This is a genomic window from Kribbella sp. NPDC050124 (genome assembly GCF_044460355.1).
Taxonomy (GTDB): Bacteria; Actinomycetota; Actinomycetes; order Propionibacteriales; family Kribbellaceae; genus Kribbella.
Window position 1 is genome coordinate 1 of the sequence record NZ_JBITJU010000016.1, and the last position, 55,931, is coordinate 55,931.

At 69.2% G+C, this 55,931-nt stretch carries 54 protein-coding genes and 1 riboswitch (1 of these 55 running past the window's edge); of the genes, 32 read left to right on the forward strand and 22 right to left on the reverse strand.

The genetic code is table 11. From position 1 onward, the window contains the following. Positions 1–240: 240 nt before the first annotated feature. The 3 genes from ACIBL3_RS30200 (at position 241) to ACIBL3_RS30210 (ending at position 2,308) form a co-directional block, all read left to right on the forward strand. Positions 241–942 (forward strand): hypothetical protein, encoded by a 702-nt coding sequence (locus ACIBL3_RS30200; RefSeq protein ID WP_396357092.1) that lies wholly within the window; start codon positions 241–243, stop codon positions 940–942. Then, positions 939–1,934, forward strand: a complete 996-nt coding sequence (locus ACIBL3_RS30205; protein ID WP_396357093.1) for a hypothetical protein — start codon at positions 939–941, stop codon at positions 1,932–1,934. The genes ACIBL3_RS30200 and ACIBL3_RS30205 overlap by 4 nt, the downstream gene beginning before the upstream one ends. Before the next feature lie 89 nt (positions 1,935–2,023). Beyond that, positions 2,024–2,308, forward strand: a complete 285-nt coding sequence (locus ACIBL3_RS30210) for a hypothetical protein (RefSeq protein WP_396357094.1) — start codon at positions 2,024–2,026, stop codon at positions 2,306–2,308. Between the two features lie 221 nt (positions 2,309–2,529). On the opposite strand, the gene ACIBL3_RS30215 is transcribed toward ACIBL3_RS30210, so the two are convergent. Next, positions 2,530–3,450 (reverse strand): MBL fold metallo-hydrolase, encoded by a 921-nt coding sequence (locus ACIBL3_RS30215; RefSeq protein ID WP_396357095.1) that lies wholly within the window; start codon positions 3,448–3,450, stop codon positions 2,530–2,532. 83 nt (positions 3,451–3,533) lie between these two features. Continuing rightward, complete coding sequence (locus ACIBL3_RS30220; RefSeq protein WP_396357096.1) at positions 3,534–4,172, reverse strand: TetR/AcrR family transcriptional regulator; 639 nt, start codon at positions 4,170–4,172, stop codon at positions 3,534–3,536. Positions 4,173–4,289: 117 nt separating this feature from the next. Here ACIBL3_RS30220 and ACIBL3_RS30225 point away from each other — a divergent pair, with 117 nt between their 5' ends. The 6 genes from ACIBL3_RS30225 to ACIBL3_RS30250 all read left to right on the forward strand — a co-directional run bounded on the left by ACIBL3_RS30225 (position 4,290) and on the right by ACIBL3_RS30250 (position 9,338). Next, on the forward strand, positions 4,290–4,967 hold the full coding sequence (locus ACIBL3_RS30225; RefSeq protein ID WP_396357097.1) for a hypothetical protein: 678 nt from the start codon (positions 4,290–4,292) through the stop codon (positions 4,965–4,967). An 18-nt stretch (positions 4,968–4,985) separates the two neighbouring features. Next, a complete protein-coding gene (locus tag ACIBL3_RS30230; RefSeq protein ID WP_396357098.1) occupies positions 4,986–5,426 on the forward strand; it encodes a deazaflavin-dependent nitroreductase in 441 nt (146 codons plus the stop codon). 265 nt (positions 5,427–5,691) lie between these two features. Continuing rightward, positions 5,692–6,108 carry a hypothetical protein gene (locus tag ACIBL3_RS30235; RefSeq protein ID WP_396357099.1) on the forward strand — a complete coding sequence of 139 codons (417 nt, stop codon included), beginning with the start codon at positions 5,692–5,694 and terminating at the stop codon, positions 6,106–6,108. A 471-nt stretch (positions 6,109–6,579) separates the two neighbouring features. Then, the gene (gene istA / locus ACIBL3_RS30240; protein ID WP_396357100.1) at positions 6,580–8,073 is read left to right on the forward strand and encodes an IS21 family transposase; all 1,494 of its coding nucleotides are present in this window, start codon (positions 6,580–6,582) and stop codon (positions 8,071–8,073) included. Next, positions 8,070–8,867, forward strand: a complete 798-nt coding sequence (gene istB, locus ACIBL3_RS30245) for an IS21-like element helper ATPase IstB (RefSeq protein WP_396357101.1) — start codon at positions 8,070–8,072, stop codon at positions 8,865–8,867. Before istA ends, istB begins: the two co-directional genes overlap by 4 nt. A 96-nt stretch (positions 8,868–8,963) precedes the next feature. Next, complete coding sequence (locus ACIBL3_RS30250; RefSeq protein ID WP_396357102.1) at positions 8,964–9,338, forward strand: hypothetical protein; 375 nt, start codon at positions 8,964–8,966, stop codon at positions 9,336–9,338. A 113-nt stretch (positions 9,339–9,451) separates the two neighbouring features. On the opposite strand, the gene ACIBL3_RS30255 is transcribed toward ACIBL3_RS30250, so the two are convergent. Beyond that, positions 9,452–10,414 carry a hypothetical protein gene (locus tag ACIBL3_RS30255; protein ID WP_396357103.1) on the reverse strand — a complete coding sequence of 321 codons (963 nt, stop codon included), beginning with the start codon at positions 10,412–10,414 and terminating at the stop codon, positions 9,452–9,454. 489 nt (positions 10,415–10,903) lie between these two features. Between ACIBL3_RS30255 and ACIBL3_RS30260 the strand changes: the two genes are divergently transcribed. From ACIBL3_RS30260 to ACIBL3_RS30290, 7 genes are all read left to right on the forward strand, one after another. Further along, positions 10,904–11,401, forward strand: a complete 498-nt coding sequence (locus ACIBL3_RS30260; protein WP_396357104.1) for a GNAT family N-acetyltransferase — start codon at positions 10,904–10,906, stop codon at positions 11,399–11,401. A gap of 177 nt (positions 11,402–11,578) precedes the next feature. Continuing rightward, positions 11,579–13,270, forward strand: coding sequence for an ABC transporter substrate-binding protein (locus tag ACIBL3_RS30265; protein ID WP_396357105.1), 1,692 nt, complete (start codon positions 11,579–11,581; stop codon positions 13,268–13,270). Continuing rightward, positions 13,267–14,220, forward strand: a complete 954-nt coding sequence (locus ACIBL3_RS30270) for an ABC transporter permease (protein WP_396357106.1) — start codon at positions 13,267–13,269, stop codon at positions 14,218–14,220. The genes ACIBL3_RS30265 and ACIBL3_RS30270 overlap by 4 nt, the downstream gene beginning before the upstream one ends. Continuing rightward, a complete protein-coding gene (locus tag ACIBL3_RS30275; RefSeq protein WP_396357107.1) occupies positions 14,220–15,104 on the forward strand; it encodes an ABC transporter permease in 885 nt (294 codons plus the stop codon). Before ACIBL3_RS30270 ends, ACIBL3_RS30275 begins: the two co-directional genes overlap by 1 nt. Next, positions 15,101–16,096: an ABC transporter ATP-binding protein gene (locus ACIBL3_RS30280; RefSeq protein WP_396357108.1), complete on the forward strand. Its 996-nt coding sequence runs from the start codon at positions 15,101–15,103 to the stop codon at positions 16,094–16,096. Before ACIBL3_RS30275 ends, ACIBL3_RS30280 begins: the two co-directional genes overlap by 4 nt. After that, complete coding sequence (locus ACIBL3_RS30285; RefSeq protein WP_396357109.1) at positions 16,093–17,076, forward strand: ABC transporter ATP-binding protein; 984 nt, start codon at positions 16,093–16,095, stop codon at positions 17,074–17,076. Before ACIBL3_RS30280 ends, ACIBL3_RS30285 begins: the two co-directional genes overlap by 4 nt. Beyond that, positions 17,073–18,830 (forward strand): gamma-glutamyltransferase family protein, encoded by a 1,758-nt coding sequence (locus ACIBL3_RS30290; RefSeq protein WP_396357110.1) that lies wholly within the window; start codon positions 17,073–17,075, stop codon positions 18,828–18,830. The genes ACIBL3_RS30285 and ACIBL3_RS30290 overlap by 4 nt, the downstream gene beginning before the upstream one ends. Here the strand turns inward: ACIBL3_RS30290 and ACIBL3_RS30295 are convergent. Next, the gene (locus ACIBL3_RS30295; RefSeq protein ID WP_396357111.1) at positions 18,812–19,492 is read right to left on the reverse strand and encodes a GntR family transcriptional regulator; all 681 of its coding nucleotides are present in this window, start codon (positions 19,490–19,492) and stop codon (positions 18,812–18,814) included. The genes ACIBL3_RS30290 and ACIBL3_RS30295 overlap by 19 nt on opposite strands. 98 nt (positions 19,493–19,590) lie before the next feature. Here ACIBL3_RS30295 and ACIBL3_RS30300 point away from each other — a divergent pair, with 98 nt between their 5' ends. Beyond that, on the forward strand, positions 19,591–20,454 hold the full coding sequence (locus ACIBL3_RS30300) for a GNAT family N-acetyltransferase (protein WP_396357112.1): 864 nt from the start codon (positions 19,591–19,593) through the stop codon (positions 20,452–20,454). Here the strand turns inward: ACIBL3_RS30300 and ACIBL3_RS30305 are convergent. Then, complete coding sequence (locus ACIBL3_RS30305) at positions 20,449–20,976, reverse strand: TrmH family RNA methyltransferase (RefSeq protein ID WP_396357114.1); 528 nt, start codon at positions 20,974–20,976, stop codon at positions 20,449–20,451. The two genes, ACIBL3_RS30300 and ACIBL3_RS30305, sit on opposite strands and share 6 nt — an antisense overlap. Before the next feature lie 58 nt (positions 20,977–21,034). After that, entirely contained in the window at positions 21,035–22,798 is a 1,764-nt protein-coding gene (locus ACIBL3_RS30310) for a M1 family metallopeptidase (RefSeq protein WP_396357115.1), read from the reverse strand. A gap of 350 nt (positions 22,799–23,148) precedes the next feature. Here ACIBL3_RS30310 and ACIBL3_RS30315 point away from each other — a divergent pair, with 350 nt between their 5' ends. Beyond that, the gene (locus tag ACIBL3_RS30315; protein ID WP_396357116.1) at positions 23,149–23,907 is read left to right on the forward strand and encodes a M28 family metallopeptidase; all 759 of its coding nucleotides are present in this window, start codon (positions 23,149–23,151) and stop codon (positions 23,905–23,907) included. Here the strand turns inward: ACIBL3_RS30315 and ACIBL3_RS30320 are convergent. Next, entirely contained in the window at positions 23,904–25,277 is a 1,374-nt protein-coding gene (locus ACIBL3_RS30320) for a CapA family protein (RefSeq protein ID WP_396357117.1), read from the reverse strand. The two genes, ACIBL3_RS30315 and ACIBL3_RS30320, sit on opposite strands and share 4 nt — an antisense overlap. Positions 25,278–25,382: 105 nt before the next feature. After that, the gene (locus ACIBL3_RS30325; protein WP_396357118.1) at positions 25,383–26,582 is read right to left on the reverse strand and encodes an RNA-guided endonuclease InsQ/TnpB family protein; all 1,200 of its coding nucleotides are present in this window, start codon (positions 26,580–26,582) and stop codon (positions 25,383–25,385) included. Positions 26,583–26,708: 126 nt separating this feature from the next. On the opposite strand from ACIBL3_RS30325, the gene ACIBL3_RS30330 reads away from it, so the two are divergent. Then, a complete protein-coding gene (locus ACIBL3_RS30330) occupies positions 26,709–28,241 on the forward strand; it encodes an adenylate/guanylate cyclase domain-containing protein (protein WP_396357119.1) in 1,533 nt (510 codons plus the stop codon). Here ACIBL3_RS30330 and ACIBL3_RS30335 read toward each other — a convergent pair. Both ACIBL3_RS30335 and ACIBL3_RS30340 read right to left on the reverse strand, forming a co-directional pair. Further along, positions 28,224–28,940 carry a MerR family transcriptional regulator gene (locus ACIBL3_RS30335; protein ID WP_396357120.1) on the reverse strand — a complete coding sequence of 239 codons (717 nt, stop codon included), beginning with the start codon at positions 28,938–28,940 and terminating at the stop codon, positions 28,224–28,226. The genes ACIBL3_RS30330 and ACIBL3_RS30335 overlap by 18 nt on opposite strands. Positions 28,941–28,986: 46 nt before the next feature. After that, positions 28,987–31,557, reverse strand: a complete 2,571-nt coding sequence (locus ACIBL3_RS30340; protein WP_396357121.1) for an ATP-binding protein — start codon at positions 31,555–31,557, stop codon at positions 28,987–28,989. Between the two features lie 108 nt (positions 31,558–31,665). Between ACIBL3_RS30340 and ACIBL3_RS30345 the strand changes: the two genes are divergently transcribed. From ACIBL3_RS30345 to ACIBL3_RS30365, 5 genes are read left to right on the forward strand one after another with little or no spacing between them, the layout of a single operon-like run. Beyond that, positions 31,666–32,835 carry an NAD(P)/FAD-dependent oxidoreductase gene (locus ACIBL3_RS30345; RefSeq protein ID WP_396357122.1) on the forward strand — a complete coding sequence of 390 codons (1,170 nt, stop codon included), beginning with the start codon at positions 31,666–31,668 and terminating at the stop codon, positions 32,833–32,835. A gap of 23 nt (positions 32,836–32,858) precedes the next feature. Beyond that, a complete protein-coding gene (locus tag ACIBL3_RS30350; protein WP_396357125.1) occupies positions 32,859–33,425 on the forward strand; it encodes an OsmC family protein in 567 nt (188 codons plus the stop codon). Positions 33,426–33,450: 25 nt separating this feature from the next. Next, positions 33,451–34,230 (forward strand): PIG-L deacetylase family protein, encoded by a 780-nt coding sequence (locus ACIBL3_RS30355; RefSeq protein ID WP_396357126.1) that lies wholly within the window; start codon positions 33,451–33,453, stop codon positions 34,228–34,230. Further along, on the forward strand, positions 34,227–34,697 hold the full coding sequence (locus ACIBL3_RS30360) for a MaoC family dehydratase (protein WP_396357128.1): 471 nt from the start codon (positions 34,227–34,229) through the stop codon (positions 34,695–34,697). Before ACIBL3_RS30355 ends, ACIBL3_RS30360 begins: the two co-directional genes overlap by 4 nt. Then, positions 34,694–35,092 (forward strand): VOC family protein, encoded by a 399-nt coding sequence (locus ACIBL3_RS30365; protein ID WP_396357129.1) that lies wholly within the window; start codon positions 34,694–34,696, stop codon positions 35,090–35,092. The genes ACIBL3_RS30360 and ACIBL3_RS30365 overlap by 4 nt, the downstream gene beginning before the upstream one ends. A gap of 228 nt (positions 35,093–35,320) precedes the next feature. Here ACIBL3_RS30365 and ACIBL3_RS30370 read toward each other — a convergent pair whose 3' ends face one another. Both ACIBL3_RS30370 and ACIBL3_RS30375 read right to left on the reverse strand, forming a co-directional pair. Next, positions 35,321–36,073: an SDR family oxidoreductase gene (locus ACIBL3_RS30370; RefSeq protein WP_396357130.1), complete on the reverse strand. Its 753-nt coding sequence runs from the start codon at positions 36,071–36,073 to the stop codon at positions 35,321–35,323. Next, positions 36,070–36,876, reverse strand: coding sequence for a GNAT family N-acetyltransferase (locus ACIBL3_RS30375; RefSeq protein ID WP_396357131.1), 807 nt, complete (start codon positions 36,874–36,876; stop codon positions 36,070–36,072). Before ACIBL3_RS30375 ends, ACIBL3_RS30370 begins: the two co-directional genes overlap by 4 nt. Positions 36,877–36,995: 119 nt before the next feature. On the opposite strand from ACIBL3_RS30375, the gene ACIBL3_RS30380 reads away from it, so the two are divergent. After that, positions 36,996–37,802: an ArsR/SmtB family transcription factor gene (locus ACIBL3_RS30380; protein WP_396357132.1), complete on the forward strand. Its 807-nt coding sequence runs from the start codon at positions 36,996–36,998 to the stop codon at positions 37,800–37,802. 90 nt (positions 37,803–37,892) lie between these two features. On the opposite strand, the gene ACIBL3_RS30385 is transcribed toward ACIBL3_RS30380, so the two are convergent. Further along, positions 37,893–40,025, reverse strand: coding sequence for a RecQ family ATP-dependent DNA helicase (locus tag ACIBL3_RS30385; protein ID WP_396357133.1), 2,133 nt, complete (start codon positions 40,023–40,025; stop codon positions 37,893–37,895). A gap of 157 nt (positions 40,026–40,182) precedes the next feature. On the opposite strand from ACIBL3_RS30385, the gene ACIBL3_RS30390 reads away from it, so the two are divergent. After that, entirely contained in the window at positions 40,183–40,656 is a 474-nt protein-coding gene (locus ACIBL3_RS30390) for a carboxymuconolactone decarboxylase family protein (RefSeq protein ID WP_396357135.1), read from the forward strand. A 4-nt stretch (positions 40,657–40,660) separates the two neighbouring features. Here ACIBL3_RS30390 and soxR read toward each other — a convergent pair whose 3' ends face one another. Next, entirely contained in the window at positions 40,661–41,140 is a 480-nt protein-coding gene (gene soxR / locus ACIBL3_RS30395) for a redox-sensitive transcriptional activator SoxR (RefSeq protein WP_396357137.1), read from the reverse strand. A gap of 209 nt (positions 41,141–41,349) precedes the next feature. After that, entirely contained in the window at positions 41,350–42,624 is a 1,275-nt protein-coding gene (locus tag ACIBL3_RS30400; RefSeq protein ID WP_396357139.1) for an MFS transporter, read from the reverse strand. Positions 42,625–42,694: 70 nt separating this feature from the next. Here ACIBL3_RS30400 and ACIBL3_RS30405 point away from each other — a divergent pair, with 70 nt between their 5' ends. Continuing rightward, a complete protein-coding gene (locus ACIBL3_RS30405) occupies positions 42,695–43,690 on the forward strand; it encodes a GlxA family transcriptional regulator (RefSeq protein WP_396357141.1) in 996 nt (331 codons plus the stop codon). 1 nt (position 43,691) lies between these two features. Here the strand turns inward: ACIBL3_RS30405 and ACIBL3_RS30410 are convergent, their stop codons facing one another. Then, the gene (locus ACIBL3_RS30410) at positions 43,692–44,819 is read right to left on the reverse strand and encodes a M24 family metallopeptidase (RefSeq protein WP_396357143.1); all 1,128 of its coding nucleotides are present in this window, start codon (positions 44,817–44,819) and stop codon (positions 43,692–43,694) included. Between the two features lie 10 nt (positions 44,820–44,829). Continuing rightward, on the reverse strand, positions 44,830–45,582 hold the full coding sequence (locus tag ACIBL3_RS30415; protein ID WP_396357144.1) for a class I SAM-dependent methyltransferase: 753 nt from the start codon (positions 45,580–45,582) through the stop codon (positions 44,830–44,832). Between the two features lie 150 nt (positions 45,583–45,732). Here ACIBL3_RS30415 and ACIBL3_RS30420 point away from each other — a divergent pair, with 150 nt between their 5' ends. Continuing rightward, positions 45,733–46,518, forward strand: coding sequence for an alpha/beta fold hydrolase (locus ACIBL3_RS30420; protein WP_396357146.1), 786 nt, complete (start codon positions 45,733–45,735; stop codon positions 46,516–46,518). Positions 46,519–46,527: 9 nt separating this feature from the next. Here ACIBL3_RS30420 and ACIBL3_RS30425 read toward each other — a convergent pair whose 3' ends face one another. After that, a complete protein-coding gene (locus ACIBL3_RS30425) occupies positions 46,528–47,304 on the reverse strand; it encodes an SDR family oxidoreductase (RefSeq protein WP_396357147.1) in 777 nt (258 codons plus the stop codon). A gap of 184 nt (positions 47,305–47,488) precedes the next feature. On the opposite strand from ACIBL3_RS30425, the gene ACIBL3_RS30430 reads away from it, so the two are divergent. Beyond that, positions 47,489–48,337, forward strand: coding sequence for a helix-turn-helix transcriptional regulator (locus tag ACIBL3_RS30430; RefSeq protein ID WP_396357148.1), 849 nt, complete (start codon positions 47,489–47,491; stop codon positions 48,335–48,337). 5 nt (positions 48,338–48,342) lie between these two features. Here the strand turns inward: ACIBL3_RS30430 and ACIBL3_RS30435 are convergent, their stop codons facing one another. Then, entirely contained in the window at positions 48,343–49,194 is an 852-nt protein-coding gene (locus tag ACIBL3_RS30435) for a DMT family transporter (RefSeq protein ID WP_396357149.1), read from the reverse strand. A gap of 227 nt (positions 49,195–49,421) precedes the next feature. Between ACIBL3_RS30435 and ACIBL3_RS30440 the strand changes: the two genes are divergently transcribed. After that, positions 49,422–50,183, forward strand: coding sequence for a hypothetical protein (locus ACIBL3_RS30440; RefSeq protein WP_396357150.1), 762 nt, complete (start codon positions 49,422–49,424; stop codon positions 50,181–50,183). 11 nt (positions 50,184–50,194) lie between these two features. On the opposite strand, the gene ACIBL3_RS30445 is transcribed toward ACIBL3_RS30440, so the two are convergent. The 3 genes from ACIBL3_RS30445 to ACIBL3_RS30455 all read right to left on the reverse strand — a co-directional run bounded on the left by ACIBL3_RS30445 (position 50,195) and on the right by ACIBL3_RS30455 (position 53,370). Beyond that, entirely contained in the window at positions 50,195–50,938 is a 744-nt protein-coding gene (locus ACIBL3_RS30445) for an SDR family NAD(P)-dependent oxidoreductase (RefSeq protein ID WP_396357151.1), read from the reverse strand. A 16-nt stretch (positions 50,939–50,954) separates the two neighbouring features. Next, positions 50,955–52,022, reverse strand: coding sequence for a ribosome small subunit-dependent GTPase A (gene rsgA / locus ACIBL3_RS30450; RefSeq protein WP_396357153.1), 1,068 nt, complete (start codon positions 52,020–52,022; stop codon positions 50,955–50,957). A gap of 148 nt (positions 52,023–52,170) precedes the next feature. Next, positions 52,171–53,370, reverse strand: coding sequence for a YihY/virulence factor BrkB family protein (locus ACIBL3_RS30455; RefSeq protein WP_396357154.1), 1,200 nt, complete (start codon positions 53,368–53,370; stop codon positions 52,171–52,173). Positions 53,371–53,388: 18 nt separating this feature from the next. On the opposite strand from ACIBL3_RS30455, the gene ACIBL3_RS30460 reads away from it, so the two are divergent. Both ACIBL3_RS30460 and ACIBL3_RS30465 read left to right on the forward strand, forming a co-directional pair. Then, the gene (locus ACIBL3_RS30460) at positions 53,389–55,017 is read left to right on the forward strand and encodes an acyl-CoA dehydrogenase family protein (protein WP_396357156.1); all 1,629 of its coding nucleotides are present in this window, start codon (positions 53,389–53,391) and stop codon (positions 55,015–55,017) included. Continuing rightward, a riboswitch (ZMP/ZTP riboswitch) is annotated at positions 55,014–55,095 on the forward strand. Its footprint overlaps the gene before it by 4 nt. 28 nt (positions 55,096–55,123) lie before the next feature. After that, on the forward strand, positions 55,124–55,931 hold the 5' portion of the coding sequence (locus tag ACIBL3_RS30465; RefSeq protein WP_396357157.1) for a glycine hydroxymethyltransferase. It continues 659 nt past the right edge of the window; only the first 808 of its 1,467 coding nucleotides appear in the window; the start codon lies at positions 55,124–55,126; its stop codon lies off the right edge, out of view.

A 55,931-nucleotide genomic window follows, 5' to 3' on the forward strand; every position in this document is an offset into this window, starting at 1 on the left:
GTTCGAGAACGGCAAACTCGTCGAACGACCCGACGAATCAGGAGGTGATCAACAAGCTGCGTGACACGCCAATCCACAGGTCTTGACTATTCCTCCGCGCTGGGCCTGACCCAACCGAAGACCAACATTCCCGGTCGCGGCGTGATCCGCGTCCGGCCCGGCGATCACGACGCCATCTCCGGTGCTCCCAAGCGAACGGTCGTGGCCGACCAGTCCCGCGCTGAAGTCACCTCACCCGGGATGTTCCTCGGCCTCATCGGCGCCGTCCGGAAGGAGTTCGCCGCAACCGAGCCGGCCATCGAGCAGGGCATCACGCTCAAGGACCTGACCTATCGCTGCGACGCCTGCAAGGGCAAAGGGGTGTGGCAGCAGGACATGTCGTTCCTGCCGTCGGTACCCCAGACCTGCGATGCCTGCGGCGGATCCGGCTATCGCCACGAGGCCGCCGCCCTGCTCCAGCGAGGCCGCAGCCTCGCCGACATCGAAGCCCTCACCATCGCCGAACTGGTCGACGAGTGGGGCGACCTTGACGCGGTGCGCCGGGTCGGCGGGGCCGCCGTCGCACTCGGGCTCGGCTACCTCGTCGTACGCCAGCCAGGCTGGAGCCTGTCGGGCGGCGAAGCGCAGCGGCTCAAGCTCACCAAAGAGTTCGCCCGCGCGACGAAGGCAGCCACCTTGTACGTGCTGGACGAACCCACCGTCGGCCTTCAAGCCACCGACGTCGCATTGCTCGTCCGCACACTCGACACGCTCATCGACGCCGGCAACAGCGTGCTCGTCGTCGAGCACGACCCGGCATTCCTCGCCGCGTGCGACTGGCTCATCGAGCTCGGCCCGGGCGCAGGCCCGGACGGCGGTCGAATCGTCTTCGCGGGCACACCGGATGCTCTCGTCGAAGCCGACACCTCCACCGCGCCCCACCTTCTCGGAGTGCTGCCATGAACGTCGGCACTCTGCTGCTCGGAGACCCGTCCCCGTCGCTGCGGTGGCGGGCCGCCCGCGAGTTGGAGGGCGCCAACGACGATGACGCCGAGGTCAAGGCGTGGCGTGCCGAGATTGATGGGAGCACGGAGATCGAAGCACTCGTCGCGCGGCTGGCAGCAGCCGAAGCCCGGCCCTATACCGCGGGCTATCTGCTCTGCCAGCTGGGTTACCTCGGCTACCGCGGGGCGGCCATGGAGGCCGCGGTCGAGAAGATCTTCGGCCTCCAACAGTCGGACGGCTCGTGGTCGATTCCGCCTGCCGACCTCGGCCCGAGCGAAGGTCCTCGCTTCGTCACGATGCAGACCGTGGTACCGCTGCGCGGAATCGCCGCCGCCGGCTTCGCCACCGATCCCCGTGCCGAGCGTGCCTACGAGTGGCTCCTCGGCGTCCGCCTCCAGGACGGATCCTGGCCGGCCGGCCCGAAAGCCGACCTCGGACAAGCTGGCCGACCGACGCCGCCGGAGAAGGAGTACCGCCGGCTGACCCGCGGCCTCGGCTGCCGATCGGCGACAACCGGCGCCGTTGCCTGCCTGGCGCTGCACCCCGAGCGAAGGCGATCCGACATCGCGCGGACCGGCGTCGACCACCTCCTCGCCCGCGAGACCCGGGACGCATCGACCCTCGGTTGGGAAGTGTCTCGCCTGGTCGGGCTGGAACGGGCGATGGGACAGATCACGTTCTACGCCACCTTCGACCTCGCCTTCCTCCTTGACCTCGCCTCCCGTTGCGCCGTCTCCCCACAGGACCGCTGCGTCCATGACCTCGTTGACTACCTCGAGACGCTGCGCGGCCCATACGGCTTGTGGCAACACCCCACCCATCCACAGCTCGCCGGCTGGCTATCCCTCGACCTCGAAACCAGCATCCGTCGCCTTGAGCACGGCGACTGGATCGGCAACGAAGAGCCCGCCACCTTCACTCCCTACCGGCGCGGCCCGCGCCGCTACTGACCCGATCCCGAAAGATCGAGGCGTAAACCGCCTGGATGATCAAGCAGCCGTCGACGCTGGGAGGAACCACATGACGCCGGAACCGGCTCGTGCTGATCCCGATCGCAGGCGAGCTCGTCACCGAGACGTTCGACTCAGACAGCGGGCGGCAGGTCACGGTGTACGTACCGCGGGATGCGCCGGAGGCAGTCGTGCTTGCTGGCGACGGTCAGCTGATCTCACACTGGGGCAGATACCTCGAGACGGCCGACGCACCACCCACGATGATCGTCGGTGCCTACCGGGCGGACGACGAAGAGGAGTGGGTCGCATCCGTGAGTACTTGGAACTGGGTGGCTGCTGCATACCAAATCACCAGTCGCACGATCACGTAACTCGCGTCGCACCACTCGTCCCCACTAGAGATGACTTGACGAGTTCAGTGAAGGCTAGTTGGCTGACCTCATCTGAGCATCAGTCGGTGCAAGACCAGGTGTCGGGAGAGCCGACCTCGGTGGCTGGTTCAGAGAAATGGTGACTCGTTCCCGCGTAGCGACACGGACTACGACGGCGGGCAGAAGGTCGATGCTCCTTTGTCGCGCCTTCGGCACCGACTTCAGAACCGCCAGACAATGAAGTCGTTGTCCTTATAGGTATCGATGTCGCCGAATGGAGGACTGCCTGGGCGGTCATCGGCCTTGTTGAGCAGCTCCCGCAACGCGCGCAGGTGGTCAACCGTCAACTGCAGCGGCGGTTCGTCGGGCTGGTAGGTCGACCCGATCAAGTAGTCCTTGCCGGGCGTCGTGGTCATCTCAATGTGACAGCCGAGGATGTGGCTGACAGGTCGGGTGGCGCAGAAGTCGAGCAGCCGATCGATGGTGGCCCTGAACGCCGACCAGTCTTCGACATAGAGACGTCCCCGGTAGAGCGAGTCACCGCTGAACAAGAGCCCTGTGTATCGGTCGTAGAACACGATGGCGGCCTTGTGATGCCCGGGACCGGGCAGCACATCCAGCACACGGCCGCCGAGGTCGAGCGTCGCCGCGCCGCCCGGCCACCGCCTCAGGCCATAGAAGGCGATCACGTCGTCCAACGACCTGCCTAGAACGGTTGTGCCCTGCCGGCCGGCGAACTGTCCATCGCCGGCTACGTGGTCGTCATGTCCGTGGGTGTGCGCAATCGTCAGCCCGTAGTCGTCTCGAGGATTGTCGGCCAGCCAGTCGGCGATGAGCGCGTCTACTGTGCGGCGCAGCGGGAAATAGGCTGGATCAGACGTGGCGCCGGTGTCCAGTAGTACCGCCTGCGAGTTGCCGAACAGCAGGAACATGAACGGCGCCTCGTGGCTGACCGACTTGTTTTGCCGCAGGATCACGGTGTGCGGGTCGTACGCATGCACCTGGATCTCCGGAGCCGGATCGTGCTTTGCTGATGGCCAGCCGGCGTGCCAGCTCACATCTAAGCTGCCGGGCCCGGCTGCTCCGTCACTGAAGTCGATCATGAGAAATCGTTTCTCCTCGTTCTTTGGCGACGTGGTCATTGTCAGATCTCCAGGGCGGTGGATTTGGGCCGGCCACGGACTGCGGTCGGCCATCGCAGCGGTCTTTGTCGCGTCTGTGCTTGCTACCGGTTGGGCAGCAGTTGGGTGATGAGGGCGTCGGCCGTCCATCGCTGCCATCGGCCGGGACTCCAGCCACGGCGTTTGGTGAGGTACTGGTACATCTCGGGGCTTTGCAGGGCGAGGGCGATGTCGATCGCCATGGCCGTGTCGAGTCCGTCGCGTAGCGGACCCTTGGCTGCGAGGGCTGTGATGAGCCGCTCCATGACGGTGGCTCGCTGGGTGTTGTTGGTCTCCCACAGCTCGGCGATTTCAGGATCGGCCGACGCGGCGTTGGCGACAACCTGCAAGACGGGGGCGACGCGCTCGTAGATCTCTCGCGCGATCCGCGCCTGCTCGCGGAGTTGACTCTCTTGGTCGGGGTCGTCGATCGCCGCCAGCACCCCAGGTCGCTCCAGGGTCGGCACGGGCTCCTCGTCGCCGGCGACCGCGACGTCGAGGATCTCGCTGAGCAGGGCGCGTTTGCTGCCGAAGGTGAAGTACAGGCTCTGGACAGCCATTCCAGCCTCGTCGGCGATGGCCTGGATCGCCGTGGCGGCGTACCCCCGGTCGATGAACAGGGACAGCGCCGCCTCCCTCATCCGGCGCCGATTGGCGCGTGTCTTGTCAGCCCTGCTGGTGGTTGCGCCGACAGTCGGGTTCATGATCACAGACTAGCAGTTGACTAGAGTGCTGCTCCAGTGATCCACTGAAGTAACACTCTAGTGAATGCTGCACGCTGTCCACGAGCGTCGGCTAGTGCGGAATGGAGACCACCAGCGATGAGCGACACCGCTCTGAATTCCGCCGCCGTGCGTCGGCAACTACGCATGACGGCGAAGCTGACCGCAACGATCGGTGGGCCGGTGTTCTGGCTGGGGACGTTGCTGCATCCGGCCCGTGACGGGTGGAGTATCGCGGCGGCCGGCGAGCGCTACGGGCTGACGCATGACATCCAGGCAGCGGGCCTGCTGCTGCAGGTCATCAGTCTGGCGAGCGTGATCGCGCTGGGCACCCAGATCACTCGGCGGCGAGATCTGCGCGCCTGGTACGCCGCCTTGACCGGCACGCTGCTGTGGTTCGCGCTAATCATCTTCGACGGGTCGCACAACCCGGTACGAGCGCAGTACGCACCCAGCCTGGTGCACGAACCCGCCGACCTGAACACACCCGCCGCGCTCATCGTGTTCCCGGCCCTGCTGGTGTTTCCGGTCGGTTACCTGTGGCTGACCCGCACACTCAACCGCCACGGCCTGCGCTGGACCGGCGTACTGCTGGGCCTCGGCGCCACCATCTACACGATCGGTGGCCTGTTCATCTTTACTTCCGGCCCGCGCTTCGGCCTCATCCAAATCTCCGAAGTCGCCGGCGCCACCCTCTACGCGATCGGCTTCATACGGCTCGGTCGTGCCGCCGGAAACGACCTCCACCTGCCTCCGGTCTCTGCCACGGCTGCCTGACCCGATAGGAGCCCCACCATGGCAACATCCCGTCGAAATTCGATGCGCGACCGCCTGATCGTCCTACTGCACCGCGCCGGTCTGGCCGTCGGGCCAACACAGCTGCTCACTGTCGTCGGCCGCATCTCCGGCCGCCCCCACACAACGCCGATTGCCCCCGTAACCGTCGATGGCGTGCCCTACATCGTGCAGGCCTACCCCGACGCCAACTGGGTCAAGAACGCCAGGGCGGCGGGGCACGGCGTACTGACCCGCGGACTCCACCGCTGCCGGGTCGAACTCATCGAGGTTCCGAAGGACCAGCGCGGTCCCATCCTGCGAGAGTTCCCACTCCAGAATCCGCGAGGAGCACGAGCCTTTGTTCGCAACGGCCTGGTCCGGTCCGCCTCACCCGACAGCTTCGCCGCGGCCGCGCCGCGCTGCACGATCTTCCGCGCGACTCCACGCACGGCCCACTGAACATGCGCAAGCGACGAGCCAGTGCGACTCGCGCCACCGGTCAGCATCACCCCCGAGAGGAACTCAGTCATGCCTTCTTCCGAAGCGCGTATCGCCACCCATCGTTCAAGCGCCACTCCACCGAGTTGTGCACGCCTCGGGAGGTCAAGTCCTCCGGTAGCGAGCTTTCAGGCCACGACGAGCAATGATGACCGGTAACCCGAGCACGCTAGGCCCAGGCCCTCGCGCGGAGCCGCGGGCACAGACGATGGCAGGGCAGCGCCTCGTGAATCTGCTCATCCGTGCGCTGCTGCGAACCCCGGGCCTCAGCCGACTCGTCGGCGGTCGACTGGTTACCCTCTACGTCTTCGGCCGCAAGTCGAAGCGCCGCTACGCGATCCCGGTCGTCTACCTCGTCCAAGGAGACGACCTCCTGATCGGCACATCCTCCGCATGGATGCACAACCCGCGCACCGGCGAACCAGTCGCCATCCGGCTCAAAGGAAAGCTCCGCCAGGCCGACATCCACATCTCCACCCAAGACACCGACGTTGTCTCGGCGTATGCCTGCATGGCACGCGCAAACCCGACCTTTGCCAAGTTCAACAAGATTCGCACCGATGAGGACGGAGAGCCCGACCGCCACGACCTACGGCTGGCATGGCTCAGTGGTGCACGAGCGATCAGACTGACCCCGCGCTGATTCCGCCGTATGCAGGCCCCATGCAAAACCCATGACACCGGCTACTCGGCGCCACTCCGGCAGCTCGAGCAACCGACTGACGCCCTGGGCGCACCGGATCGCTGACCCGATCACCTCTGATCCACTGGGTCCCTAACACCCTACTCGAGGAGATCAATGTTCATCCGACACGGCGCAAACCGGCCAGATCGATCGTGAGGCGCCCAACCACGCTGCTTGCGGTCCTCGTCGCGGCGCCAGCAGCCACGGTCGTGGCCGCAGGCCCATCGTCTGACAGCGGACATGCCAATCTCCCTGTAGGCGGACACGACATCTCCCTTCCTGTGGACAGCTGATCTCCCTTTCCGCGGACAGTTGGGCCGTTCGTGTCGGTCCGAAGTAGAGCGTCCCTCCGGGGCGATGCTCGAGGTCTCTGACCACGCACGAGCCCGGTTCACCGGAGGGACTGTGAAGAAGTCTGACAGGGAGATCATGGAAATTCTGGAAGCGTTCGACGCCACGGGCAGCGCGCATTCGGCGGCTGCGTTGGTGGGTGTGGATCCGAAGACGGTTCGTCGGTATGTCGCCGCGCGTGACGAGGGCCGGCCGGTGACCTGGCCGGGCCGGCGGCCGCGGATCATCGACCCGTATCTGGCCAAGATCGAGGAGTGGGTGGACCGCTCGGAGGGCAAGGTCCGCGCCGACGTGGTTCACGAACGCCTGCAGGCGGTGGGGTTCACCGGTGACGAGCGCACGACCCGGCGGGCGGTGGCGGAGGTGAAGGCGGCGTGGCGGGCCGGACGGCGGCGCACGTATCGGCCGTGGATCGCCGAGCCGGGGTTGTGGCTGCAGTTCGACTGGGGCGCGGGCCCGGTGGTGCCCGGCCCGGACGGCCGGGCGCGGGTGACATTGCTGTTCTGCGCGTGGCTGGCGTGGTCGCGGTTCCGGGTGGTGATCCCGACCTGGGACCGTCGGCTGGGCACGTTGCTGGCGTGTGTGGACGCGACGCTGCAGCGGCTGGGTGGGGTGCCGACGTACGCGTTGACTGACAACGAGAAGACCGTCACCGTCGAGCATGTCGCCGGGGTCGCGGTCCGGCACCCGGCGATCGTGGCTGCGGGCCGGCATTACGGCCTGCAGGTGCATACGTGTGTGCCGTTCGACCCTGAATCCAAGGGTGGGTCGGAGGCGACGGTGCGGATCGCGAAAGCCGACCTGGTACCGACCGAGGCGAACCTGCTGACCGGCTACGACTCGTTCGCCGACCTGGCCGCGGCGTGTGAGGCGTTCTGCGCCACGGTGAACGGCCGGGTGCACCGCGAGACCGGGCGAGTCCCGGCCGACGCGCTGGTCGCCGAGCGGCAGCGGCTGCATCCGTTGCCGGTGGCACCGTTCACCGCCGCGCTCGGCGAGACCCGGACGGTCAACACCGACCAGACGATCCGGTTCGGGTCGGTGCGCTACTCCACCCCGCCGGGACTGGTCGGCGCCGAGGTGTGGGTCCGCGCCGACGGTGACGAGCTCGTGGTCGTCGCCGACACCGACAACGGGCTGGCCGAGGTCGCCCGGCATCGGCTCTCGACACCGGGTAACCCGCGGATCAACCTGGCGCACTACCCAGACCATCCGCAGACCCCTGACGGCGGGCCACGGCCGCCTCAACCACGAGCCAGCAGCCCAGCCGAGCAAGCGTTCCTGGCCCTGGGACCTGGCGCGCAGTCCTGGCTGGTCGAGGCCGCCGCGGCCGGCGCGCAGCGGGTCCGGTCGAAGATGACCGCCGCACTCGAGCTCGCCGCGCTGGTCGGTGCTGCGCCGGTCGACGCCGCCCTCGGGATCGCGGCCGCCGCGGGACGGTTCGCCGACGGCGACCTGCTCGCCATCGTCGAGCACCGCGCGAGCGGGTCCTCTGGTGCCGATCTGGTCGTCGCCGACGAGGCCCACTCGGTCCAGCCCGGCACCGCCGCCTGGAAGGGATTCGGCCGATGACCACCACACCAACCCCGACCCCGACAACCCCGGCTCCGCCGGCGTTGCCCGACGAACTGGTCGCGGTGCTCAAGCGGATGCGGCTGCCCTACCTGCGCAACGCGGCACCCGAGGTGCTGGCCACCGCCCGCGCGCAACGCTGGGACCCCGCCGAAGTCCTGCGGGTGCTCATCGCCGAGGAGATCCGCGGCCGCGACGACGCCACCCGCCGGATGCGCCGCCGCACCGCCGGACTCCCGGCCGGGAAGACCTTCGAGTCCTGGCGCGAACACGACTCCTCCATCCCCGCACCCACCCAGACCGGCCTCGCCACCCTGGAATGGGTCAGCCGCGCCGAGAACCTCGCCATCGCCGGACCGTCCGGCACCGGCAAGACCCACTTCGTCGAAGCCCTTGCCCACAAGGTCATCGACGCCGGCATGCGGGTCTCCTGGTTCACCCTCGAGACCCTCACCGCCGCGATCGGCCGCGCCACCGTGGACGGCTCGGTGGCCAAGATCATCGCCAAGATCACCCGCGCCGAACTCATCGTGATCGACGACATCGGCATGCTCCCCGCCGGACAAGCCGCCGGCGAAGCGTTCTACCGCGTCGTCGACGCCGCCTACGAACGCCGCAGCATCGCCGTCACATCCAACCTGCACCCGTCCGGGTTCGACACCATCATGCCCAAGACACTGGCCACCGCCACCGTCGACCGGCTGCTCCACCACGCCCACGTCGTGCTCACCGAAGGCACCTCACTCCGCCTGTCCGAGGCCACCGCCGGACGAGGAGTGATGCCCCTGAACTAACCACCACCCGGGTGATCAGTCGTCCACGGACAGGGAGATGAACTGTCCGCCAGCAAGGAGATCAACTGTCCGCCCACAGGGAAGTCCCGATGTCCGTTGACATCGTCCGCCACAACCAGTCCCACCAGCGTCGCTCCCACGGCAACCATCGCTCCCACCAGCGTCACGGCGTACGGTCCCGGCGGCAAGTTCGGTTATACCCATTTCGACGCGCTCAGCCAGGTGCTGAGCATTCACGACTCTTACGCGGACGGCTACGGGATCGCGGTCGAGAACTGGCGCTTCGACCTTGCCGATACCGGGCCCTACTGGGGTTACAACCGCAACGGGAGCGGCACCACCACCTCTTACCAACTGCACATGCCGAACCTCGGCAAAATCGAGATCCGGGTCTGCGGCGAGCAGGACGGCATAGCCATCTGGTCCGATTGTGGTCACTGGGTCACCGGATACGCCGGTGTAGAGCTCTAGCCCGTCGAACTTCCCTTGTGCTGGGCCAGAGTCCCTGCAGGTCTTGGAACCTTCAGGGACTGCCGGCCGCTTCCTCCAGCATCAGGTCGGGTGCTGAGATCCACGGGCCTGGGCTATCGGCGTGGGGCCTCGTAGATCAGCTTGAACCGGTCGAAGGAATCGGGCCACGGCGCGTCCTCGGGCAGCACCGGCGCCAACGCCTCGAACACCTGGCGGACCGCGTCACCCTCGTACTCCGACAACCGCGGCGTCGCCTGCAACATGGCCCCACCCGACGGCAACTCGACCGCACTGGCAAACGCTCCACCCTTGCGGACGGCCTCGATACCACCTAACCGCTGCAGAACACCGGCCGACGTGACCGTCACCCACGAATAGCCCCGGACCTGGGAGTCGGACAGCGGCAGCGTATCGGTCGGGAAAGTCGCTCTTCTAGCCTCGAGCGGCGTGCGCGTCCCGGCAGAGATCGTGTCATCGGCAAGGAATCCGAACACCGCCGGCCAGCGCTCGGCCTGCGCCAGCAGGAACTGCCGCCAAGCCTCCGGCACCTCGTCCGGAATCGGGGCGGTCTCGCCCAACGTCCCCACAACGTAGGTGGCGTCCAGCCGCAGCCACTGCCGCGCTTCGGGGGGACGTGGCCGGTAGGCCGAAATCGTCAGACTCGGAACTCCGGCATGACCAAACCCGTTCAAGGTCGAGAACTTCGCCGACATCTCAACCGACACATCCACGGCCTGCGACAAGAACCGTTCCCAGTTCTTCGGCGACCACGCACGCAGCGACTTCGACAACCGCCGCTCACCCTGCCCGATCACCAACAACGAACACCACCGCGAACCAACCGGCCCAAACGGCCCACCCGCCGGGTCACGCAACCCCTTCGACGGCAAACCCGCCGCCGGTAGCTCGGCCATGAACTCGCCCGCGAGCCGCTCCACCGCGTCCGTGAACCAGTCCACTACCCGCGGCCCCACCTCGGCCGAACCGCCCGGCAGCAGATAATCCAGTTCCACCCGGAACCCACGCGCCGACCTCAGCCGGGTCGCCTCATCCGCCGGCGACATCCCGTCAGTCATTCCGTCCCCCTGTGCCATGCCCCACGGTGAGAGCGCGTACCCCACCATCGCCAGAACCATCAGTACGCCGCCTGCCGTCGAACCGGTCGTCTTAGGATCGAGCGTCGGCAACGACAGTGAGTCTTATCCTTCCAATACGCTCCGGCGCAAACCGATTGCACGTTGTTGCGACGACACACGACACAGCCGACACGGCCACTCCAGACCTGCAATGCACCGCAACTCACTCACTGCCACCACAGCACCCCATGCACGGGCTTGCTCTAACAGATCCAACGGTGTCGGCTGCATCGTGGGCCCGCTGAGACGCACGGGAAATCCGATGCGCCGGAGCCGACAGGCGGGATAGAGTCATGCCGACTTCGGAGTGCAGAGGAGGTGGGTTGATGACCGTGTCAGCGGGTGCTGTCGCTTGGGCGGCAGCCATTTCGGTCATCCAGCTCACCTAGGGTCCCGTGCCGCGGGACCCCTTGCCCGAAAGGGATTCCGTTGTCCTTCACTTGGAAGACCCGCGCCGAGACGAGCGCGGACATCGAGGCCATCCGGGAGCTGACCCGGCACGCGTTCGGCCGGCAGTTCGAGGTCGACTTCCTCGACGCGTTGCGGGCCGACCCGGTCGCCTGGATCGACGGGCTGTCGCTCGTCGCGACCGACGACGATCGGCCGGTCGCCCACGCCCTGCTCACCCGTTGCCACGTCGGCGCCGCACCGGTCCTGTCACTCGGACCGGTGGCAGTGCTGCCGCCGTACCAGCGTCGTGGTGCGGGCAGCGCAGCCGTCCGGGCCGCGCTCGACACTGCGCGTGATCGTGGTGAGCAGTCCGTGGTCGTGCTCGGGCACGCCGAGTACTACCCGCGGTTCGGCTTCCGGCAGGCCACCGAGTTCGGCATCCATCACCCCGAGTTCGACGGGCCGAACCTGATGGCGCTGGCGCTCACCGGTGCCCCGATCCCCGCCGGCGATCTCCGCTATCCCGTGAACGCATGAACCCAGGCCGCCGGGCGTGCAACAGCGCCCGGCGGCCCGCTGGCGGTCGGCAGTTGAACGTTCACAACGCAGTACGGCGAGGACTCGTAAAAGGTTCACTCAAACTCGCCGTTTCACTTGCGCACCTGCCTTGTATACATGAAACAGTCGACGAGACCGCCTACTCAGGAGCACGTGATGACTACTCGCCGACGCCTGTCCTTACTGAACCGCTCCAGCTGGAGCCGTGGCTCGCGGTACGCCGGAGCGGCAGCCGGGGTGATCGCCCTGGCCCTGATCGGGACCGCATGCTCACCGGTCGAGCCGGCCGGCAGCGACTCCGGGGGCAGCGCGCAGCCCGCGACCGGGCAGGACGTCTTCGGTGACCCGGCGGACCCGGCGAAGGTGAAGCCGGGTGGCACGCTGACCGTTGCCCTGTCCGCCGACCCGGACAAGCTGGACCCGACGCTGTCGCGCAGCCTGTACTCGCGGTACGTCTTCCACACGATGTGCGAGAAGCTGTACGACCTCGGCCCGGACGCGAAGATCGTGCCGCAGCTCGCGACCGCGCTGCCGACCATCTCCCCCGACGGCCTGAGCCTCACCATCCCGCTCAAGCAAGGCGTGAAGTTCGCCGACGGCGGGACCATGGACTCCACCGCGGTGAAGGTCTCGATCGAGCGCGGCCTCACCCTGGCCGGCTCCGGCCGCAAGAGCGAGCTCGGACCGATCGACAAGGTCGAGACGCCGGACCCGAACACCGTGGTGATCAAGCTGTCCAAGCCGTTCGCACCGCTCACCGCGGCCCTGGCCGACCGGGCCGGCATGGTGCTCAGCCCGGCCGCGGTGTCCAAGCTGGGCGCGAACTTCTCCACCGCACCGGTCTGCGCCGGCCCGTTCAAGTTCGCCAGCCGGGTCGCGCAGAACTCGATCAAGGTGGTCAAGGATCCGCTGTACTACGACGCCGCCAAGGTGCACCTGGACGCGATCGAGTACCGGATCATCACCGACTCCAGCATTCGCTCGGCGAACCTGAAGTCCGGTGACGCCCAGGTCGCGGACTCGCTGTCGACGCAGGACGCCCCGTCCCTGCAGGGCGACAGCAGCATGACGGTCCTGCAGTCTCAGTCGCTCGGCTACCAGGGTCTGACGGTGAACATCGCCAACGCGAACGGCATCGGCAACCCGCTCAAGCAGCTCGACACTCCGATCGCCAAGGAGCCGAAGGTCCGGCAGGCGCTCGCGCTGTCGATCGACCGCGAGGCGCTGGTGAAGTCGATCTTCAACGGCCTCAACACGGTCGCCTGTTCACCGGTCTCGCCGAAGAGCGAGTTCACCTCCGACGCGGCGCAGGTCTGTCCGCCGCATGACCCCGCGAAGGCGAAGCAACTGCTGTCCGAGGCCGGCGTCACGACGCCGTACAAGGTCACGATGATCACGTCGAACAACCCCGACAGCCTGCGGCTCGCGCAGGCTCTGCAGGCGATGGTCAAGGAGGGTGGGTTCGACCTGGTGATCAAGCCGGTCGAGTACGCCTCACTGCTCGACCAGCAGGACCGCGGCGACTTCGAGCTGCTCCAGCTCGGCTGGTCCGGGCGGGTCGACCCGGATGCGAACATCTACAACTTCGTCGGGTCCGAGGGCAGCCAGAACGTGGCCGGCTACAGCAGCCCCGAGATCGACAAGCTGCTCACCGACGCCCGCCAGTCGACCGACAAGGCCCAGCGGATCAAGCTGTACGGCGACGTCGTCACCAAGCTGCAGCAGGACGACCCGCTGATCTACATGTACCGGCAGCGCAACCTGACCGGCGTCTCGAAGAAGATCCTGGGCATCCAGGTCTATCCCGACGGCGTCCTCCGAGCAGCCTTCGCCGGGTACGCCCAGTGAATCGGTATCTTCTCGGCCGGTTGTGGCAGTCGATCGTCACGTTGATCCTGGCAACGATCGTGGTGTTCGCCGGCGTCCGTGCGCTGCCGGGTGACCCGGCACTCGCGCTCGCCGGTGAGGACCGGGACCCGGAGTCGCTGCGGGCGATCCGCGAGCAGTACGGGCTGGACGACTCGATGCTGGTGCAGTTCTGGCAGTTCGTCAGCCACGCCGCGCGTGGTGATCTCGGCCAGTCGATCCGGACCGGTGAGTCCGTCACCACGATGATCGCGAGCGCCCTGCCGGTCACGATCGAGCTGTCCATCCTGGCGATCCTGATCGCCAGTGTGATCGGGGTCGGCGCCGGCGTCGTCGCCGCCGTACGACGGGGACGCCCGGCCGAGTGGGCCGCCAACGCGCTCGCCTTGCTCGGCTTGTCGGTGCCGAACTTCTGGCTCGGCCTGATGGCGATCCTCTACCTGTCCGTCGCGCTCGGCCTGTTCCCGGCGTCCGGGTTCGTGCCGTTCTTCACCAACCCGATCGACAACCTGCACCATCTGATCCTGCCGGCGCTGATCCTCGGCACCGGTCTGGCCGCGGTGATCATGCGCCAGACCCGGTCGTCGATGCTGGACGCGCTGAGCGCCGACTACATCCGTACGGCGGAGGCGAAAGGGCTCTCGCCGCGCGCGGTGATCGGCCGGCACGCCCTGCGCAACAGCCTGATCGTGGTGATCACGATCGTCGGCCTGCAACTCGGCGCGCTCATCTCGGGCGCCGTGGTGACCGAGCGGATCTTCGCGCTGCCCGGGTTCGGGAAGCTGACCGTGGACGCCGTCTTCCAGCGCGACTACCCGGTGATCCAGGCCGTCGTCCTGGTGACCGCGACGGCGTACATCCTGATCAACCTGCTCGTCGACCTGCTCTACTCGGTCATCGACCCGCGGATCCGGGTCCGGGGTGAGGCCTGATGGCCATCACAGATGTCACCGTGACCGCGGGTACGCCGCTGCGCAGCAATCGGCGCCGAGTCGTCCGGCGGATGCTCCGCAACCCGCTCGCGATCACCGGTCTCGTCGTACTCGGGATCGCGGTGATCCTGGCGGTGTTCGCGCCCTGGCTCGCACCGCACGAGCCGACGCAGACCCAGCTCGACCGCGCGTTCGCACCGCCTGGAACGGCCGGTTACGTCCTCGGCACCGACGACCTCGGCCGGGACGTGCTCGCACGGATCATGTACGGGCTGCGCGCGTCGCTGCATGTCGGCGTGCTCGCGGTCGCCACCTCGCTGGTGATCGGCGTGCCACTGGGGCTGATGGCCGGGTACTTCCGGGCGATCGACGCGCTGATCTCCCGGTTCACCGATCTGGTGCTCGCGTTCCCGTTCCTGATCCTCGCGGTCGGGCTGGCCGCGATCCGCGGCGCCAGCCTCGGCAACGCGGCGATCGCGATCGGCATCGCCCAGATCCCCGGCGTGATCCGGATCGTCCGGTCCGAGACGCTGCGGCTGAAGTCGCTCGACTTCGTCGCCGCCGCGATCGTCGAGGGCGCCGGCGACCTGTGGGTACTGGGCCGGCACATCCTCCCGAACGCCGCCTCGGTGATCATCGTCCAGGCCACGGTCGCGATCCCGGCCGCGATCCTCGGCGAGGCGGTGCTGTCCTTCCTCGGCCTCGGCATCCAGCCGCCGGCGCCGAGCCTGGGCACGATGCTGTCCGACGCCCAGCAGTTCGCGGCTCGCGCACCGTGGGCCGCGGTGATGCCCGGCCTGGCGATCATGCTGCTGACGCTGGCGTTCAACATCGTCGGCGACAGCCTGCGCGACGCCCTCGACCCGAAAGCGAGCCGGCGATGACCAGCGACCTGCGGACCGTTCTCCAGGTCAACGACCTCTCCGTCACCTTCCGGACCGAGGACGGCACGTTGTCGGCCGTCGACCGAGCCAGCTTCCAGGTCGGAGAGAGCGAGGTGCTCGCGGTGGTCGGCGAGTCTGGCTGCGGCAAGAGCGTCACCGCGATGAGCCTGGCCGGCTTGCTTCCCCGGACTGCCACGGTCGACGGGTCGGTGCAGCTGGACGGCGTCGAGCTGATCGGCGCCGACAAGCGGACCCTGCGCTCGATCCGCGGCCGCGAGGTGGCGTACATCTTCCAGGAGCCGATGACGTCGCTGAACCCGGTCTTCACCGTCGGCCACCAGATCGGCGAAGTCTTGCGGACTCACGTCGGTCTCAGCCGGCAGGCCGCCCGGGCGCGGTCGATCGAGTTGCTCAAGCTGGTCGGGATTCCGTCCGCCGAGCGCCGGGTCGGCGACTACCCGCACCAGCTGTCCGGCGGCATGCGGCAGCGCGTGATGATCGCGATGGCCGTCGCCTGCGACCCCAAGGTCCTGATCGCGGACGAGCCGACGACCGCCCTCGACGTCACGATCCAGGCCGGCATTCTCGACGTACTGCGGGGACTGCGCGAACGGCTCGGGACCAGCATCGTGCTGATCACGCACGACCTCGGCGTCGTCGCCGACCTGGCCGACCGGGTCGCCGTGATGTACGCCGGGCGGATCGTCGAGACCGCGGAGGTGCACGACCTGTTCGCCCACCCGCAGCACCCGTACACAGCCGGTCTCCTCGGCGCATCTCCGGCCGCGGGCCGGCATGCCGAGACGCACCGCCTCAACGAGATCCCCGGACTCGTGCCGGTCCTGTCCGAGCAGCCCGACGCGTGCACTTTCGCCGACCGCTGCCCAAGAGCAGTCGACACGTGTACGGCGTCCCAACCGCAACTGACACCTGGTCAGCACCGAGTGGCGTGCTGGAACCCGGTCCGCGAGCCAGTGGAGGTGCTGTCATGACCGATTTTGCTCTCGAGGTCGAGGACCTCGTGATGCACTTCGGGCCGGTGCGGGCTGTGGATGGCGTGACGCTGCGGATCCGGCAGGGCTCTGTGGTCGCGCTGGTCGGTGAGAGCGGGTCCGGCAAGTCCACGGTCGGCCGGTGCATCGTCCGGCTGCTGGAGCCGACCGACGGGACCATCCGGCTCGCCGGTGAGGACATCACGCACCTCAACCGCCGGCAGTTGCGTCCGCACCGGCGCGACGTGTCCATCGTCTTCCAGGACCCGGCGGGCTCACTCGACCCGCGGCTGTCGGTAGGCGACATCGTCGGCGAGCCGCTACGGCTCATGCGTCGCAAGGACATCCCAGCAAAGGTTTCCGAGTCGCTGCGCCGCGTCGGACTCCGTCCGGAGGTTGCACAGCGGTCCCCGCACGAGTTGTCGGGCGGTCAGCGGCAGCGGGTGAGCATTGCGCGCGCACTGATCTCAGAGCCGCGTCTGCTCGTGGCGGACGAGCCGACGAGCGCACTGGACGTGTCGGTGCAGGCTGCTGTCCTCAACCTGCTGGCTGACCTGCAGCGTGACCTGGGCTTTGCCTGTCTCTTCATTACGCACGATCTCTCGGCCGTTGAGTACCTGGCCGACGAGGTCGCCGTGATGTACCTGGGCCAGCTGGTCGAGCACGGTCCGCGTGCACGCATCTTCGGTGCGCCTTCGCACCCCTACACCCAGGCTCTGCTCTCGGCGGCGCCCGTACCCAATCCTGCTGAGCAGCGGGCGCGGAAGCCGGTGCTGCTCGGTGACGACCTGCCCTCGGCGATCGACCCGCCACCCGGGTGCCGCTTCCACACCAGGTGCCCGGTCGCGATCGACACATGCCGGACAGTCGTGCCGGAGCAGCGCGTGATCGGAGAAGGTGGACACCAGGTCGCCTGTCATCTGGTCAGCGCCGACGGCACTGGTCCCGACGCACGCACAGTAGAAGGAGTTGCGCAATGACCTTCACCACCCGGCCCACGCTGCGCGGCACGTTCGGGATGGTCTCGTCGACGCATTGGCTGGCGTCGCAGTCGGCCATGCGGATCCTGGAGCTCGGCGGCAACGCGTTCGACGCCGGGGCCGCTGCCGGGTTCGTCTTGCACGTGGTGGAGCCGCACCTCAACGGGCCGGGCGGTGAGGTACCGGCGATCATTGCGACTGCGGAGGACCCCACGCCGCGGGTGCTGTGCGGTCAGGGCGTCGCTCCGGCCGGTGCGACGATCGAGCACTTCCGGTCCCTCGGCCTGTCGCTCATCCCGGGCTCCGGCCCGCTCGCGGCGGCTGTACCGGGTGCTGTCGACGCGTGGCTGCTCCTGCTGCGCGACCACGGCAGCATGCCGCTGCGCGCCGTACTGGAGCCAGCGATCGACTACGCGCGCAACGGGCATCCGTTGGTGCCGCGGGTTGGCGAGACGGTCGGGACAGTGCAGCAGCTGTTCGAGGAGCACTGGCCGACGTCGGCGGCGCTGTGGCTGCAGGGCGGGCGTCCGCCGAGTGGGATGTTCCGCAACGAGGCGTACGCCGCCACGCTCGAGCGACTGGTGTCAGAGGCCGAGGCAGCCGGTGCGGATCGGGTGCAGCAGGTGGAGCGGGCTCGGACGGCGTGGCGGGAAGGGTTCGTCGCCGAGGCGGTCGACGAGTTCTCGCGGCTGCCGCACCGGGATTCGAGTGGCGAGGACCACGCCGGGCTGATCACTGGCGACGACCTGGCGGGCTTCGAGGCGAGCTGGGAGGAGCCGGCCACGCTCGACTGGAACGGGTACACGGTCGCCAAGACCGGGCCGTGGGGCCAGGGACCCGGTCTGTTGCAGTCGCTCGCCGTACTGAATGAGCTCGGTGACCTCGACCTGAACAGCGCCGAGGGGGTGCACACGACGGTCGAGGTGATGAAGCTGTCGTACGCCGACCGCGAGGCCTGGTACGGCGACGGCGCCGACGTACCGCTGAAGACGCTGCTCGCCCCCGCGTACGCCGCCGAGCGCGCCAAGCTGGTCGGTCCGGACGCGTCGAAGGAGCTGAGGCCCGGCAGGCCGGACGGTCGTGAGCCGGTCCTGCCGTCGATTGCTGTGAGCAACGACCTCGGCGACGCCACGACCGGTGAGCCGACCGTCTCCTCGGAGGGTGTGACCCGCGGCGACACCTGTCACGTCGACGTGATCGACCGGTGGGGCAACGTCATCTCCGCGACTCCGAGTGGTGGCTGGCTGCAGTCGTCGCCGACGATTCCCGAGCTCGGTTTCTGCCTGGGCAGCCGGCTGCAGATGTTCTGGCTGGAAGAGGGCTTGGCTTCCTCTCTCGCTCCCGGCCGTCGACCAAGGACCACGCTGACGCCAACTCTCGTACTGCGCGACGGACAGCCGGTGCTCGCCTGCGGTTCGCCTGGTGGCGACCAGCAGGACCAGTGGCAGCTGCTGTTCCTGCTCCGCCACCTGGGCGCGGGCATGGACTTGCAGGAGGCGATCGACGCACCGGCCTGGCACACCACCGGCTTCCCGTCGTCCTTCTACCCGCGCGCAACTGAGCCGGGCGGTCTGGTCATCGAGAGTCGCGTTGGCCCCACGATCCGCGACGAGCTCGTGCGACGCGGGCATGTCGTCACCGAAGGCGACGCGTGGAGCCTCGGCCGACTGTGCGCCGTACGCAAGGAGGCCGACGGTGTCCTGGCCGCCGCCGCCAACCCCCGCGGCATGCAGGGCTACGCAGTCGGGCGGTGAGCCTGGCCGTTGAGAGCCGCCTGTGCGGCTGCTTCGACGTGTAGGCGGGCGGCGGTGCTGGCTGCTTCGCGGTCGCCGGCGGCGATGGCCTCGACGAGGCGGATGTGTTCCTCCCACGAGTGCGGTGCGCGCTGGGCGGCGCCGACGCGGAAGACCCAGTGGACGTGGTGGTACATCGCCGCTGACATCGACAGCAGCCAGCGGTTGCCGCTGACGGTGATGACCGTGCGGTGGAAGGCGCTGTTCAGCTCGGCGACCCGGTCGAAGTCCTTGGCCTCGGTCGCCTCGCTGGCCTCGGCGAGCAGCCGCCGCAGGCGCTCCACGTCCCGCGGCGTCGCCCGCTCGGCCGCGAGCCCGGCGGCCAAGGTTTCCAGCTGCTCCCGTACGGCGAACAGGTCGCGGACCGCGGTCTCGTCGAGGGTCGCGACCACGGCTCCGCGCCGGGGCAGGATGTGGACGAACCCCTCGGCCTCGACCACCCGCAGCGCCTCGCGGACCGGGTTCCGGGAGACGCCGAAGTCGTCGGCCAGCCGAGTCTCGGTCAGCCGCTCCCCCTGGGCGTAGTCACCATCCACGATCCGCCGGCGCAGCTCCGCAAGCACCTGCTCGCGCAACGCGACGTGATCGGCGCCGATCGTCCGTATCTCGCCCGTGTGGTCCACCCCACCGTCTCCTCTCCCCCGCTCACCGTGTTCGCAGCACGCTAACCGATCCGGTGCCGGACCGGCACGTGGTCCCGGGGCGGCGTTATGTTGGCGGCTTGAGCATTCGACTGACTCCCCTGACCGATCCCGACTTCCGGCCGTTCAGCCGCCGGATCGGCTGGCTTGCCGCCGACCCCGACGGCAACCCGGTCGGGTCCGCGTTCCTCCGGCTCAACAGCCGCAAGTCCCAGGAGCACCTGGCCGACCTCGAGGTGAACGTGCACCCGGCCGAGCGCCGGCGCGGGGTCGGCTCGCAGTTGCTCGGCGCAGCCGTCGACGCGGCTCGCGAGCACGACGTACGCCTGGTGCTGGCCGACGCCCGGGCCGACTCGCCGGCCGACCACTTCCTCGAGCACCACGGGTTCACGATCGGCGTGACCCTGGTCTACGCGCGACTACGGTTGGTCGACGCGCAGCCTGCCGTACCGGCGTCTCCTGGCTATCGGCTGGTGTCGTGGGCGGGCGTCGTACCGGATGAGTGGGCGCAGACGTTCACGGATGCGCGAGCTGGGATGGACGATGCGCCGACGGGTGGGATCGAGTACGGCGAGGATGCGTGGGACGTGGAGCGGACACGATACGCAGCCCAGGTGATCGAGCAGCGTGGCGAGCACCTCACCACGGTCGCAGCCGTCGACGAGTCCACCGGCGGCATCGTCGGCTTCTCGGAGCTCGTCGTACCCGCCGACGGCACGGGCGACGCGCAGCACTACGGCACCGCCGTACTCCCGGACCACCGCGGCCACGGCCTCGCGCTGTGGATGAAGGCCGAGCAGATCCGGCAGACCCGCGACCGCTTCCCTGGTCTCGACGCGCTCCTCACCGACACCGTCAGCACCAACACACCCATGCAGCGCATCAACACTCGCCTCGGCTACCAGCCCACCCACACCGACCACCGCCGCCGGCTCGACCTATAGCAAGCCGGACAGCCGGTAGACGACCAGCGAGCCGGCAACGGCCACGTTGAGGCTGGAGCCGGTGCCGATCATCGGGATCTCGACGACGAGGTCGAGCTGGTCGAGGGCTTCGGGTGGGATGCCGGTGCGTTCGTGGCCGAGGACGGCGATCGTGCGGTTGCGCGCCGGAGGCAGGTCGGCCAGCCGGATCGACTCGTCGGCGAGCTCGACACCGACGATCGAGGTCTCGTCGCGGGTCTTCTGGTCGATCAGCCAGCGGACGGGGTCGTGGCCGGTCCAGTGCACGCAGGCGCGCCGCTTCAGCGTGTTGCCACGGGCGAGTGCGTCCGGCACCCAGGGCAGCTTGGGTACGGCGAGACACGCGCCGACCGCGTCACACGTGCGCAGCAGCGTGCCGAGATTGGCGTCGTGTTTCGGCCAGAGTGGTGCGATCAGCAGGTGGTCCCAGCAGGAGTGGGACCTGTTGCGGCGTTGGCGTCTGAGGTCCTTCGGGCTCCGCACCCGGACCTGCGGGCCGCTCATCGAGCGGCGGGAACAACCCTCCCGGCAGGAATCTCGTTCATCGGCTCAGGATACGCGACTACTGGCCCAGGATCTTCTGCACCGCGGCGGTGGTGATCGGGTGGTACCCGGGCCGCGCCTTCGCGAACACCTCCGAGGCGAACGCCCGGTCCGTCCCGGCCAGTGCCCGGTAGACCGGCAGCACCAGCTTCATCCGCCCGACCTTGGTGAGGAACGACGCCAGATCGGCGTACGACGCCTCATAGCTGCTGGCGGCAACGATCTGGTACCAGCGCCGGGCGATCTCGCCGTTCGCCGTCCCGGTCAGCTGGAAGGCGCGGTCGAGCTGCTGCAACTGGTTGGCGCCGAGCACGTCCGGCGCCGCGTCGAGGAAGCGCAGCCACTCCTGCGTCGTCCAGCTCACCGCGGCCGGTAGCTCACCAGTCGCCAGCCAGCGGTCCCGTGCCTCGTCGACGGCCTCGAACCGTTCGGACTGCGCCCGGCTCGCGAACGCCGGGATCCCCGGCTCGTCCAGCCAGGCTGCCAGCTCCGCGTCCGTCACCACGCCGGGATTCGGGGTCAGCAGATGCTCGCGCAGGTGCGCGACGAAGTCCTCCGAGTTGATGCTTCGGAAAGCGAAGCGGTCGAAGTACCCGCGCAGGAACGGGTCGAACACCTCCCGCGAGAACCGCTCCTCCAGCCAGGACAGGAACCACGACCCCTTCAGCGGACCGCATGCCGTCGACCCGTGGTACTCCGAGCCGTGGTTCAGCCCGGGCAGCTCGACCGCCAGCTCGGCCGGGGTCAGCGGGTCCAGCTTCACCACGGTCGCGTGCTGCTTGATCGCCGTCTCCATCAATGCGAACTCGGTGCCGTAGACCGCCTCGACGATCCGGTTCTCGACGTACGACGTGAAGCCCTCGTTCAGCCAGATGTCGTCCCAGCTGTCCTGGGTCACCAGGTTGCCCGACCAGCTGTGCGCCAGCTCGTGCGCTACCACGCTGACCAGCGACTTGTCGCCGATCACCACGGTCGGGGTCGCGAACGTCATCCGCGGGTTCTCCATCCCGCCGTACGGGAAGGACGGGGGGAGCACGAGCAGGTCGTAGCGGCCCCAGCGGTACGGGCCGAACAGCGCCTCGGTGACCCGCATCATCTCCTCGGTGTCGGCGAACTCGGTGGCAGCCCGCTTGGCCATCTCCGGCTCCGACCACACCCCCGTCCGCTCACCGATCGGCTCGAACGCGAGGTCGCCCGCGGCGATGGCCAGCAGGTACGACGGGATCGGCTCGGGCATCACCACGTCGTAGGAGCCGGTACGGCGGGACGTCGTGCCGTTGTCCGCACTCATCAGCACCATCAGCTCCGGCGGCGCGGTCACATGCGCGGCGTAGCTGAACCGGACGCCCGGAGTGTCCTGCACGGGCACCCAACTGCGTGCGTGGATCGCCTGCGACTGGCTGAACATGTACGGCAGCACGCCGCCCGCGGTCATGGACGGCTCCAGCCACTGCAGCCCGGTCGCGGTCGGCGCGGTGCGGTAGCTGACCCGGACGCGCTCGTGCCGGTCGGTGCGGATGTTCAGCGCCGCCCCGAGCTCCGGGTCGGGCACAGCCAGGCTGTACTCGAGCGGCTCCCAGCCGTCCGCCGTCGCACCCTCCACGGCGAGCACAGTGAGGTCGCGCGTGTCGAGCACGAACCGGTCACCGGCACCGGTCCAGGCCAGGGTGTGCGTAGCCGAGCCGGCCAGCACCTTCTGCTCGAAGTCCAGCGTCAGGTCCAACTCCAGGTGCGTGGTCCGAACCAGGGCAGGTTCGGCGTAGGAGTGGCGGTCGTGCGTCACGGATGGCTCCCGGAGTCAGGTGTCCGACGAACAGTACCCACGGCGGACCGGGTCGTGGCGGCCAATCTGAGTCACCAGCACCACCGTGCCAAAAGGCCCAGATTTGATCAGACGGGCACCATGGACACATGCGGGCCGCGACCCGGCCACTGGCCGCCGTCCTCACCCTGCTGGCCACCGCCGCGTGCACCAGCACAACCACCACGCGCGACCCGACGCCGTCCCCAGCACCCCCTCCCAAGACCACCACCGCCACCACCGCTGCACCCGCGCCAACTACGTCCGCGTCGCCGCCTCCGGTCTCCCCCACCCCTTCACCTCGGCCCACAGCCTTCAACAGCGCAGCAGCCATGAGCACCGTCCGCCACCTGGCGGGTCTCGGCCCTCGCGAGGCCACTAGCCCGGCCTACCTGCAGGCCCTCACCTGGCTGGAGCAACGCTTCCGGGCCGCCGGCTACCAAACCCGCCGCCAAGCCCTGCGCGTACCAGCCGGCGTCTCTTGGGGCGTCCCGGTCCGCGCAGGAACCACCTGGAACCTCATCGCCACCAAACCCGGCTTCGCCCCGTCCGCACCGCACCGGATCGTCGGCGCCCACCTCGACACCGTCCCGCAGGCACCCGGCGCCGAGGACAACGCCTCGGGCATCGCCGTACTGCTCGGCACCGCCCAACTCTCCCCGCGCCTCCCCACCGTCTTCGTTGCCTTCGGCGCCGAAGAACCCCGCGGCGACGGCGACAACCGGCATCACTACGGCTCCCGCGCGTACGTCGCCTCGCTGCCGCCCGCGCAACGCAATGCGCTCCGCGGCATGGTCTCCCTCGACCGGGTGGGCGTCGGGACCGTCGTACCGATCTGCTCTGCGCAAGCCGACGACGTGGCCCTGCGCAACGAAGTACGTGCGGTGGCGGCTCGGGTCGGCGTACCGAGCAGGGTGTGTGTGAACAGGTCGAGTGACCACTGGTCGTTCGTTCGGTCCGGACTACCTGGGGTTCGGCTCGGCAGCACGCCGTACGCCGAGTACCACTCCGCCCGCGACCTCCCTCGCGTCGTGTCACCGGCCCAGCTCGGACGGATGGGTCGCGTGGTGTCCGCCTGGCTGGGCAGTTAGCGGATGTCGGCGAGGATCTGCTCGGCCCGCGTACCGGTCACGACCCGCGGACTGAAGTCGCTCCCGATCACGTACGGCGTGAGCCGGGCAGCCTTCAGCGTCTTGCCCCAGTAGGTGAGCTCCAGCAACACGCCCTCCTGCGTCTGCTGCATGAAGTCCATGTCGAAGACCAGATTCCCCAGTGAGTGCGCCACCACTTTGCCCGGCGGGAACAGCACGCTCTGCACCCAGTGCGGGTGCCCACCGATCACCAGGTCCGCTCCAGCCTGCGTGAGCGCGGCTGCCACGGTGTGCTGCGCAGGCACGGGGTTGTGGGTGTACTGCTGACCCCAGTGCGGCAGTACGACGACCACGTCGACGGCAGCCTTCAGCGTCTGGATGGCCCGCGTCATCGCGGCCAGGTCACCGGCGTTCAGTGGGCCGGTCCGCGGCGGCATGCGGATGCTGAACGCTCCAGCGCTGGTCGCGGTGGCACGTGGTGTCTCGCCGATCGCGTTGAACGCCAGGAAGCCGAATCGGACACCGTCGCGTTCGACGATCGCCGGACGAGCCGCCTCGGTGAGGTTGCTCCCGGCCCCTACCGGCTGGATGCCGCCTGCCCGCACCAGCCGGACTGTCTCGAGCAGGGCGCGCTGCTGGAAGTCGCCGGTGTGGTTGTTGGCCAGCGAGAGCACGTCGACGCCGGCGTCCCGCAGTCCGGCGACGACACCCGGCGGAGCCGCGAACGAGTCGCCTCCCTGTTGCGGCGTACCGGCTCGGGACAGTGTGCTCTCCAGGTTCAGCACGGTCAGGTCGGCAGCGGCCAGGCGTGGGGCGATGGCACGCAGCGGGCGGGACACGTCGCCGGTCTGCGCGGCAGCGGTCGCTACTCGGCGGCCGAGCATGACGTCACCACCGACGGTCAGGTCGACCACGGGTGCGCTCGGTCGCGGTCCGGCCGTCCGGATCGGGTAGCGAGCGGGGTCCTTGAACGGATCGATTCCGGCGACCGTGAGCGGCCGCACGGCCGGCCCGGCCGCGGCGGCGGGAACCAGGGCGAGGGTCGTGGTCGAGCGTTGCGCCTGACGCAATGACCCGACCTGAAAGCCCCGCCAGGATTTCAAGGTGCCGCGGGCGATCGAGCGGGCGACGGTCAGGGGGACATCCTGCACGGCCCGGGTGGGGTGGACCGCAAGCACCAGCGGCTGAGTCGACGCCGGAGTCGTCGCAGGCGTCGTCCGGGACACCGGTGGCGAACTCGGGGTCGTCAACGGTGAGGTGGGCGTCGGGCTGGCCGCCGTACCAGGAGATGGCTGGGCAGAGCCGCTCTCGGAGCAGGCGACCAGCACCGCCGCCGCTAGAGCAGCCAGCGAAACCCGCCACCTGGCCATATCGCCACGGTAGCGAGACCGTACAACCGGTAAGCCGGTTGCAAAAGATGGGGTGCTTGCTAGCAGACTTTGACGTCCTCTCCATCCATCGGATGGAGATTTCAGCTACTGCGCAGAGGCAGTGAGCTGAGGTTCACGCTTCGGCGAGACCCGCACAGGCGTCCCTCGGCGTGCGCTGACGGCCCGTCCGGCCGCGATGTTGACTGCTGCGTTCACATCCGCGTGCAGCTGGTGACCGCAGGCTACGCACTGGAAGACCGCTTGGCTCTCACGGTTCTCCGCTGCGCAATGCCCGCAGGCGCTGCAGGTCTGGGACGTGTACGCAGGATGGACCTTCTCGACCCGTCCAGATGCCTTGTTCTCCAGGCGACGGACGAGCAGTCCCCAGCCGTTCGCGAGAATGCCTCGGTTCAGACCGGCCTTGGCGCGGCGACGGTTCGGCAGAAAGCCACCTGGCCGGTCGGGATCGAATTTGGGCTTGGGCCGCTTCGTCATCTGGGCGATCCGTAGGTCCTCGACCCGGATGACCTCGAATCGGCGGGCCAGATCGGTGCTGGTCTTCTCCACCCAATCCTTCCGGCGGTCGCGTACGCGTGCATACAGTTTGGCGATCGCGGCCTTGATCCGCCCGCGGCGGTTGGATCCGCGACGACACCGGGCCAGACGGCGCTGCAGGTGCTTCAGCCGCGATTGCTCGGCCTCCGTCCATCCAGGACACGTCAGAAGTTCTCCCGTGGACAGCGCAGCCGACACCGCGACGCCGCGATCCACACCGACGGCTCCACCCGTTTCAGGCGCAGCGATCGGCGGCGGAACGACGGCGAACGCGATGTGCCAACGTCCGGCACGGTCGAGGGTGATTCGGTACGACTTCGCATCGGGTACGGCGCGGGTCAGGCGAAAGCTCACCCAGCCGACCTTGGGCACCAGCGCCCGCGCCCACTTCCTGTTCACGATGACGACCCGGCTTGCCTGACCACCAACTATACGGAATCCCTCGTGCAGCCCGGCTTTGCGCCAGGTCGGTCGCCGGTGAGTACCTGCGTAGAAGTTCCTGACGGCCTGACCGAAGTCCCGCAGCGCCTGCTGCTGCACAGTCTGCGACCCTGCCCGCAACCACCCGAACACAGCTCGCGCCTCAGTCAGCTGCCGGCAGACCTCAGCGAAGCCCGGCGTCCGTCTCTTGTCACGGCTCCACATCGACCACTGCTCAAGTGCCAGGTTCCACAGGTACCGTGCGTGTCTGCATTGCTCGAGCAACGTAACCTGCTGCTCAGTAGTCGGGTACATCCGAAACCGGGACATGGCGTCGATCCAATCAGTCGCGACCGACAGTCCCTTGTCTGCGAAGGGAGGTAGTCGCGGTTCGATCCGTCCTGTACGACGGATTTCCGCGCCCCCCAACACATGCTGCCCGAGGGAAGGCCTGAGGTGGTGCTCAAGCGGCGGCCGTTCGGGTCGTGGTTGCTGGGGCCGGCTGATCAGAGTCCTCGGTTGCTGCGGGTGCGGCTGCGGGTGCTGATGACAACCTTCTCGATCGGCACGAACCTGATCGGCGCGGTGGTCGTGTTCGTGCTCGCGGTGTTCGTGCTGCCCGGTCCACCGCTCGTCGACCGGCTCAAGGTGCTCGAGGCCATCTTCATCCCGGCGTACTTCCTGGTCGCCGTGATGATCGGGTGCTGGTGGAGCATGCGGCTCACGCGGCGGGTGACTCGCTGGGTGGACGAGGAACGGCCGGCGACCCGGAAGGAGCAGATCGCCACCCTGCAACTGCCGCTTCGGCTGACCCTCATCGAGGTGTTCCTGTGGTTGCTGGCGTGCGTGATCTTCACCGGGATGACGCTGGCGCTGCAGCCGGAGAACGCCTTGCGGATCGCGGTCACCATCGTCGACGGCACGATCGTCACCTGCTCGGTGTCCTACCTGCTCACCGAGTTCGCCCTCCGGCCGGTCGCCGCGCGCGCACTGGCCGACTCGCCGCCGCCCAGGCGCCTGCTGTCGGCCGGGTTGAAGGCGCGGACCGTGTTCTTCTGGGCCGTCGGCTCGGGTGTCCCGGTCGCCGGGCTGATGCTGGCGGCCGTGCTCGCGCTGATCGAGCAGGACGTCTCCCCCACCCGGCTCTCGGTGATGATCCTTGCCCTGGGCATGGTCGTGCTGCTCAACGGCTGCCTGCTCACCATGCTGTCGGCCAAGTCGGTGGTCGCGCCGGTCCGCTCGGTGCGGAACGCGCTGACCCTGATCGGCGACGGGCAGCTGGACGTCCGGATCCCGGTGTTCGACGGCACCGAGCTCGGGTCGCTGCAGGCCGGGTTCAACAAGATGGCCGAGGGGCTGCGGGAGCGGGAGCGGATCCGGGACGTGTTCGGGCGGTACGTCGGTCCGGAGGTCGTCCAGGAGGCGCTGAGCAGTGACCAGCTCGGCGGTGAGGAGCGGTTCGCCGCCGTACTGTTCGTCGACCTGGTCGGATCGACCCAGCTCGCGGCGGAGCGGCCGCCGACCGAGGTGGTCCAGCTACTCAACCGGTTCTTCGCGATCGTGGTCGACGAAGTGGTCCGGCAGGGCGGGTTCGTGAACAAGTTCGCCGGTGACGCCGCGCTGGCCGTGTTCGGCGCACCGGCCGAGCTTCCGGACGCGGCGGGCAGCGCGCTCCGCGCCGGGCGCACGCTGGCCCGGCGGCTGGCCGAGGAGTTGCCTGAGGCAACCGCCGGGATCGGGGTCACCGCGGGGATCGTGGTGGCCGGCACGGTGGGCGACGTACGGCGGCACGAGTACACGGTGATCGGGGACCCGGTCAACGAGGCCGCCCGCCTGAGCGAGCTGGCCAAGTCCTCCGCGGCCCGGCTGATCGCGTCCATGACCGCGGTCGACGAGGCGGCGCCGGCCGAGGCCGCGCACTGGAACCCCGATTCCCACGTGACGGTCCGGGGCCGCAGCGAGCCGACTCAGCTAGCCGTCCCGCAGTGACCGCTTCTCCTCGATGAGCTGATGGAGCAGGGCGGCGCCGTACAGCATCGCCTTGGTGCGGTTGTCGTGCGCGGCCCGGCGTTCCGCGATCGCCGCTCGCAACGCCTCGGTGCTTCCGGTACGGCGAAGTCCGTCGAGCACCGGCTTGATCTGCTCGAAGTAGTAGCGCCCTTGCCGGAGCATGTGGATGATGCGCGCGTCCCGCACCTCCTCCGGCCCGTACCGCCGGTACTTCGTCCCCGGCTCCCGCGTCGGCGTCAGCAACCCGGCCGCCTCCCAGACGCGCAGTGCCGACGTGCGCACCCCCAACTGGTGCGCCAACTCCCCCACCAGTAACGACGGACCCGACGCCGCCGGCTCGTCCAGGAACTCCGCAGCCGCCGCGCCCAACGCCTCGCTCATCGCGTCGGTCGCCAGCCGCTGCTGATGCAATCCGGCATGCGACGCGTCCACCAACCGGTACGCCAGCGCCTCGTCGCCGGAGTGCACCGCCTGCATGATCTCCGTGGCGACCTCCGGCCCGAACCCCGGCGCGAGCGCCCGGTAGGTCAGCAGCGCGGACAGGTGCTCCTCGCCGTACTGGCGGTACCCGGTCGCCGACCGTGGCGCCGGCGGCAGGATCCCGGCCGCCTCGTAGTTGCGCACCAGTTGCGTCGAGATCGAGGCCCGTCGCGCCAGATCCACCGGCCGCAGTCCCACGCCGTACCTCCGTCTTCAGACTCTGACTCCCCCGTAAGCCTGCCACTCAGGCGGGCAGGAGTCCGAGAGCCTTGGCGCGGGTCGCGGCGTCGCGTCGAGTCTTGGCGCCGAGTTTGTCGAGAATCGCGGCGACGTGGGTGTCCACCGTGCGTACCGACAGCACCAGGCGAGCGGCGATCTCGGCGTTGGTCAGTCCTTCGGCCAGCAGCCGTACGACGTCGGTCTGCCGCTCGGTGAGTCCGGCCGGGTTGTCCCTGGTCGACTGCATCCGTCCGCGTGGGATGCGACTGACGCCAAGCTCCCGCAGTCGGCTGCGGACGCGGCGTGCAAGCGGCTCGGCGCCCAGTCCGTCGAGGGTACTGAGTGCCGTCAGCAGATCTGCGGGGTCGCTGCTCTGCGAGAGCGCGAGGGCGTACTCGTACGGACAACCGGCCTTCTGCCAGGCCTGAGCCGCTTCCTGCCACTGCCCGGCCGCGAGCAAGCTGTACGGATGGCCGGACTCGTTCATCGGCACCTGCTGCCCGGCCACACGCATCCAATAGCCGAACGCGGCCGCGGAGGAGTTCCGTCCGAAGTAGTACACCTGCTCGTACGCCGATTCGACGACGTCGGACGCGTCCTCGTCTCGCAACCAGGCAGCCTCGAGCAGCGCCGCCCCCGCCGGACCGGTCCGCTGGGCCTCACCGAGCCGCTGCGCGATCTGCCACGCCTCGTCCAGCAGCCCCTCGTCCGGTTCTCCCCGACGGGCCCGGACCGTCCCGGCAACCACGAGCGCGGGACCGCGTGTGATCACCTCGGTGTCGCCGGCGCACGCGGCCTCCCGCACGGCGTCGTCCCACCGCCCAAGGTCCAGGTAGACCATGCTCCGCGTCACCTGCAGGTAGCGCAGGAAGCCGTGGAACTCGGCTTCACCCGCCAGGCAGATCGCGTCCTCGAGCAGGTGCTCGGCCTCCGCGAACTCCAGCACGTCCAGCAGGTGCCAGATGATGTTCACGTACGCGCGGCAGGCATGCTCGAACTCGTTGGCCGCCAGCGCCACCGCGAGGCTCTCCTCGAGGATCCCCTGTCCCTCGGGCCGGCCGTGGTCCCAGAGCGCCGTACCGACGTTGTTGAGGGCATGGGACAACAGCCCCGCGTCGCCGATGTCCCGCGCCATCGCGACGGCCCGCAACCCGACGTTGACGCAATCGGTCCACCGGCCGGCCAGCATGTGCAGCTGAGACTGGTTGCTCAAGGCAAGCGCCAGGGCGCGCCGGTCGCCCGCGTGCTCAAGTACGGCGATCGCGTCCGCACCACTCACCTCGGCGCTGGCCCGGTCGCCCGCCCACCACTGCATCCGCGACAACCACCGCAGGCTCAGCCCCAGCGTCCGCGGGTCACCGAGCTCACGCCGCAGCGCGACGGCTTCCTCCTCGGCGTGTACGGCGAGATCCGCCGAACCGACCGTGTAGCACTCGACCGCGAACCCGTCCAGGATGTCGGCCAGCTCGTCCGGCGAGAACACGTCTCGCTGGTCCAGCAGAAGCCGGTAATGCGCGACAGCCTCGCGGTGTGACCCGGCCGCGGCGGCCTCGCGCGCCGCCGCGGGTCCGTGCGCGAGGATCACCTCGGCAGCACCCGCCTCGGCCGCGTGGTGGACGACACGCGACAGGTCGCAGTCGTCGATGTGATCGAGCAAAGCGGCGAGCACAGCCTGGTTGCAGTGCACTCGGCGGGCGGCCGGCATGGAGTCCGCGACCGCACGGCGGGCCAGCTCGTGCGTGAACGCGACTCCGGTCGGCGAAACGACGAGCCCGCCACACCGCTCGGCCTCCGCGAGCGAGCCGATTCCGCCCGGTACTACGGCCTCGACCAGCCATCGCTCGGCGCCGGACGGCACGACGGCCAGCAACTCGACCGCATCCCTAGTTGCCCCGTCCAGGCCGGCCAACCGGGCGCCGACCGCCTCCGCGACGGTGTCCGGTACGGCGTCCAAGTCGCCGGACGCGTAGATCTCCGTGACGAAGAACGGGTTGCCGCCCGTCACCGCGAACACGCGCTCGGTGTCCATCCCGGTGTGCGCACCAAGCTGGTCCACGGCTTCCGGCGAGAGGCGAGCCGGCCGTAAGCGCCGCAGCCTCGGCGTGCCCGATGCGAGCCCGAGGAGCTTTTGCAGAGGGTGGTCCCTGGTCAGCTCCACATCCCGGTAGGACAGCACGAGGACGGCGGGCAGGCTGGCGATCCGCCGTACGAGGAAGCGCAGTACGTCGAGGGTCGCCTCGTCGGCCCAGTGGATGTCTTCGATGACCAGGACGGCCGGATCCTCAGGCCGGTCCAGCTCGGCCCTGAGGGCGTCGCTCACGGCGGTCCGGTCGCCGGACTCGAGCGCTCTGCTCAGTGCGCCTCCCACGCTGCCCACGAGGTCCCGCAGCGGCCCTAGGACACGTGGAGTGGCCAGGTCGTCGCAGTACCCGACCAGCAGCCGGGTGTCGGACGGCAAGACCCTGGGCAGGGCCCCGACGAGGCTCGACTTGCCGATGCCGGCCTCACCGGCGATCAGGACGACGGAACCGTCGCCCGCCTTGGCCTCCTCAGCAGCCGTCGCGAGCTCCGCCAGCTCCCGCTCCCGTTCGAGCATGCAAACCCACCCCCAACCGATTGTGCACCCGACCTCGGTAGCGCCGGTGCCCGATCTACGTAGTCGTGACGGATCCGCCGGAGTACGGCGCGGACCTACAACCGAGTCATGCAGTCATTCAGCAGGCGCTATGACGTCGTGATCGTCGGAGCGCGAGCAGCCGGAGCCGCCACCGCGCTCCTGCTCGCCCGTCAGGGCCACGACGTTGTTCTGGTCGACCGGGACGAGTTCCCGTCCGACACGCTGTCGACGCATCAGCTCGCCCGGCCCGGTGTCGTGCAGCTTCACCGGTGGGGTCTGCTGGACGCCGTACTCGACAGTGGAGCGCCGGCCATCCAGAAGGTGCACTTCACCGCCGGCGGCGAGTCGGTCGTCCGTCCGGTGAAGGAGAAGGCCGGCGTCGACCTGCTGCTCGCGCCGCGGCGTCACATCCTCGACACGCTCGTGATCGAGGCCGCTGTCCGCGCCGGTGCCTCAGTGCGGACCGGAGTCACGATCGACGGCGTCACCGTCGACCACACCGGCAGCGCCACCGGGGTCCACGGGCACGATCGCAATGGCGCGCCAGTGGAGTTGGCAGCGCGCTTCGTGGTCGGCGCCGATGGCCTCGGCTCACGCGTCGCGCGTTCGCTCGGTGCAGAGATCGTCGAGGACCGTGGCGCCTCGGGTGCAGCGCAGTACGCGTACTACGACGGGCTTCCCTGGGACGGGATCGAATTGATCGTCGCCGAGCGGGCGCTGACCGGAGTGTTCCCAACCCATTACGGCGAGGCCTGCATCTGGATCTGCAGCCCGATCGCCGACGCGCACCAGGCCCGCCGCCAGGCCGACACTCGCGAGGACGCATTCACGTCCTACCTGTGGCGAGTTGCCCCGGCGCTGGCCGAGCGGCTCTGGGAGGGACGCCGTACGTCGCCCGTCCGCGGGATGCTGCGGGCGCCGAACTTCATCCGCCAGGCATCCGGTCCGGGCTGGGCGCTGGTCGGCGATGCCGGCTACCACCGGGACCCGGTCACCGGCCACGGGATGTCCGACGCGTACCGCGATGCCGAACTGCTGGCCGACGTCCTCGACGGCGCCCTGTACGGCGACAGGTTGGCGCTGGCCGGTTACCAGCAGGCGCGTGATCGCGCGCTGCGGCCGATCTTCGAGCTGACCGTCGCCCTGGCCGGCTACCCACCTGCTTCTGAATTCGTAGCACTGCAGAAGGAACTCAGTCGCGCTCTCGACGCCGAAGCGTCCGAGCTCGCTGACCTCAGCCTGCTCACCGCAGTCTGATCGACATCTCGAGGAGAACCATCATGACCACCACCGACGAGTCGACCCGCAACGGCGTCGACACCGCGACGCTGTTCGCCACCCTTGACGCGGTCAAGGCCGCGCCCGAGGCAGCCAAGTTCCAGTTCCGGGCCCGCAACCAGTGGCTCAGCGGCACGCACAACCGCAGCACCATCCACGGGTACTTCGGGGTCGGCGAGGAGCGCGCGCACGAGCGCACGTTCCACTTCGACGCAGACCACCCCGCCGTCCTGGTCGGACGCGACAACGGCCCGACGCCGGTCGAGTACATGCTGCACGCCCTGGCCGCCTGCCTGACCGCCGGGCTGGCCAACATCGCCGCCGCCCGCGGCATCCGGCTCACCGAGGTGCACTCGACCGTTGTCGGCGACATCGACCTGAACGGCATCCTCGGCCTCGACCCGGCCGTGCGGAACGGCTACGAACAGCTCACCGTCCGGTTCACCGTGAAGGGCGACGCCCCCGCCGAGAAGCTGCGCGAGCTGGTCGCCCAGTCCCAGGCCCGGTCAGCCGTCTATGACGTCATCACCAACCAAGTGCCAGTCAAGATCGAGGTCGAAACCGCATGACCGTGCCAGAGGAAGTCGATACCGCATGACCGTGCCAGAGGAAATAGTCCGCCCAGTCACCGAGGACGTAGGCACCGAAGACCTCGGTACCGTCCTCGGGGTCTGGGCACACCCGGACGACGAGGCCTACCTGTCCGCCGGCCTGATGGGCGCCCTGCGCGACACCGGACACCGGGTCGTCGTGGCGACTGCGACGTACGGCGAGAACGGAGCGCCGGACCCGGTCGAGATGCCGCCGTACCGGCTGGCCGAGATCCGGAAGGGCGAGATGGTCAGCAGCCTCTCGATCGTCGGGGTCTGGGAACATCGCTGGCTCGGCTATCACGACGGTGAGTGCGCCGACGCAGACGGAGGGGTTGCGTCGGTCGCGGAACTGATCGAGGACGTCGAGCCGGACACGATCCTGACGTTCGGCCCGGACGGCATGACCGGGCACTCCGATCATCGCGCGATCTCGGAGTGGACGACCGAGGCGTGGCGAGCCTCCGGTGCTCGAGCGCGGCTGCTGTACGCGACGCTCACGCCGGGATTCCACGCCGAGTGGGGTCCGCTCAACGACCAGGTCGGCCTGTGGATGTCGGGCAGCCCACCCGAGACGCCCGCTGAGGACCTCGCGCTGTACGTCGAACTCGCCGGAACCGACCTCGAACGCAAGATCGACGCGGTACGGGCGCACGTCTCGCAGGCCACCGGCTTGGTCGACCTGGTGGGCCTCGACACCTTCCGCCGCTGGTGGTCCGCCGAAGCCTTCGTCGCCGCCGACGGTACCGAGCCGTCGTCCGCGGTGGTGGGAGGTGTGCGATGACAGTCCAGGTCGGAAGCACCGCCCGGCGGACGCGGGTCGTGTCGCGGCGCGACATCGAGTTGTTCACCGAGCTGACCGGGGACCGCAATCCCCTGCACTACGACGAGGAACTCGCGGCCGGCACCCGCTTCGGTGGCCTGATCGTGCAGGGCGGGGTGACGTCCGGCCTGCTCAACGCGGTCGTCGCCGAGGACCTGCCCGGTCCCGGCAGCGTGTTCCTCCGCGTGGCCTGGAACTTCCTGGCGCCGGTCCGGCCTGGTGACGAGATCACCGCCGAGGTCGAGGTCCTCGAAGTGCACGCCAGCAAACCGGTTTTCCGGATCCGTACGACGATCACCAACGGCGACGGCGTGCCCGTCCTCGACGGTGACGCACATGTGTACCAGGTGCCCGTAGGCACCGGATCCGGCAACGACTCCGGCGCGACCGCACCGGAGGACGATCGACAGACAGGAGTTGTCCGGTGAAGACGTTCCCAGGGATCACCCACGTGGCCGTGACCGTCATGGATCTCGAGCTCAGCGTCCCGTGGTACACGCAATTGTTCGCCGCCGAACCCGTCCTGGACGAGGACACCGGGCCGTTCCGGCACGTGGTGTACGCGATCGGCGGCGGGCAGCTGTTCGGGCTGCACACGTTCCCGGACGGTGAGTGGAGCAGCGAGTTCAACCCGCGCCGGCTCGGTCTCGACCACGTCGCGTTCGCCTGTGCGGACCGCGCCGAGCTCGTCAGCTGGCAGGACCGGCTCGACGACCTGGGCATCAAGCACGGCGGCATCGTCGACGCGCACTACGGCTCGGGCCTGTCCTTCAAGGACCCCGACGGCATCGCCCTCGAGTTCTTCGCGCCACCACCCGCCTGAGCCAGGCTCGCCGCTTCCGACCCCTGGTGGGTCAGCCCACCAGAGTGTGGGTTCCACCACCGGAGTCAGGGCGGCAAACCCACCTTCTGGTGGGCTGACCCATCAGACGTGGCTGCGTAGATCTCCCTCTGCGCCGGGCCCCCACAGCCCGGTGTCCCGCCGAGCCGGGTTCCCCACACCCGGCCCACCCCCCAGGCACTCCGCCCCACGAGGGGCGGCCGGTAGGTACTACCGGCCGCCGGAGACGTCGAGCGTCGTCCCGGTCATGTAGGACGAGCGATCGGACGCCAGGAAGGCAATGAGTGCCGCGACCTCTTCGGGCTTCCCCGGGCGGCCAAGCGGAGGAGTCGCGCCGAGGCGATCCAGGCGGCCTTCCTCGTGGATGTCGGTCTCGATCAGACCAGGCCGAACCCCGACCACCCGCACGCCTTCCTTCGCGACCTCGTTGCCGAGCCCGGTGGTGAGCGCGTCCACGGCAGCCTTGCTGGCCGCGTAGTCGACGTACTCACCGGCCGACCCGAGCACCGCCGCGCGGGACGAGACGTTGACGATCACTCCCCCGGAACCGCCGTACGCCGTGGACATCCGCCGTACCGCCGCACCGGCGACCAGGATCGCGCTGACCGCGTTGATCCGGAACACCCGCTCCAGCCGGGCGGCGTCGTACTCGGCGACCCGGCCGGCCGGCGACACCACACCGGCGTTGTTGATCACGGCGCCGATCGGGCCGAGCTCGGCGGTCACAGTGTCGAACAGCTTCTCGATCTCGTCGGCCTCGATCACGTCCGCCTGGACGGCGATCGCCCGCCGCCCGAGCTCCTCGCAGGCCTTCACGACCCGCGTGGCCTCGTCGGCGCGGGTCCGGTAGTTCACGCCGACGTCCCAGCCGTCGGCCGCCAACGCGACCGCCGCCGCGGCCCCGATCCCTCGACTCCCACCGGTGATCAGCACGACCCCACGCCGTACGTCAGTCTCAGTCATGTCTCCAACCCTGCCACGTCGTCCGGCGGCAAGGTGATCTGCACCTTCGTCTCGGTGTCCTTGAAGCCGAGCGCCCGGTAGAGCCTGATCGCGAGGTACCCCGGATCCGCGACCATCACCAGGGTCGACGCCCCACCCTCGGTCAAGCCGTACGTCGACGCGCGGTGGACCAGCGTGCTCGCGATCCCCCGGTTGCGGTCGTCCGGATGCGTCTGTACGGCCTGGAACCGCGCGAGCCCGTTGCCGTCGAACACCAGCCCCAGCGTGCTCTGCAACCGGTCACCGTCGAACGCGCCGAACCACTGCCCGTGCCCGGCGTCAACCAGCGCCCGCCGCGACGCGACCTTCGCCCGGGCGAACCGGATGTAGCCCTCGTCGACCTTCATCGGAGCCGTCGTCAGGTTGAGCTGCAGCGACTGCTCCCAGTCGTCGGCACTGCTCAGGAACCGGTACGTCGACTCCTCGTTCGGGCGGCGTGGTGGCACGACCTCGCTCGTCGTCATCACCACGTCCCGCTCCAGCGTGTACCCGGCCAGCTCGTCCTCGGCGCCGATCACCCCGTCGACATTGTCGATGCCGAAGGCAACATGCCCGGCGGCCGGGAACTCCGCGCGGAACGCGGCCAGCCGGGTCTGCAGGTCGCCGGGCGCGAACGGCGTCCGGAACAGCAGGAAGTTGCCCCACCAGTACCCCGGGTTGTCCGGGGTGCGCACGACGACGTGGTCGCCGGTGTCCTCGAGCACGCTCCCGCTGAGCTCGAGCACCAGCAACTCGGTCCGCCACCCCAGGTTCTCGATCTTCACCTGTTCATCGTCCGAGCCCCGTCAACCGGATTGCACGGCTTGCACGGCTTGACATGCAGCCTGACGGCTGCCTATTGTCGAAATGCAGCCGGTTGGCTGCATGGCTTGATCGGAGGCCGATGGACGACGAGGTGTTCCGCGCACTGGCCGACCCGAGCCGTCGGCAGCTGCTCGACATGCTGAACGGGCGCAACGGCCAGACCCTGCGTGAGCTCTGCGCCGGGCTCGACATGGCCCGGCAGTCGGTGAGCAAGCACCTCACCGTCCTGGAGAGCGCGAACCTCGTCACCACCGTGTGGCGCGGGCGGGAGAAGCTGCACTACCTCAACGCCGAGCCGATCAACGCCATCGCCGACCGCTGGATCAACCAGTACGACCGCCGGCGGGTGCAATTGTTCGCCGACCTCAAAACGGCTCTGGAGGCCGAACCCATGAGCGACACCGACTTCGTCTACACCACCTACATCAAGACCACGCCGGAGCGGCTGTGGCAGGCGCTGACCGACCCGAAGTTCACCCAGGAGTACTGGGGTGTCCGGTTCGAGACCGACTGGCAGGTCGGCTCGGAGATGGTCTGGCACGAAGGCGGCACGGTGATGGCCGCACCGGATCAGGTGGTTCTCGAGCACGACCCCTACCGACGGCTCGCGTACACGTGGCACCACGTGACCCCGGAGTTCGCGAAGGCTTTCGAGATCGACGACGACCTCTACCAGCGGATCAGCCGCGAGCCCCTGTCGAAGGCGAGCTTCGACCTCGAGCCGGTCGGCGACAAGGTGAAGCTGACCGTCGTCCACAGCGGCTTCGAGCCCGGCAGCGCGATCCGCGAGATGGTCAGCGGAGGCTGGGTCGAGCTGATCTCCGACCTCAAGTCCTTCGTCGAGTCCACCCCCGAACTGGCCGCCGACCCGACTCCGGCCGGCTAGCTGAACCTCGGACAGGACGTGGGGACCGCGAACATCTGGCCGGATGTCCGCGGTCCCCAGAGGGTGTCCGAGGTGTCACGGCTGAGCGGGTTACGGGCGCTTGTGGATGAGGAGGGGTAGGACGGCTCCGGCGCCGGACTCGCGGAGCTTGGCGGCGGCAACGGTGATCGGCCACTGCGAGGATGACGCGTCGGCCAGCAGGAGGACCGTTCGGCCGGCGACCGCCTGGGCGGTCGGGCCGTCCACCTGGATGCCGTCGCGCCAGACCTTCGCCTCCTCGGCCGACGAGAGGTCGTCGGTGAACCCCGCCGGATTCACCGTCAACTCAGCCTTGTCGAGCCGGCCGACCCCGGCAACGTGGTCAGCGATCTCCGCCGTCAACCGCCCGTAGCGCGCGGCCGCGAGAGGTACGACGACCTCCGGGCGGCTCGACCAGGAGCCGCGCCAGCGGGACAACGCGGCCACTGCGCCCGCCTTCAACGCCTCGAGTGCGTCGGGGTCGGGCGGGCCGTCGGTGAACGTACCGCGCAGCACCTCACGCCACTCGGGCGCGTCGGCGTAGATGATCGTCCGGCCCGGCTCGGCGCCGAGCTCCGCGGGGATCCGCCCCTTCGCGCCGAAGGCGCCACCCGGCCACATCTTCCGCGGCTCCAGCACGTGCACCTCACCGCGCAGCAGCCGGATGATCGACTGCACCGTCTCCGGCGACGGCGCGGCCTGGAGCGGATCCGGCAGCTCGCCAAGGCAGACCGAACACCGGCCGCACGGCTCGGCCGACGGGTCGTCGAGGGACTCCTGTAGAAGTTGCATCAGGCAACGGTTACCGTGGGTGTAGGCCCGCATGATGTCCGCCTCCCGGCGCCGGACCGCCACGATGCCGTCGTAGTGCGCGGCGTCGAAGGTCCACTCCGCGCCGGTCCGCACCCAGCCGCGCTCGACCCGCTCGACCACGCCGTCGACCGCCAGCTGCTTCAGCATCAGCTCGACCCGGGTCCGGCGCAGACCGGTCTCGGCCTCGAGCGCCGGAACGGTCGCCGGCTGATCCGGACCGTACCCGTCCAGGCCGCGCAGCAGACGGTTCACGTTCTCCGGGACCGGGATCGTTGCGGTCGCGAAGTAGTCCCACACGCCGGCGTCCGCGTCCGACGGCAACAGCGCCACGACGGCGTGGTCGATCCCGCGACCCGCACGGCCGACCTGCTGGTAGTACGACACCGGCGACGGCGGCGAGCCCACATGGACCACGAACCCGAGGTCCGGCTTGTCGTACCCCATCCCGAGCGCCGAGGTCGCGACGAGCGCCTTCAACTGGTTCGCCCGCAACGCGTCCTCGAGACTCTCCCGCTCCCCCGCATCCAGACCGCCCGTGTACGCAGCGACCGGTACGTCGCGACCGTGCACCTCCTGAATCGCCGCCGCCAGCCGCTGCGCGTCCGACACTGTCAACGTGTAGACGATCCCTGAACCCGGCAGCTTCGGCAGGTGATCGACCACCCACGCGAACCGATCCAACGGCGACAACGCGTCGACGACCGCCAGCTGCAAACTCGACCGGGCCAGCGGTCCACGCAGCACCAGCGTCGACTCGCCCAGTTGATGCGCGACGTCATCCGTCACCCGCGCGTTCGCAGTCGCTGTCGTCGCAAGCACCGGCGTCTTCGGGTTCAACTGCTGCAGCACGTCGGCCACGCGCCGATAGTCCGGCCGGAAGTCGTGACCCCAATCCGACACCGCATGCGCCTCGTCGATGACGAGCAAGCCGACCTGCCCGGCCAGCCCGTCGAGCACGCGCCGGCCGAAGCCCGGATTCGCCAGCCGCTCCGGAGACACCAGCAGCACGTCGATCGCACCCGAGCGCAGGTCGTGCTCGATACTCGACCACTCGTCGATGTTGTTCGAGTTCAAGGTCGCGGCCCGCAGACCGGCTCGGCTCGCGGCCGCGACCTGGTCACGCATCAGCGACAGCAGTGGTGACACCACGAGCGTCGGCCCGGCGCCCTCGGACCGCCGGATCGCCGTCGCCGCCCAGTACACCGCGGACTTGCCCCAGCCCGTCGCCTGCACGACCAGCACCCGCGCGCTCGCCTCGCACAAAGCGGCGACCGCGGTCTCCTGATCCGCCCGCAATCGCGCGCTCTCCCCCGCGATCGCCTGGATCACGCCGCCGGCGATCCCGGCGCGCGCCTCGGTCAGCGTGCTGGTGGTCGAACTGGTGTCAGCCATGCCAAGCACCCTAGACGCCCGCACCCCCACATTTCTCGTCCCGATCGCCGACCTGTGGACAACCCGGCGCGGCGACCCAGCTCACGCTCCCCACAACTCACACCCGACCCGACTGCCTCGTCGGTCCGGTAGGGAGAAAACCCGGAAGGAGAACGATATGAACGCCCGATTCGACCACCTTGCCAACCCGGTCGGCGCCAAGGTGATGAAGTACATCACCTCCGCGAACAAGGTCGTGTGGGACTCGACGCTGCCCGCCACCACCCGGCATTTGGTGGAGATTCGCGCCAGCCAGATCAACGGCTGTGGCTACTGCGTCGACATGCACAGCAAGGACGCCGAGCACGCCGGTGAGACCTCGGTGCGGCTCAACCTCGTTGCAGCCTGGCGGGAGGCGACGGTCTTCACCGAGGCTGAGCGTGCGGCCCTCGAGCTCACCGAGGAAGGCACCCGGATCGCCGACGCCGCCGGTGGGGTCAGCGACGTGGTGTGGGCCAACGCTGCCAAGCACTACGACGACGACCAGCTCGCCGCGCTGCTGTCCTTGATCGCTCTCATCAACACGTGGAACCGCCTGAACGTGATCACGCAGCGGCCCGCTGGTGACTACGTGCCCGGTCAGTGGGGCTGACGGGTCAGGCGCACTTCCCGGGATGACACGGCTCGCCGCTGGTCGACACCAACCGTTGTGGCCCCGGTCCGTTCGCGGCCAGAGCGTCGTACGGGTTGGCCAGCGTGCACCGGTCGAGGGACAGGCAGCCGCAGCCGACGCAGTCCTTGAAATCGTCGCGGAGCTGTTCCAAGTGCAGGATCCGCTTGTCGAGCTCGGCCTGCCAGCATTCGGAGATCCGCTCCCAGTCCTGGCGGGTCGGGGTCCGGTTCTCCGGCAGCAGGGCCAGGATCGCGGCGACCTCGGCCAGTGGGATGCCGACCCGCTGGGCGATCCGGATCAGCGCGACCCGGCGGAGCGTGTCGCGCTTGTACCGGCGCTGGTTGCCCGACGTACGGCGACTGACGATCAGGTTCTGCCGTTCGTAGAAGTGCAGTGCCGAGATCGCCACCCCACTGCGCTGCGACAACTGCCCAACCGTCAACTCACCCGCCTCGATGTCCACCCGTCATCCCTCCGCCTCGACCCTAGTGCTCCGTGGCGGAGATTCTTCGGCGCTTGCGGCGCCCAGGCACGCACCTCGCGGCACTTGAGGATCATCCACGATAGATCTGCATCGAGGACGCTCCTCAAGCACCGCGATGCACGCACCTGAACACCGCAATCGCTCGAAGACTCACCACCACGGAGCACTATCGAGGCTAGCCGACGGGATCAGGCGGTCACGAGTCGGCGTCCGATGCTCGCGGACATCAGCGCAGCCGCTGCGCAGAGCCCGCCGGCCAGGTACCACGCGAGGTTGTAGCTGCCCTGGACGTCGCGGATCGCGCCGGCGCCGGTAGCGGCCAGAGCGGCGCCGATCTGGTGTGACGCGAACACCCAGCCGAACACGATCGGCCCGTCCACACCGAACCACTCGCGGCACAGCGCGACCGTCGGCGGCACGGTCGCCACCCAGTCGAGTCCGTAGAAGATGATGAACACCCAGATGCTCGGCTGCGCGCTCGGACCGAGCAGGGACGGCAGTACGAGCAGCGACAGTCCGCGGAGCGAGTAGTACGCGATCAACAGGTAGCGCGGGTCCCACCGGTCGGTCAGGTAGCCGGACACGATCGTGCCGCCGACGTCGAAGATCCCGACCAACGCCAGCAGCGACGCAGCGGTCGTCACCGGCATCCCGTGGTCGTGAGCCGCGGTGACGAAGTGCGTGCCGATCAACCCGTTCGTCGACGCACCACAGATGGCGAAGCCACCCGCAAGCATCCAGAACGCCGGCCGGCGCATCGCGGACCGCAGCGCACTCAGCGCCCGCAGCGCACTGCTGCCAGTCGTCTCCACTCGCTGGCCCGCAGTGCTTCCCTCGGGAGCGCCGTACGCCCGCAGGCCGACATCGCTCGGGTAGTCGCGCAGGAAGAGCAACACCAGTGGTACGACGGCCAGCGCCGTGCCAGCCGCGACGAGCGCCGGGACGCGCCAGCCGTAGGCACCGGCCAGGCTCGCGATCAGTGGCAAGAAGATGAGCTGGCCGGTAGCGCCCGCCGCGGTCAGGATGCCGGTGACCAGACCACGCCGCTGGACGAACCAGCGACCGGTGATGGTCGCGACGAACGTCATCGACATCGACCCCGTGCCGACGCCGACCAACAGCCCCCAGGTGAGCAGCAGTTGCCAGGACGCGGTCATGAAGACGGTCAGTCCGCTGCCGAGCGCGATCAGCACGAGTGCTCCGCTGACCACGCGACGCAGACCGAGGCGGTCCATCAGCGCCGCCGCGAACGGCGAGATCAGGCCGTAGAGCAGCAGGTTGATCGACACCGCCGACGAGATCGTCGCGTGCGACCAGCCGAACTCGTCGTGCAGCGGGTCGAGCAGGACCCCCGGCACCGAGCGGAACCCGGCCGCTCCGATCAGCGTCACGAACCCGACTGCGGCGACTGCCCAGGCCAGGTGCACCCGGGCAGGCTTCTTCGTCTCCAGAATCTGCGTCACCCGCTTACTGTGCCGTCTGCGTCAGCAGTGAACCAGTGGCCAGAACGCCAGCATGTGTCAAGATATGGCCATGACCCCGAAAGCGAAGCGACGACTGCACGCGGTCGGGCCGCACGTGGTTGCGGTGCTCGCACTGGAACCGGTGGTCGGGTTCGACCTGACTATCCCGCCGACCGTGTTCGGCGCGGCAACGACGGCCGACGGCACGCCGCTGTACGACGTCCGCATCTGTGGACTCGAGATCGCCCCGATCAGGGCCGGTGCCGGCTTCAGCCTGATTCCCGACTACGGCCCGGAAGTGCTGGCCGAGGCGGACACGGTGATCATCCCAGGCACGTACATCGCCCAGCCGCGGTACGAAGGCACCCTGCCCGACGACCTGGCGAAGGCCTTGGACACCATCCGGCCGGGCACCCGGATCGCGTCGATCTGCACCGGCGCGTTCGTGCTCGGCGCAGCCGGCTACCTGGATGCGCGGCCGGCCACGACGCACTGGCGCCGGGCCGAGATGTTCAGGGACCTCTACCCGCAGGTGAAGCTCGACGAGGACCTGCTGTTCATCGACGACGGCGACATCATCACGTCAGCCGGTCTCGCCGCGGGCGTGGACCTCTGCCTGCACCTGATCCGCCGCGACTTCGGCAGCGAGGTGGCCAACCGGGCCGCACGGCACTGCGTCGTACCGCCGTGGCGCGACGGTGGGCAGTCACAGTTCATCGAGCGGATCGTCCCGGACGAGGGCAGCGAGGGTACGGCGCCGACGCGAGCCTGGGCGCTGGAGCGGCTCGGCGAGGAGTTGAGCCTCACCGCGATGGCCGCGCACGCCCAGATGAGCGTCCGCACGTTCAGCCGGCGGTTCAAGGCCGAGACAGGCCAGTCCCCCGGCACGTGGCTGCTGCAGCAACGCGTCCGGCACGCGTGCCACCTGCTGGAGACCACCGACCTGTCGGTCGACCGGGTCGCGGAGTCCGCGGGTCTCGGCACCGCCGCGTCGCTGCGCCATCACCTTCGCTCCGAGCTGGGTGTCTCGCCGCTCGCCTACCGCAAGACGTTCCGGGCCGGCTGACCTACAGCACCACCAACTCGTGCGGTCGCTGGTTCATCGGCTCCACGCCGTCCGCCGTGACCACGACGATGTCCTCGATCCGCGCACCCCATCGCCCCGGCTGGTAGATGCCCGGCTCGACGCTGAACGCCATGCCTGGCTCGAGAATCAGCTCGTTGCCACTGACGATGTACGGCTCCTCGTGCACGTCGAGCCCGATCCCGTGGCCCGTCCTGTGGATGAACAGGTCACCGAACCCGGCAGCCGCGATCACGTCCCGAGCCGCGGCATCGATCGACTCCGCGGACACCCCTGGCCGCACCGCGTCCACAGCCGCCTGCTGAGCATCCCGCAGTACGGCGTACGTCGCGGCGACGTCAGCGTCTCGCGGCTCACCGACGGCGTACGTCCTGGTCGAGTCGGAGTAGTAGCCCTCGGCAACCGGTCCGCCGATGTCGACGACCACGACGTCGCCGGCCTCGATCACCCGGTCGGACACGCCGTGGTGCGGACTCGCGCCGTTCGGCCCGCTGCCGACGATGACGAACTCGGCCAGTACATGCCCCTCCGCGACGATCGCCGCCGCGATGTCCGCCCCGACCTCGGCCTCGGTGCGTCCCGGGCGCAGCCACTCACCGACGCGAGCGTGCACGCGATCGATGGCCGCACCCGCCTTCCGCAGCGCCTCGACCTCGGCCGCGTCCTTGCGCATCCGCAGCTCGCGCACGATCGGCCCGGCCAGCACCTGCTCCGCGTCGGGCAAGGCCTTGCGCAGCGCCAGCACGTGCAGCGCAGGCGTGAAGTCGCTGACCGCTACCTGTTCCGCTCCATGCAGGTGCTCGGCGGCAACGCCGTACGGGTTCTCGCCGTCGACCCACGTGACGACCTCGACGCCGAGCTCGGCCAGCGGCAGGTCGGCGAAGCCAGGCGCTTCCAGCTTCGGTACGACGAGCACCGGCGACCCCTCGGCCGGGACGACCAGCGTGGTCAGCCGCTCGAGCGAACCACCGGCCTGCCCGAGCAAGTACCGCAGATCCGACCCGGGCGCGATCAGTAGCCCGGTCCCGGCAGCGGCCGCACGGGCACGCCCCACCCTGGCACGCAGTACGGCTGCATCGGGAACAGGACCTTGTGGGCTTCGACTCGACATGCAGCCGACTCTAGCCAGCCACCGCGTGCACCAGTTGGATCGAAACCTGACCAGCCGCCAGCAAGCGGGCCAGACGCTCGACTTGGCGTGCGGCCAACGTGTAGGCCTCGTCGGCCTGGTGCTTCGCCGCAATGGCCGCCGCGACCTGTTCTGCGCGGCGGGACCACGACCGTGGGCAGTCGTCGGGACGGGTGATCTGCTGGATGAGGTCGAAGCCGGCGTCGGCCAGCAATCCGACGAGCTCGCCCTGGGTCGGGAAGTGGTTACCCTCCGGCAGCGGCAACAGCTGCACCTGCCGGGTGACCAGGACCAGCAGGCCCAGCGATGCGCCCGGCCGCATCACCCGGTGCATCTCGCCGAGCAACGCCGCCTTGTCCTCGACTGTGCACAGCACACCCAGGCACCAACCGACATCGACCGAATGCGTCCGCAGCGGAATCCGCCCGCCGTCGGCACGCACGACCGGCAGCCCGAACAGCTGCGCAGCAGCCCGGCACGCCGGGTGCATCGGCTCGACAAGGATTGGCCGCACCCCGAACCGCTCCGCCGCCCACGCCGCAGGACCGCCCACTCCGGCGCCGACGTCCAGCAACCGGTCCCCGGGCGCGAACTCACACGCCTCGGCCAGCCAGGCGAGCCCGGTCGGACTCGAACTGCCACGGCAGGCCGCCGGAATGGCATGCCCGGCCCCGAGCTGCTCGACCGCCTCGGCGGTCCACCCCGCGACATCCCCGAACTCGGCAACCATCGCAGCTGTTGCCATGGTCAACCTCCTTGCCCCCTACCGACAGGTGTAGCACCGATCGCTCACAACCGCACAAGCAGGCGGTGACGGAAACTGTCGGCGGGGGTTGTTAGAACTGTCCCCGGCTCGATCGAGACCCGATCGGCACCCCGGCGAAAGGCGACCACGATGGCACTCCACCACGAGTCCTTCGGTGCAGGCGTTCCGGTCCTCGCGCTCCACGGCTGGACCCCCGACCACCGGCTGATGACCGGCTGCCTGGAGCCCGTGTTCGCCGAGGTCCCCGGCTACCGGCGGCTCTACCCGGACCTCCCCGGGATGGGGCAGTCACCGGCCGGCGGTATCGACAGCTCCGACGGCATCATGGCCGAGCTGCGCGCGTTCATCGACGAGCAGATCGGCGCCGAGCCGTTCCTCCTGCTCGGAGAGTCATACGGCGGTTACCTCGCGCGCGGACTGATCGCCGAGCGGCCGGAGCAGGTCCTCGGCCTCGCCCTGATCTGCCCGATCGGCACCGCCCTCATGCACGCCGACCGGACCGTCCCAGAGCACGTCGCGCTGCGGACCGAGCCAGGTGTGCTCGAGTCACTGGCCGAGGGCGAGGACTTCACCGACATCGCCGTCGTCCGGACCGCGGCCGCGTTGCAGGCGTACCGCTCGGACATCGCGCCGGGGCTCGCCGCGGCCGACACCGCCGCGCTCGACCGGATCCAGAAGAACAGCTGGGCGCTGACCGTCGCACCCGAGAGCGGTCCTGCCTACCACCGTCCAACGCTGATCGTCTGCGGCAGGCAGGACTCGGTCACGGGCTACGAGGACCAGTACGCGCTACTCCCCCACTACCCGCGGGCGACGTACGCCGTACTGGATGTTGCCGGGCACAACCTTCAGCTCGAGCAACCCGAGCTGTTCGGGGCGCTGGTCCGTGAATGGCTGCACCGCGCCTCGGAGTGACTCGTGGGATCAGCTCGCCTGACCGGTCGGCATGATCGTCACCTGCTGCAGGTTCACCCTGGCCGGAAGGCTCGCGATGAAGCCGACAGTCTGGGCGACATCCTCCGCGGTCAGCCACTCCATGGACTCCTTGGATCCGGCCAGCCACTCGAGCGCGCCCTCGTCGGTCACGTGGCTCTGCAGCTCGGTGCCGACGATGCCCGGCTCGAGCGCCGAGACCCGGACGTTCTGCGACCCCAGCTCGGCGCGCAGGTGCCGCGACAGGTGCGTCACGAAGGCCTTGGTGCCCGCGTAGACGGCGAAGGTCGGGAAGATGTTCTGCGCGGCGATCGAGGAGGTGTTGATCAGGTCTGCGACACCACGCTCGGCGGCCGCGGCCACCAGTTGCGGCGTGAACGCGGCGATCGCGTTCATCAGACCGGTGATGTTGAGGTCGATCTGGCGCTGCCACTGCTCGGTGGCCAGTTCCGTCACGGGTGCCGGAAGCATCACGCCGGCGTTGTTGAACAGCAGATCCGCGCCGCCCAGCTCGGCGGCGACCCGAGCCGCGGCTGCCTGCACCGCCGCGGCGTCGGTCATGTCGACGGCCACGGCGAGCGCCGTTCCGCCTTCCTTCTCGATGCGAGTCACCAGCTCAGCGAGGCGCTCGGCCCGCCGGGCCAGCACGACAACGGTCGCGCCCAGTGCCGCGAGGTGTTCGGCGGAGGCTTCGCCGATGCCACTCGATGCACCGGTGATCACCGCGACGCGACCGGTGAGGGGCTTGGCGACAGCTTGTGTGGTCATGTGTTGCGTACCTTCCAGAGAAGACGACCGGCCGGCGATCCCGGCCACCTCTTCAGCAGACCAGTCCGGGAACGCCGAAATCGGCCTGGAACAGACCCTGTCCAGGCAGGCACCCGGAAACCTGGTACCGACAGGGCCACCCATCCGGGCGTCCTCGGCTCCGCGGATCCGGGACACTGAAGCAATGGAACGCAGTGCCGAGATCGCCGACTTCCTCCGCTCGCGTCGGGCCGCCGTCTCGCCCGAGCAGGCCGGCCTGCCCGCGGACGGGCGGGCTCGCCGGGTGCCGGGGCTACGGCGTGACGAGGTGGCCCGGCTCGCGGGAGTCAGCACCGAGTACTACACGCGCCTGGAGCAAGGCCGCGCCGGCAACCCGTCGCCCGAGGTCCTCGACGCACTGACGCGCGCGCTCCAACTCGACACCGTCGAGCGCGAACACCTCACCGATCTGCTCGCCAAGCCGAAGCCGGCTCGTCGTACGCCGGCCGCGCCGCAACGGGTCCGGCCGGGCCTGTACCTGACGTTGCAGACGCTCGACCACGTCCCGGCGTTCATCATCGGGCGGCGCACCGACGTACTGGCGACCAATCGGCTCGCCCGTGCGGTGCTGACCGACTTCGGCGCGTTGCCGGCCACGCGCCGCAACCTGGCGCGGTTCTACCTGCTGGACCCGGTGGCTCGCGAGCGGGTTGCAGACTGGGAGCAGATCGCCGCCGAGACGGTCGCGATGCTCCGGCTGGAGGCCGGCCGCTCGCCGCACGACCGCCAGCTCGCCGATCTGGTCGGCGAGCTCACTTTGCGGTGTCCCGAGTTCACCGGCTGGTGGAACGACCATCGCGTCCTGCGCCGGACCCACGGCCGCAAGACCTACCACCACCCGGTCGCCGGTGACCTGGAGTTCTCCTACGAGGCGTTCCAGGTCCCGGGCGACGCCGAGCAGTCCCTCTGCGTCTACAACGTCGAGCCCGGCTCCCCGACAGCAGCGGCCCTGCAACTCCTCACCAGCTGGACCACCACGCAACCGGCCGGCTGACGTGCCTACTCCCGCCGCGCTTGCAGCAGTACGGCGACCAGGAGCACACCGGCACCAGTGAGGCTGAGCGGCGTCAGGTGCTCGTGAAACGCGAGTACGCCGATCAACGCTGCCAGCAACGGTTCGATCAGGGCGATCACGGCTGCGGTCGAGGCACGGATTGCCCGAAGACCGGAGTAGAACAGTGCGTAGGCGAGTGCGGTCGGGACCAGGCCGAAGTACGCGAGCAGCGGCCAGCTGATCGGGGTCGGGACCAGACCGGTTGTCATTGCCAACGGCAACAGTAGGGTGGCGCCGGCGGCGAACCCGAGGAAGGAGCTAGTGATCGGGTCCTGCTGGTTGCGGTTGAGCAGCGTGTTCAGGGCGTAGCCGGCAGCCGATAGGAGCGAGCAGGCGATCCCGACGACCGCGCCGGATCCAGTCCCTCCCCCACCGGAGACGAGCAGCGCCAGCCCGACCAGAGCGAGGAGCAGGGTGCAGGTGATGCGCTCCCGAGCGCCGAGCGCGATCAGGAGCGGACCGGCGCCGAGAGCGATGACGGTCGCGACAGCGACACCGACTCGCGGAATCGCGGCGAAGTAGCCGAGTTGACAGACGGCCAGACCGAGGCCGCTCAGCAGGTAGCGCAAGGGCGATGCCGCGAGCTGCTGGACAATCGGACCGCGGCGGAGCAGGCGGCAAGCGAGGGCGAGCCACAAGGCGCCGCCGAGCAGTCGCCAGAACGAGACAGCTGTCGAACCGAGACCGCTGTGCTGGAACAGCAGCGCTCCGGTTGGCCCGCCGGTACCCCAGGCGACTCCGGCGAGGGCGACGTACAGGAGACCACGCGCCGACGACGGCGCGAGACGGTGGTGCATCAGACACTCCAGGGTGTTCGCATGAAGAGATCGGGGCGTCTGCGAACAGCCCGAGGAAGCCCAGGTCAGTCACCCGGGCACAGTGGGGTCGGCCGTCCGCTAAGCGGCGGCCGGCGGAGTGATGATTCGATGCACGGCCGTGACCTTAGCAAGGCGATCCCGGGGCCGCCGAGTTGTTTTCCGCTCAACCGGCTGACGGGTGATGGCTGCGGAGGTACTGTCGATGGATGTGGTGGCTGTTTGCCGCGCTTGGGGGCGGTGGGGTGGTGCTCGCGGGTCGCTATGTCTGGGACCGGCGGGCTGCGCAGCGCGGTGACGCGGAGGAGCTCGAAGAGGTCCGCAAACTGGCGGACGAGGACGTGACGCTGCTCGGGGAGGAACTGCGGCGGCTAGACGCCGGGGTGGCCGGGCAACCGCTTGATCCCGACGGGCAGGCGGACTATCAGGTCGCCCTCGACGCGTATGAAGCGGCACAGCGCGCGGTCCAGCGGATCCGGAAGGCGGACGACATCAGCAGTGTCACCGACGCCCTGGCCACCGGGCGCTACGCGATCGTCTGCGTGCAGGCGCGGGTCCGCGGCGAGCCGGTGCCGGAGCGCCGGGTGCCGTGCTTCTTCAACCCGCAGCACGGCCCCTCGACGACAGACATCGTCTGGACGCAGCCGAAGGTGGGCACGCGGACAGTCCCGGCGTGTGCGCAGGATGCGGCCCGGATCCGGTCCGGCGACGAGCCCGCGGTCCGGTTCGTCATCTTGGGGAGCCGGCGGGTGCCGTACTGGGAGGCCGGCGCCGCGGTCGCGCCGTACGGGCATGGGTACTTCGGCGCCGGGGCCGGCGCGAGCTACATCGCGTTGGCCAGCTTCGACCTCCCCAGCGCGACCTCCTGGGGCTCGGCCGGCCACTACACCGCGGACCACGACATGGGCGGCGGCTGGGCCGACGGCGGCGGGGGCGACGGCGGCGGGGGCGGCGGCGACGGCGGCGGCTGAGCCGAATGCGGCTACATGCGCAGGTGTGAGCCGCCGTTGAAGTCAAGCACGGTGCCGGTCGCGAACTCGGCCTCGGGTGAGGCCAAGTACAGGATCGCCGCCGCGACCTCGGACGGGTCGGCGACGCGTTCCAGCGGGCTCTCCAGCCGCCGCCGCTCGTAGCCCTCGCCGACCAGGTGCACCGATGCCATGTCGGTCGTCGTCCATCCGGGCGCGATCGCGGTCACCGCGATCCCCTCCGGGCCGAGCGCCCGCGCCAGCGACTGGGTGAACGACACGATGCCCGCCTTCGAGGCGCCGTACGCGGGCTGGTTCGGCTCGCCCCGGAACGCGCCGCGCGACGACACGTTCACGATCCGCCCGCCGCGGCCCATGTGCCGGACCGCGCAGTACGCGACGTTCGCCGGGCCGACCAGGTTCACCGCGAGCGTGTCGGCCCACGCCTGCTGCCATTCGGCGTACGTCGCCTCGCGAATGCGATGCGGGTGGTACACGCCGGCGTTGTTCACCAGTACGTCGATGCCGCCGAGAGCAGCCGCAGCGTCGTCGACCATCATCTGGATCGCCTCCGGGTCGGCGAGATCAGCGTGCGCCGGCACATGACCGGAACCCGGCAGTTCCTTCAGCACCATCGCCGCGGACTCGGCAGACGAGCCGTAATGCACCGCAACCCGGTCCCCCGCCGCCGCGAACGCCCGCGCCGCCGCCGCGCCGATCCCCCGTGAAGCTCCCGTCACCAACACCGCTCGATCCATGCCCCCGATCCTTTCATCAGGACCGTGGCTTGAAATCCCTGCGGTAGGCCTTCGAGGCGCGGGCCCACGCCTTCTTCGCCTCGGCGCGCAGGCGGGCGTCGGACCGTCTGGCCATGAAAGCCGCCTCGCGCTGGAGCTTCGTCCAGCTCTCGTAGCGGCGGTACGGGAGACTGCCGTCCTCGAGCGCCGCCCGCACTGCGCAGTCGGGCTCGGTGACGTGCGCGCAGTCCTTGAACTTGCACTGCTCGGCCAGCGCCGTGATGTCCGGGAACGCAGCCGCGAGACCTTCACCGGACTCCTGCAGCCCGATACCCCGCAACCCCGGCGTGTCGATGACGACTCCACCGCTCGGCAGCACGATCAGCTCACGCCGCACTGAGGTATGCCGCCCCTTGCCGTCGTCACGGATCTCCTGCACGTCCAGCAGCTCCACCCCGGCCAGTGCGTTCACCAGCGACGACTTGCCCGCACCGCTCGACCCCAGCAGCGCCACGGTCGCGTCACCTGCCAGCAGAGCCTGCACTGACGTCAGGCCGTCGCCTGTCGCCGCACTGCAGACCAGCACGTCAGCACCAGGCGCAGCCCGCGCCACGTCGTCCGCGATCGCGTCCGCATCACCGACGAGGTCCGACTTGGTCAGTACGACGACCGGTCGCGCACCGCTCTCCCACGCCAGCGCGAGGAAGCGTTCGATCCGGCCGATGTTCGGCTCCGGGTGCAGGCCGACCACGATCGCGATGACGTCGATGTTGGCGGCCAGCACCTGGCCCTTCGACGTACCGCTGGCTTCTGCCCGGACGATCGCCGTACGGCGTGGGCCCAGCGACTCCAGCGTGATCCGGTCGTCCGGCCAGAACCGCAGTACGGCCCAGTCCCCTGTACATGGGCCGGCCTGGGGGTCGTGGGCCATCGCGGCGAGCAGAGCACCGGACCAGGTCGCCCGGACCGGGCCGTCCTCGGTGAGCACCGTCGCCAGGCCTTTGTCGACGCGGGCGACGCGCCCCGGCACGAGGTCGTCCGGGACGGTGGTGAGGAATTCGGCCGTGGTGCTGTCGAGCCCCAGGGCCTGCAGTGTTGCGGACATGCGGCGAACCTTTCAGAGGGTCCGGCCGCGAGGTCAGCTCAGCGGACGGACAGTACGGGAGACGTCGGCCCGGTGGGCCCGGTACGAGCTCATGGCGGCCGCCTCCCTTCGAAGTCCTGGGGTCCTGGTCGAGGACCGGCTGGTGCCGTCAGCGTAGGTCGTCGGGGTCACTCTGCGCACCGGATTTTCCGACCGGCTCCGGCTTGCGCTCCATGACCTGCCCATCGGCGGCAGCCGTCCCCTCGGCTCTGCTCTTCCCGTCGGACTCGGCCGCCGGCGCCTTCGGCACGACGGGGGGCGGCTCGTCGACCGGCGTCAAGGTGTGCTCGTGGTGGTGCGGGTCGGGCTCGGCCTTCATCACCGGCTCGATCTCGTCCTCGGCGGCCTTGTCCGCCTTCACCTCGGCCTTGCCGGACGCCTCCTCGGCGGTCTTCTCCACCGCCCGCGCCTTGTGCGGCCAGAGCCGGTCGACCACCGCGTTCAGCGCCGCCCCGATCAGTACTGCGATCGCGGTCATGTAGAGCCACATCAGTACGGCGATCGGCGCCGCCAGCGGACCGTAGATCGAGGTCCCGCCGACCGTGCTCTGCAGGATCCAGCGCAGCACGAAGCTGCCCAGGATCCAGATCGACAACGCCAGGAACGACCCCGGCAGGTCCGACACCCACGGCGTCCGGACCGGCACCGACAGGTGGTAGAGGGTGTTCAGGAAGCCCGCCGACAGGATCGTGACCACCGGCCAGTACAGCTGGTTGAGGAAGTCCAGCCGGTGCGGGAGCAGCGCGTTCACCGCATCCGGGCCGGCCAGCACCAGCGGCAGCACGATCACGCCGATGACGAGGGCGGCGCAGTACAAGGAGAAGGACAGGGCGCGGGTCCGGACGATGCCGCGCTTGCCGCCCATCCCGTACATGATCGTGATGGTGTCGACGAACACGTTCAGCGCCCGGCTGCCGGACCACAGGGCGAGCACGAAACCGATCGAGATCACGTCCGGCCGGCCGCCGCTGAGCACCTGGTCCAGAGTCGGCACGATCACGCTCTGGACCGAGTCGACGGTCAGCGCCCGGGCGGCCAGGTCGGCGATCTGCTGCTTGATCTCGTCGATCGTCTCGGCCTCGAAGTACCGGCTGGCGATGTAGCCCAGACTTCCGGCCAGCCCGAAGATCAGCGGCGGCAGCGACAAGATGGCGAAGAACGCCCCCTCCGCGGCCAGGCCGGTGACCCGGTAGCGCAGGCAGACGCCGACGGTCTGGGTGAGCAGCTTCCAGGTCGTCGCCGGGATCTTGCGGACCCATGCCAATGAGAGGGAGCTCCCACCCGTGGGTCCTGCCCCAGAACGTGCCATACCGCTTACCGTACTGACATGGCGGACCCTTTCGCGGTAACGAACCAGGCCCCACCACTGCGGGGGGTGAACTTCTTCACCCGGGACGCGGCGCTCAGTGACGCTCTGCGTCCGTACGGCGGCGTCGCGGACGATCCCGGTCTGCGCCGGATCGGCGAGCTGGCCGGGTCCGAGGAGGCGCTCGCGCAGGCGTTGCCGGCGAACCAGAACCCGCCGGTGCTGCGTACCCACGACCGCTACGGGCACCGCGTCGACGAGGTCGAGTTCCACCCGGCGTGGCACTGGTTGATGGAGAAGGCTGTCGGCTTCGGGCTGCAGGCGGCGCCGTGGACCAGCGACGGGCCGTCGCCGCACCTGACGCGGGCTGCCGGGTTCTACCTGTGGTCCCAGGTCGAGCCTGGTCACGGCTGCCCGATCTCCATGACGTACGCCGCCGTACCGGCGCTGAAGGCCGACGAGCAGCTCGCAAAGGCGTGGATCCCGCAGCTCGCGTCGACGCAGTACGACGTCCGCCGGCTGCCCGCGGCGGACAAGGCGGGCGTGCTCGCCGGGATGGGGATGACCGAGAAGCAGGGCGGGTCCGACGTCCGGGCGAACCTCACCACGGCGACGCCGACCGGGAGTGACGGCGAGTACCAGCTGAACGGGCACAAGTGGTTCTGCTCGGCGCCGCAGGTCGACGTCTTCCTGGTGCTGGCGCAGGCGCCGGAGGGGCTGAGCTGCTTCGTGGTGCCGCGGGTGCTTGCCGATGGCAACCGGAACGCGTTTGCCCTGCAGCGGCTGAAGGACAAGCTCGGCAACCGGTCGAACGCGTCCAGCGAGGTGGAGTTCCACGGCACCGTCGGCTACCGGCTCGGCGACGAGGGCGCCGGCGTCCGCACCATCATCGAGATGGTCGCCGCCACCCGTCTCGACTGCGTCCTCGGCTCAGCCGCCCTCCAACGCCGAGCCCTCGTGGAAGCCACCTGGCACACCCACCACCGCTCGGCGTTCGGTGGCCTGCTCGCCGACAAGCCCGCAATGCAGAACGTGCTGGCCGACCTTGCGCTGGAGAGTGAGGCTGCGACCGCGCTGGGAATGCGGTTGGCCGCCGCGGTCGATGCCTCCGTCAACGGTGACGAGCAGGCGTCGGCGTTCCGAAGAATTGCTTTGCCGTTGGCGAAGTTCTGGGTTTGCAAGCGGACACCGTTCATGGTGGCGGAGGCGCTGGAGTGTTTGGGCGGCAACGGGTACGTCGAGGAGTCAGGGCTGCCGTTGTTGTTCCGGGAGTCGCCGCTGAACTCGATCTGGGAGGGATCGGGCAACGTCAACGCGCTCGACGTACTGCGGGCGCTCCGGCGACCGGAGTCGCTCGAGGCGTGGCTGACGGAGCTGGCCTCGGTCCAGGGCGCGGACCAACGGCTCGACGCCGCGGTGAACGACGTACTGCAAGCGCTTGCTGACATCGAAGGAGCCGAGGCAGGGGCGCGCCGGCTGGCCGCCCGGATGGCGTTGTGCCTGCAGGCTTCGCTGCTGATCCGGCACTCCACACCCGACGTCGCGGACGCGTTCGCGGCCTCCCGGCTGGCGAACGACTGGGGTGGCGTCTTCGGCACGCTGCCGAGGACCACACCGTTCCAGGCGATCGTCGAGCGCACGATAGGGTGAAGCGTCGCGACTGGCGCGCTGAGGTGGAGAACCACCGGGGAGCGAAGACCGTCGGCACCGTGCGCCTGGGTGCCTTCGACCCACTGCAACCGCAGGAGAGACAACGATGCCTCAATCCATCGACAACACCGCACCCTTCGATGCCGCCGCCGCATCGGCCGCGTACCGCAACGCGCTCGAGGTGATCGCCTCCGTCGAGCCCACGATCGCCGGTGCGATCAAGTCCGAGCTGGCCGACCAGCGCTCCTCGCTGAAGCTGATCGCGAGCGAGAACTACGCCTCCCCCGCCACCTTGCTGACGATGGGCAACTGGCTGTCCGACAAGTACGCCGAGGGCACCATCGGGCACCGCTTCTACGCCGGCTGCCAGAACGTCGACACCGTCGAGCAGGCCGCCGCCGACCACGCCAAGGCCTTGTTCGACGCCCCGCACGCCTACGTCCAGCCGCACTCCGGCATTGACGCGAACCTGGTCGCGTTCTGGGCGATCCTGGCGCAGCGGATCGAGTCGCCGGCGCTGGCCGAGGCCGGCGCGAAGCACGTCAACGACCTCACCGAGGAGGACTGGACCAAGCTCCGCAAGGCGCTCGGCGACCAGAAGATGCTCGGCATGTCGCTGGACGCCGGCGGTCACCTGACCCACGGCTTCCGGCCGAACATCTCCGGCAAGATGTTCAACCAGCACTCCTACGGCACCGACCCGGAGACCGGGCTGCTCGACTACGACGAGGTGGCGCGCAAGGCCCGTGAGTTCAAGCCGCTGATCCTGATCGCGGGCTACTCGGCGTACCCGCGGAAGGTGAACTTCGCGACGATGCGCGAGATCGCCGACGAGGTCGGCGCGACCCTGATGGTCGACATGGCGCACTTCGCCGGTCTGGTCGCGGGCAAGGTGTTCACCGGCGACTTCGACC

Excerpts from the sequence above, each read along its gene's own strand:
- ACIBL3_RS30200 (WP_396357092.1), top strand. The coding sequence starts at position 241 with ATGTTCCTCGGCCTCATCGGCGCCGTCCGGAAGGAGTTCGCCGCAACC.
- ACIBL3_RS30205 (WP_396357093.1), top strand. The coding sequence starts at position 939 with ATGAACGTCGGCACTCTGCTGCTCGGAGACCCGTCCCCGTCGCTGCGG.
- ACIBL3_RS30215 (WP_396357095.1), bottom strand. The coding sequence starts at position 3,450 with ATGACCACGTCGCCAAAGAACGAGGAGAAACGATTTCTCATGATCGAC.
- ACIBL3_RS30220 (WP_396357096.1), bottom strand. The coding sequence starts at position 4,172 with ATGAACCCGACTGTCGGCGCAACCACCAGCAGGGCTGACAAGACACGC.
- ACIBL3_RS30225 (WP_396357097.1), top strand. The coding sequence starts at position 4,290 with ATGAGCGACACCGCTCTGAATTCCGCCGCCGTGCGTCGGCAACTACGC.
- ACIBL3_RS30230 (WP_396357098.1), top strand. The coding sequence starts at position 4,986 with ATGGCAACATCCCGTCGAAATTCGATGCGCGACCGCCTGATCGTCCTA.
- istA (WP_396357100.1), top strand. The coding sequence starts at position 6,580 with ATGGAAATTCTGGAAGCGTTCGACGCCACGGGCAGCGCGCATTCGGCG.
- istB (WP_396357101.1), top strand. The coding sequence starts at position 8,070 with ATGACCACCACACCAACCCCGACCCCGACAACCCCGGCTCCGCCGGCG.
- ACIBL3_RS30255 (WP_396357103.1), bottom strand. The coding sequence starts at position 10,414 with ATGACTGACGGGATGTCGCCGGCGGATGAGGCGACCCGGCTGAGGTCG.
- ACIBL3_RS30265 (WP_396357105.1), top strand. The coding sequence starts at position 11,579 with ATGACTACTCGCCGACGCCTGTCCTTACTGAACCGCTCCAGCTGGAGC.
- ACIBL3_RS30275 (WP_396357107.1), top strand. The coding sequence starts at position 14,220 with ATGGCCATCACAGATGTCACCGTGACCGCGGGTACGCCGCTGCGCAGC.
- ACIBL3_RS30280 (WP_396357108.1), top strand. The coding sequence starts at position 15,101 with ATGACCAGCGACCTGCGGACCGTTCTCCAGGTCAACGACCTCTCCGTC.
- ACIBL3_RS30285 (WP_396357109.1), top strand. The coding sequence starts at position 16,093 with ATGACCGATTTTGCTCTCGAGGTCGAGGACCTCGTGATGCACTTCGGG.
- ACIBL3_RS30290 (WP_396357110.1), top strand. The coding sequence starts at position 17,073 with ATGACCTTCACCACCCGGCCCACGCTGCGCGGCACGTTCGGGATGGTC.
- ACIBL3_RS30305 (WP_396357114.1), bottom strand. The coding sequence starts at position 20,976 with ATGAGCGGCCCGCAGGTCCGGGTGCGGAGCCCGAAGGACCTCAGACGC.
- ACIBL3_RS30315 (WP_396357116.1), top strand. The coding sequence starts at position 23,149 with ATGAGCACCGTCCGCCACCTGGCGGGTCTCGGCCCTCGCGAGGCCACT.
- ACIBL3_RS30320 (WP_396357117.1), bottom strand. The coding sequence starts at position 25,277 with ATGGCCAGGTGGCGGGTTTCGCTGGCTGCTCTAGCGGCGGCGGTGCTG.
- ACIBL3_RS30325 (WP_396357118.1), bottom strand. The coding sequence starts at position 26,582 with ATGTCCCGGTTTCGGATGTACCCGACTACTGAGCAGCAGGTTACGTTG.
- ACIBL3_RS30340 (WP_396357121.1), bottom strand. The coding sequence starts at position 31,557 with ATGCTCGAACGGGAGCGGGAGCTGGCGGAGCTCGCGACGGCTGCTGAG.
- ACIBL3_RS30345 (WP_396357122.1), top strand. The coding sequence starts at position 31,666 with ATGCAGTCATTCAGCAGGCGCTATGACGTCGTGATCGTCGGAGCGCGA.
- ACIBL3_RS30350 (WP_396357125.1), top strand. The coding sequence starts at position 32,859 with ATGACCACCACCGACGAGTCGACCCGCAACGGCGTCGACACCGCGACG.
- ACIBL3_RS30355 (WP_396357126.1), top strand. The coding sequence starts at position 33,451 with ATGACCGTGCCAGAGGAAATAGTCCGCCCAGTCACCGAGGACGTAGGC.
- ACIBL3_RS30360 (WP_396357128.1), top strand. The coding sequence starts at position 34,227 with ATGACAGTCCAGGTCGGAAGCACCGCCCGGCGGACGCGGGTCGTGTCG.
- ACIBL3_RS30370 (WP_396357130.1), bottom strand. The coding sequence starts at position 36,073 with ATGACTGAGACTGACGTACGGCGTGGGGTCGTGCTGATCACCGGTGGG.
- ACIBL3_RS30380 (WP_396357132.1), top strand. The coding sequence starts at position 36,996 with ATGGACGACGAGGTGTTCCGCGCACTGGCCGACCCGAGCCGTCGGCAG.
- ACIBL3_RS30385 (WP_396357133.1), bottom strand. The coding sequence starts at position 40,025 with ATGGCTGACACCAGTTCGACCACCAGCACGCTGACCGAGGCGCGCGCC.
- ACIBL3_RS30390 (WP_396357135.1), top strand. The coding sequence starts at position 40,183 with ATGAACGCCCGATTCGACCACCTTGCCAACCCGGTCGGCGCCAAGGTG.
- ACIBL3_RS30405 (WP_396357141.1), top strand. The coding sequence starts at position 42,695 with ATGACCCCGAAAGCGAAGCGACGACTGCACGCGGTCGGGCCGCACGTG.
- ACIBL3_RS30410 (WP_396357143.1), bottom strand. The coding sequence starts at position 44,819 with ATGTCGAGTCGAAGCCCACAAGGTCCTGTTCCCGATGCAGCCGTACTG.
- ACIBL3_RS30415 (WP_396357144.1), bottom strand. The coding sequence starts at position 45,582 with ATGGCAACAGCTGCGATGGTTGCCGAGTTCGGGGATGTCGCGGGGTGG.
- ACIBL3_RS30420 (WP_396357146.1), top strand. The coding sequence starts at position 45,733 with ATGGCACTCCACCACGAGTCCTTCGGTGCAGGCGTTCCGGTCCTCGCG.
- ACIBL3_RS30425 (WP_396357147.1), bottom strand. The coding sequence starts at position 47,304 with ATGACCACACAAGCTGTCGCCAAGCCCCTCACCGGTCGCGTCGCGGTG.
- ACIBL3_RS30430 (WP_396357148.1), top strand. The coding sequence starts at position 47,489 with ATGGAACGCAGTGCCGAGATCGCCGACTTCCTCCGCTCGCGTCGGGCC.
- ACIBL3_RS30435 (WP_396357149.1), bottom strand. The coding sequence starts at position 49,194 with ATGCACCACCGTCTCGCGCCGTCGTCGGCGCGTGGTCTCCTGTACGTC.
- ACIBL3_RS30440 (WP_396357150.1), top strand. The coding sequence starts at position 49,422 with ATGTGGTGGCTGTTTGCCGCGCTTGGGGGCGGTGGGGTGGTGCTCGCG.
- ACIBL3_RS30445 (WP_396357151.1), bottom strand. The coding sequence starts at position 50,938 with ATGGATCGAGCGGTGTTGGTGACGGGAGCTTCACGGGGGATCGGCGCG.
- rsgA (WP_396357153.1), bottom strand. The coding sequence starts at position 52,022 with ATGTCCGCAACACTGCAGGCCCTGGGGCTCGACAGCACCACGGCCGAA.
- ACIBL3_RS30455 (WP_396357154.1), bottom strand. The coding sequence starts at position 53,370 with ATGGCACGTTCTGGGGCAGGACCCACGGGTGGGAGCTCCCTCTCATTG.
- ACIBL3_RS30460 (WP_396357156.1), top strand. The coding sequence starts at position 53,389 with ATGGCGGACCCTTTCGCGGTAACGAACCAGGCCCCACCACTGCGGGGG.